This is a genomic window from Streptomyces sp. NPDC107528, assembly GCF_055639295.1.
On sequence record NZ_JBVKAV010000004.1, the window covers coordinates 564261 to 617992 of the forward strand.

Below are 53732 nucleotides of genomic sequence, written 5' to 3' on the forward strand. Positions count from 1 at the left end.
GGGTCGGGCCAAGAGGACCGCAGTGCTGGGCGGGCCGGGATCTCGACCCGGAGGAACACCGGGAGCGGCGATCTCGGTGCGGGCCGCTGTGGACAACCCTGTCGCTCAGTCCGTGGGGAAGTAGTCCAAGGGGCAGGAGACAGCGGACGGTTCGGCGGGTTCGACCGGTTCGACGGTGGCGATGTGGCTGCGGTCGTCCGACGCCGCGGGTCTGCGCAGATCCAGGCGTCATCTGAAGTCTCGTGCGCCGGCTCTCCGTTCGTCCGTGTCGGAGTCGGGTCGGGCCTGGCTGGGCGCGTGGTGAGGGGGGTGGTCCGGGGCGAGTTGGGTCAGGGCCTCCGTGAGGTCGTCGCAGGCGTCCTGGAGGGCCTGGAGGGTTTGGTTCCGTTCGGTGATCACTGCTGAGAGCAGGAGGGCCGTCAGGGCCACGGTGCCGTTGAAGGCCTGGAGGATGACCATCTTGGCGAGGAGGTCCTGGCCGGCGAAGGGGCCCGAGCCCACGGCGCCCGCGGTGATCGCGACGATGGATGCGGTCAGGGCGCAGGGGGCGGCGCCGAGGAGCTGGAAGCGGAAGGCCGCCCAGATGAGGAAGGGGACGACCAGGAAGAGGAGGTTGACCGAGCTGTGGGTGGCGACCAGGGTGATCGTCGCCGTGCCGCCCAGCAGGAGCAGGGCCTCCGCGCCGCGCAGCACCGGCGAGCCGCGGGGCAGGCGGGCGGTGCGGGCGGCCAGCAGGAGCGGGGCGATGAACAGGACGCCCATCGCATCGCCCGTCCACCACACCGACCAGGTCGCCCAGAAGTCACCGGCCGGCAGCGCGTCGGCGGCCACCAGGACGCCCGTGCCGATCGTCGAGCTGATCACCATGCCGCCCAGGGCGCCGAGGAAGACCAGTGCGAGGGCGTCCTGCAGTCGGTCCAGAGCGGGGCGGAATCCCGCGCGGCGCAGGAGGAGACAGGCGCAGATCGGGGCGATGGTGTTGCCGGCCGCGATGGCGAGCACGGGGAGGATCGACGGTCCGAGCGTCACGTTCACCACGAACGCCCCGACCGCGACGGCCGGCCACATGCGAAGCCCCCAGAGCATCAGGGCGACGAGTGCGATGCCGGTCGGCGGCCAGAAGGGCGTGACCTGGCCTCGTACCAGTTCCTGTTCGAGACCGAGCTCGGCGCTGCCGTAGTAGGCGGCCGTCACGGCAGCCATGCGCAGGCCCTCGGCGCCGTATCGCCGGAGCGGCGTGCCGGGCGGCAGCGCCGTCATCGCTGCCCACCGCAGCGGTCGTCGTCCCGCTCGTGCATGGCCGTTCACCCTCCGCCGGTCCGCGTGCGCTCCCCGAGGCTGTCGTAGCGAAGCACCAGGACGGCCGCGTCGTCGTTGTGGCCGGTGAGGTCCGCCACCTTGATCACCTGTGCGGCCAGTGCGTCCGGGTCGGTGCAGCAGGCGTCGCCGACCAGGTCGGCCACCTTCTTCATGCCGTCGTCGATCGGGTAGTCGGGGCCTTCCACCACACCGTCGGTGAGCAGCACGAACGCGCCCGCGCCGGTCAGCAGCCGACAGGACGACGGGTAGCGCTCGCCGGCGTGGATGCCCAGGGGCAGGCCGCCGTCGTGCAGGACGATCTCGCAGCGGCCGTCGGCCGAGGCCCAGACGGCCGGGACGTGCCCGGCGCGGGCGTCGCACAGCTCACCGGTGGTCGGGTCGAAGCGCAGGAACGAGCAGGTCACGAACAGCTCGGAGGCCATGGCGACGAGCAGGTCGTTGGTGCGTCCGAGTATCTCCGCGGGGTCCGTGGTGGCGGTCGCGACGGCGCGCAGACAGGTCCGCACCTGCCCCATGTGTGCGGCTGCCTCGACGTCATGGCCCTGTACGTCCCCGATGGCGAAGCCCACCGAGCCGTCCGGCATCAGGAAGCCGTCGTACCAGTCGCCGCCGATGTCCAGCCCGCCCCGCGCCGGCGTGTACCGTCCCGCCGCCTGCAGGCCGGGCAGAGCGGGGAGCTTCGCGGCGAGGACCTGGCGCTGGAGTGCGGCGGCGAGCTCGACGCGCGCCTGCTGGAGCTTGATCTGGTCCATGATCCGGCCCGTGAGGTCCCCGAGCTGCTGCAACAGCTCTCTGGCGGTACCGGCCGATTCGGTGCGGCGGTGGGCCATGGCGTCACACCCCGGTTCTTGCGGAGCGCTTTATGTGGCATACGGCGCATATGAGGCATTGCCTCATATTTGTGGCGCTCTTACGGTACCCCGGCAGCTGGAGGGTTTTCCTGGCCCGGTACCGACCCTGGCAGCCCCAGCAGCTCGGCAGACCCGCCACGTCCAGGAACATCCGCTCCAGCGGGTCCGCCGCCGGCTGCAACGCCTGCTCCGTCCAGATGCACTTCCCCATCGCCGTGTACCGCGTCCCCCACCGCTGCGACAGTGCGGTGACCAGTTGCAGCCCCCGGCCCCCCTCGTCCGTCTCCGTCGCCCGCCGTATGCGCGGCATGGTCAGGCTGCCGTCGAACACCTCGCAGATCAGCTCGAAACGGCCATGGCGGCGTACCTCACCGCGAACCGCGTCGACACGCTCCTCATCGGCGGGCTGACGACGAGCGGCTGCGTGCGCGCCTCCGCGCTGGACGCCATGCAGCACGGGTTCGTCCCGGTCGTCGTCGAGGAGGCGGTCGGCGACCGGGACCCGGACGTCCACGCGGCGAACCTCTTCGACATCCGGCACAAGATCGGCGAGGTGTGGCCCCTGGAACGTGTCACCGGGTACCTGGAGGGCGCGCGGTGGGACTGAGCCAGGGCTCGCGGCGAGGCCGGTGTCAGGTCTTGTCCTGGTCGCGGAGTTCGTCGATGTAGCCCTGCGCGAGGCCCGTTGTCCGGGTGAACCAGTCCGTGAGTACGGCGATCTCGTCGGCGGAGTAGTCGGCGAAGAGGTCGGTCAGGCGGGCGTAGTAGGGGCCGTAGAGGGCCTCGACGCGGGTGACCGCGGACGGGACGGCGGCCACGCGGACGCGGCGGCGGTCGGCCGGGTCGGGGCGGCGGGTGACGAATCCGGCGCGTTCCAGCCGGTTGAGGATGCCGGTCATCGCGCCGGTCGTGACGTGGGCGTGCTCCGCGAGGTCGCCCGCCGTGAGGAGGTTCTCGCCGGCCTTCAGGACGCAGCCGAAACAGAGCAGGTCGGTGATGTTCAGGCCCAGCCGCTGGGCCATCTCCTGCTGGCCGAGCAGGTGGGCCGCGATGAGGGAGTCCATCGCCTCCAGTGCCTGGGCCGGAGTGGCGGCGGGACGCGGCTTGGCTTGCATCTTTTCTGATTGCCTTAGCTCGTGAGAGATTGAGTCGCTAAACTTCTTACATCGTGAGAGATTCGCTGCCTACGAGGAGGGAGCAGGCACATGAGCCAGTATGACGAGGGGCATACGGTCGCAGGGTGGACCGGAACCGCGATCGCGACGATCGGTGCCGCCGTGGTGGGGGCGGGGATATGTACGGTCTCGGCCGTGCTGATCACAGGCGGACTCGGCATCACGGTGGCGAGCGTCCTCGTCACGTGGGCCCTGCACCTCACCGGCTGGGGCAAGCCTCCGGGCGTACGGCCGCGCGATCAGTGGCGGATGGGGGCGCGCGACCTGAGCGCCCGGGCCGGGCACGCGGACTGCTGGGGATGCCGACTGGCGGGACGGGGGCGCGGACGGGCACTGGAACGGGGACGGGCACTGGAGCGGGGTACGGCCGCGGCGACGTCCGAGGCCGTCACTGTCACGGGCGAGCAGGAGCCCGCTGTCGCTGAAGCACGCTGAAGCGCACTGAGGCCGATGGGCCGCTGAACGGGCGTTGTCAGTGCCTGCCTCTACTCTCGAAGAGCGATGGCACAGGCATGGAGATGCAAGGGGCTGCGTTGGTCGGCGGACGGCCCTGAGCTGGTGTGGGACGGTGGCCGGCGCTCAGGGCTGACCTGGGGGAAACGGGTGGCCTTCGGGGTCGCGAAAGGGGGAGTGCGGACATGCGTGGGAGCGCGGGGGCATGCGTGTCCGGTGCGGGCGGTCGTGCCGGGGCGGAGCACGGGGGCGCGGTGCGAGGAGTGCGCGCGGCTGGACCGGGCGCACTCGGTGGCCGCCGACACGATCGCGGACGACCCACGCCCGTACCACGTATATCTGGCCTGGTTCGGCCCCGGGATGACCAAGGTCGGCATCACCGCCCTTGAGCGAGGCCCGGCCCGGCTCCTGGAACAGGGAGCGGTCTGCTTCAGCTGGCTGGGCGCGGGGCCGCTGATGGCGGCACGACGCACGGAGGAACTGCTGCGGGCGGCCCTGCGGGTGCCGGACCGGATTCCGTACGCCGACAAGCGGGCGCTGCGGTCCGCGCTGCCGGCGTCGGCGGCGGAGCGGGCCGCCGAGGTGGCGGACCTGCACGCCCGGGCCGTTGCCCTTCCCGCCTGGCCGGAGTCACTCACCCGCGAGCCCTGCCAACCGGTCGACCACGCCGGGGTGTTCGGGCTCACGGATCTACCGCCCGCCGTCGGGCAGGTGACCGAGCTGGTCGCGGGCGGGGCGGTGAGCGGGCGGCTGGTGGCGGCTGCGGGGCCGGATCTGCATGTGGAGACGGGCGGCGGGGTGGTCGTGGTCGACACGCGGTTGATGACGGGGTGGGAGCTGGTGCCGACGGCCGGAGATGGGGTGGGCGGCGAACTGACCATGCCGGTACGGGAGTTCAGGGAGCGGGAGGCGAGCGTGCAGGACGGGTTGTTCTGACGGCGTCCCCGCGCTGGAAGGGTCGGCTTTGGCAAAGAGTTGGATCCCGTCCGGATCCCTTTCGGTAAGGAGCCTGGACGACGTGCGGCGCCGGGACCGATGGTGACTGACATGAGCGATCACCACATTGCACCTGTCGCGGCCCATGAAATCCCTTACTACGCAGTCGTGTTCACGTCCGTGCGCACCGAGACGGATGCCGGGTACCACGCGACCGCCGAACGCATGGAGAGCTGGTGAAGGAGGTCCCCGGGTTCCTCGGCGAGGACTCGGCACACACGCCGGGCGGCCTGTCCGTGACTGTCGCCTACTTCCGGGACCTCGCCGGCATCGAGCAGTGGCGGACCGACGCGGAGCACCGTGCGGCCACGGCGTACGGTCGTGAGCACTGGTACGAGCGGTACGTCGTGCACATCGCCCGGGTCGAGCGGAGCACCGCGTTCGAGCGCGTCGGCGGGGGCCCGAACTCGCCGTCGGCCAAGGAGTTCCCAGGGGCTCCCTGAGAGCCTCCTGTGCGTTTCTCAGGAAAATCACAGGTTTCAGAAAGCGTGTTCTCAGAGGACCCCGACATGGTGTCCGCTATGACCACGACCTCGCCCCAGGGGCGCACCGAACTGCTGAGGCCGGACGGGAGCCCCGTCCGAGTGCTTGTGGTGGACGACGAGATGTCGATCACCGAACTCCTGTCCATGGCCCTGCGTTACGAGGGCTGGCAGATCCGGAGTGCGGGGGATGGCACCGGTGCCATCCAGACCGCGCGTGACTTCCGGCCCGACGCCGTCGTCCTGGACATGATGCTGCCGGACATGGACGGGCTGGCCGTTCTCGCCCGGCTGCGGCGTGAGTTGCCGGACGTGCCGGTGCTGTTCCTGACGGCCAAGGACGCCGTGGAGGACCGTATCGCCGGGCTCACCGCCGGTGGGGACGACTACGTCACCAAGCCGTTCAGCCTGGAGGAGGTCGTGGCCCGGCTGCGCGGGCTCATCCGGCGTTCCGGCGCCGCCGACCGGCGCTCCGACTCCGTGCTGGTGGTCGGGGACCTCACCCTCGACGAGGACAGCCACGAGGTGTCGCGGGGCGGGGAGAACATCCACCTCACCGCCACCGAGTTCGAGTTGCTGCGCTTCCTCATGCGCAACCCGCGGCGCGTGCTCAGCAAGGCCCAGATACTCGACCGGGTCTGGTCCTACGACTTCGGCGGGCAGGCCAATGTCGTCGAGCTGTACATCTCCTACCTGCGCCGGAAGATCGACGCCGGCCGGGAGCCGATGATCCACACCCGGCGCGGTGCCGGTTACCTGATCAAGCCCGCGGTGTCATGAGCGGGCGACGACGACCGCGTACGCAGAAGAGACGGGCGGGTCAACCGCGCACCCTGCGGACGCGGCTCGTCGTCGCTTCCGTGGTGCTGATCGCCGTGGTTGCCGCGGTGATCGGCACTGTGACCACGCTGGCCCTGCGGTCTCATCTGTACGAGCAGTTGAACGACCGGCTGCGTGAGGTCAGTGGGCGGGCCGCAGGCGCGCCTCCCGGTGGCGACCCCGGCAAGAAAGACGGAGCCGATAAACCCGCACAGACCTTCACCCTCGGCGCGTTCGTCACGCGCGGACCCGAGTCGAAGAACATGGTCGCCGCGAAAGTCCAGAACGGCGTCATCACCGAAGCCAAGGTCAGCAAGGAGTCGTCCGACAGCACCGACTTCAGCGGCATGGATCCCGTTGACCTCACCGAGGCCCAGATCACCGCGCTCAACGCCGTTTCCCAGGACGGCGACGAGCACACCGTCGAGATCCCGGGCCTCGGCGACTACCGCGTCATGTACCGAAGCGGCGACAACGGCAGCTACTACGTGGCAATCCCGACCACGGATGCCGACAAAACCCTCAACACCCTCATCCTCATCGAAGCCAGCGTCACCGCCGCCGCCCTGGTCGCGGCCGGTATCGCCGGCACGGTGATCGTCGGCGTGGCCACCCGCCCCCTGCGCAGGGTCGCCGTCACGGCCACCCGCGTCTCCGAACTCCCCCTCCACACCGGCGAGGTCAACCTCAGCGAACGCGTCCCCGAGACGGAGACCGACCCGCACACCGAGGTCGGCCAGGTCGGGGCCGCGCTCAACCGGATGCTGGACCACGTCCACGGCGCCCTGCACTCCCGCCAGCAGAGCGAGATGCGGGTGCGGCAGTTCGTGGCCGACGCCAGCCATGAGCTGAGGACGCCGCTCGCCTCCATCCGCGGGTACGCCGAGCTGACCAGACGCGGCAGAGAGGAGGTCGGCCCCGACACCCGGCACGCGCTCGGCCGTATCGAGTCCGAGGCCGGGCGCATGACGCTCCTCGTCGAGGATCTCCTCCTGCTCGCCCGGCTGGACGCCGGACGGCCCCTGCAGTTCGAGCAGACCGACCTCATCCCGCTCGTCGTGGACACCATCAGCGACGCCCGCGCGGCCGGCATGGACCACAACTGGCGCCTCGACCTGCCCGACGAGCCCGCGCTCGTGTCGGCGGACGCGGCGCGCCTGCAACAGGTCCTCGTCAACCTGCTCGGCAACGCCCGCAACCACACCCCACCGGGTACGACCGTCACCGCCCGTGTGCAGCGGCGCGGCCCGTGGCTGTGCGTGGACGTCGAGGACAACGGCCAGGGCATCCCGTCCGATCTGCTCCCGCACGTCTTCGAGAGGTTCGCGCGCGGTGACTCCGCGCGCTCCCGTGCCACCGGCTCCACGGGCCTGGGCCTCGCGATCGTGCAGGCCGTGGCGACCGCGCACGGCGGTGCCGTGACCGTCGACAGCGTGCCCGGGCGGACCGTCTTCACGGTGCATCTGCCCGCGCTCCGCACGCCGCCGAGCCCCGAAATGAGCTGGCAACAGCACTCACAGGCACAGCACAGTGCCACCACATGGGCCCAACAGGGCGCCTGACAAAAGTCGGTGTCATGCGAACCGACTCTTCTCCCGGCACCCTGCCGGCGCGGGAGCACCTCCCGGCCGGCGACGCCGGTACGCCTGTTCTGGACGTAGTGATCCCCGTCTACAACGAGGAGAAGGACCTCCAGCCGTGTGTGCTGAGAGTGCATGATCACCTCAAGCGCACCTTCCCGTACGCGTTCCGCATCACGATCGCGGACAACGCGTCGACGGACACCACCCCCCAGGTGTCCCGACGGCTGGAGGCGGAGATCCCGGAGGTCAAGGCCTTCCGGCTGGAGCAGAAGGGCCGCGGCCGGGCGCTGCGGACCGTCTGGTCGTCCTCGGAGGCCCCGATCCTCGCCTACATGGACGTGGACCTGTCCACCGACCTCAACGCCCTGCTGCCGCTGGTGGCACCGCTGATCTCCGGTCACTCGGATCTGGCGATCGGCTCCCGGCTCAGCCGGAGTGCGCGGGTGGTGCGCGGAGCCAAGCGGGAGTTCATCAGCCGCACGTACAACCTCATCCTGCGCGGCTCGCTCCAGGCCCGTTTCTCGGACGCGCAGTGCGGCTTCAAGGCGATACGCCGCGATGTCGCCCAGCTGCTGCTGCCGCTGATCGAGGACACCGGCTGGTTCTTCGACACCGAGATGCTGGTGCTCGCCGAGCGCGCGGGCCTGCGGATCCACGAGGTGCCGGTCGACTGGGTCGACGACCCCAACTCGACGGTGCGCATCGTGAAGACGGCGACCGACGACCTCAAGGGCGTGTGGCGGGTGGGCAGAGCCCTGGCGACCGGCTCGCTGTCGCTGGACCGGCTCACCCGTCCCTTCGGCGACGACCCGCGCGACCGCGAGATCAAGGACGTACCCAAGGGCCTGGCCCGTCAGCTCGTCGGCTTCTGTGTCGTCGGCGGCCTGTCCACCCTCTTCTACCTCCTCCTCTACAGCGGCTTCCGCGTCTTCACCGGCTCGCAGATCGCCAACGCGCTCGCCCTGCTGGTCTCCGCGATCGCCAACACGGCGGCCAACCGGCGCCTCACCTTCGGGGTGCGCGGCCGGGGCGGTGCCGTCCGGCACCAGGCGCAGGGCCTGGTCGTCTTCGGGATCGGACTCGCCCTGACCAGCGGTTCGCTGGCCGCCCTGAACGCGGCCAGCAGCGACCCCGGCCACTCGACCGAACTCGCCGTCCTGATCGCCGCCAACCTCGCGGCGACCGTGCTGCGCTTCCTGCTCTTCAGGGCGTGGGTGTTCCCGGACCGACGCGACGCCGACGCGACGCTGGGCGCCCCGTACACCCCGGCCCACACCCCGGCCCACACCCCGGCCCACACCCCGGCCCACACCCCGTCCTCCCCGACCTACTCCACGGTGGGCGCCGACTCCACGGCGCAGCCCGGCCACCACGGCCCGCTCCCACAGCGCCCGGTCACCCGGAGCGCTCCCCACCACCCGTTCGACACCACTCAGTTCCGCGCCGGTGAAGTCGCGGACGGCAGCTGGCGGGACGCCACCATGCAGGTGCAGCCGGTGCGCCCGCACGACACCGATTCCAGGGACCTGCGATGACCGTTCACTACGACCAGCAGACCTACGACCAGGGCAGAGACGCGGACCCCGCCACCTGGGGCCCTCCGCCGCCGCCCCCGTCCGCGGCACCGGCGCCCGAGGCCGGTGAACCCGAGCAGCCCTTTGTACGACGGCTGTGGCGCGGACGTCCCGAGGACCCGCGCTGGGCCCGCCCGGCCTTCCTGGGCCTCCTCCTCGCCACCCTCGTCCTCTACCTCTACAACCTGAGTGCCTCCGGCTACGCCAACTCCTTCTACTCGGCGGCCGTCCAGGCGGGCAGCCAGTCCTGGAAGGCGTTCTTCTTCGGCTCGCTGGACGCGGCCAACGCCATCACCGTCGACAAGCCCCCGGCCTCCCTGTGGCCGATGGCCCTGTCGGTCCGCCTCCTCGGCCTCCACTCCTGGGCGATCCTGCTCCCCGAGGTCCTGATGGGCGTCGGCACGGTGGCCGTGGTGTACGCGGCCGTGCGCCGCCGGTTCAGCCCCGCGGCCGGCCTGATCTCGGGCGCGGTGCTGGCGCTCACACCCGTCGCGGCGCTGATGTTCCGGTTCAACAACCCGGACGCGATGCTGGCCCTGCTGATGGCCGTGGCCTGCTACTTCGTCATCCGGGGCCTGGAGGACGGCCGTACGAAGTGGCTTGTGTGGGCCGGCGTCGCGATCGGTTTCGCGTTCCTCGCCAAGACCCTGCAGGCCTTCCTGGTCCTGCCGCCGCTCGCGCTCGTGTACGCGGTCTGCGCGCCGGTGTCGGTGAAGAAGCGGATCGGTCAGCTCGCCGCGGGCCTCGCGGCGATCGTGGTCTCCGGCGGCTGGTGGGTCGCGATCGTCGAACTGTGGCCCGCGTCCTCCCGCCCCTACATCGGCGGCTCGCAGAACAACTCCTTCCTTGAACTGACCTTCGGCTACAACGGCCTCGGCCGGCTCAACGGCGACGAGACCGGCAGCGTCGGCGGGGGCGGTGGCGGCGGCAACGGCGGCGGCAACTGGGGCGAGACCGGCTGGGACCGTCTCTTCAGTTCCAGCATCGGCGGCCAGATCTCCTGGCTGATCCCGGCCGCGCTGATCCTGCTGATCGCGGGCCTGGTGGCCACGGGCAAGACACGTCGTACGTCGGTGACGCGCGGGTCGTTCCTGGTCTGGGGCGGCGCCCTGATCACGACCATGCTGGTCTTCAGCTACATGCAGGGCATCTTCCACGAGTACTACACGGTGGCCCTCGCCCCCTACATCGCCCCGCTGATCGGCATGGGAGCGGCGCTGCTCTGGGAGAAGCGCGACAAGGCGTGGGCGTCGCTGACCCTGGCCGCCGCGATGACGGCCACCGCGGTCTGGGGCTACGTCCTGCTCAACCGCTCCTCCGACTATCTGCCCTGGCTGAAGTGGGTCGTGCTGGTCGGCGGTCTGGCCGCGGCGCTGGGCCTGGTCTTCGCCTCGAAGCTCGGACGTCAACTCACCATGGCGGTCGTCGGTTTGGGCCTCGTCGCGGCGCTGGCCAGTCCGACGGCGTACACCCTCACCACGGTGAACGAGGGCCACACCGGCTCGATCGTCACGGCGGGCCCAGCGGTCGCGGGCGGCCGTGGCGGTGGCCCCGGCGGTGGCGGCATGGGCGGCGGCCCCGGCGGTGGCGGCATGCCCGGCCAGAACCAGCAGGGACAGCAGGGCCAGGGCCAAGGTCAGGGCCAGCAGGGTGGCCAGAACCAGCAGAACGGCAACGGCTTCCCGGGCGGCGGTATGCCGGGCCAGGGCCGGCAGAACGGCAATGGCAACACCCAGGGCCAGAACCAGCAGCAGGGCGGCCCCGGCGGCCGGACCGGTGACGGCGGCGGCATGGGCGGCGGCATGGGCGGCCTGCTCAACGGCGCCGGCGTCAGCGACGAGGCCAAGGACCTGCTGGAGAAGAACGCGAGCGACTACACCTGGGTGGCCGCGGCCATCGGCGCCCAGAACGCCGCGAGCTATCAGCTCTCCACCGGCGACCCGGTCATGGCGATCGGCGGCTTCAACGGCACCGACCCGTCCCCGACGCTGGCGGAGTTCAAGAAGTACGTGACCGAAGGAAAGATCCACTACTTCATCTCCAGCGGCTCCGGCGGCGGCATGGGCGGCAGCAGCAGCGGCACGTCCTCGCAGATCACCGAGTGGGTCGAGGCCAACTTCAAGCAGGTGACGGCCGGCTCGTCGACGTTCTACGACCTGACGCAGCAGACCGGCAGCTGACGGTTCTCGAAGAGGAAGGGCGTACGGCCGCCGAGGCCGTACGCCCTTCCGGCGTTCCAGGGCGGCGGAAATTCGCGTTGTACGGTGTATGGGATCTGTTCTACGGTGTACAGCATGACGACGTCCCCCCAGGAACAGGCCCCGGCCGAGCCACAGCCCGCGGCGCAGGGCGGCCACCCGCAGCGGTGGCTGATCCTCGGTGTCCTGTGCGTCGCGGTGCTCACCGTGGTGCTCGACAACACCGTCCTGAACGTGGCCATCCCCTCGCTCACCCGCGAACTGGGTGCGGCCACCTCCGACATCCAGTGGATGATCAACGCCTACTCGCTCGTGCAGTCGGGTCTGCTCCTGACGGCGGGCAGCGCCGCCGACCGCTACGGCCGCAAGAAGATGCTGGCCGCGGGCCTGGCCCTGTTCGGCGTGGGCTCGCTCGTGGCCGGCCTCGCCGACTCCACGGGCCAGCTGATCGCGGCCCGCGCCGGCATGGGCGTCGGCGGCGCCCTGCTGATGACCACCGTCCTGGCCGTGGCCATACAGATCTTCACGCCGGAGGAACAGCCGAAGGCGATCGGCATCTGGGCCGCGGTGAACTCGCTGGGCTTCGCGGCGGGTCCGCTGCTCGGCGGCTTCATGCTGAACCACTTCTGGTGGGGCGCGATCTTCCTGATCAACATCCCGGTGGCGGTGCTCGCCCTGGTGGCCGTCGTGATGCTGGTCCCGGAGTCGAAGAACCCGCAGGGAGACCGCCCCGACCTGCTCGGCGCCGTGCTCTCCACGATCGGCATGGCCTCCCTGGTGTACGCGATCATCTCCGGGCCCGAACACGGCTGGGTGTCGGGCCGCGTCCTGATGACGGCGGCCGTGGCCGTCGTTGTGCTGGTCGCCTTCGCGTACTGGGAGAGCCGGATCCCGTACCCCATGATCGACATGCACTTCTTCCGGAACCGGCAGTTCACAGGGGCGGTCTCGGGCGGAATCCTCATCACCTTCGGCATGGGCGGGTCGCTCTTCCTGCTCACCCAGCACATGCAGTTCGTGCTCGGCTACGAGCCCCTGGAGGCCGGGCTGCGCACAGCCCCGCTCGCCCTGATGATCGTGGCGCTGAACTTCACCGGCGTGGCGGCGAAGTGGTCGGCCCGACTGGGTAACCCGCTCGCCATCGGGCTCGGCATGGCGGTCATGGCGGCCGGCCTGGCCTCCATCGCCACGATGGCCTCCGGCGGTTACGCCGGCACGCTGCTGGGGCTGGTCCTCATCGGCACCGGTGCCGCGGTCGCCAGTCCGGCGATGTCACACGCCATCATGAGCGCGATTCCGCCGGAGAAGGCCGGGGTCGGCGGCGGGATCAACGGGACGGTGGCGGAGTTCGGCACGGGGCTCGGGGTCGCCGTGCTGGGGGCGCTGCTCAATTCGCGGTTCGCGGCGTTGATTCCGGTGGCGGCGACGTCCCTGCCGGCGGCGCTGTCCATGGCGGACGGCGAGGCCGAGAAGGGGCGGATCCTGGACGCGTTCTCGTCCGGGCTGGAGAGCAGTCTGTTGGTGGGGGCGGCGGCTGTGCTGCTCGGGGGGTTGGTCGCGTGGGCGTTGCTTCGGCGTGCTGAGCGGGCAGAGTTCGCCTGAGAGCTCGGGACGCAGGGGCTGTGGGGCGCGACTGCCGGTTCGTTGTGGCTGATCGCGCCCACGCGGCGGAGCCGCGAATAGACACAGCCCCGCGCCCCTATGGGGGCGTTGCCGCCTAGCATCTTGATCAGTGTCGGAGTCGAGGAAGGTGCGCCATGGTGAGGGCAGCCGGGCAGTCCGCGCGGACCAGCGTCTGGCTTGAGGGCAAGGAACGTCGTGGCGGACGGGGCGGCGGGCAGCCCTCCGGCCTCGACCGGGACCGGATCACCGAGGTGACCATACGGCTGCTGGACGCGGACGGGCTGGCCAAGTTCTCCATGCGACGCCTGGCCGCCGAGCTGAACGTGACCGCGATGTCCGTGTACTGGTACGTCGACACCAAGGACGACCTCCTCGAACTCGCCCTGGACGCCGCGTTCGGTGAGCTGACCCTGCCCGACCCGGAGACCGACGAGGACTGGCGGGACCAACTGCGCGCGCTGGCCCGCGAGTACCGCGGCCTGCTGGTCCGGCACCCGTGGCTGTCGCCGCTGATCGGCACGTATGTCAACATCGGCCCGAACAGCCTCGCCTTCTCCCGCCTGGTCCAGCGGATCATCCGCAGGACCGGCCTCCCGGCACACGGCCTGGTCGCGGCCATCTCCGCCGTCTTCCAGTTCGTGTACGGCTTCGGGACGATCGAGGGCCATTTCATCGCCCGCAGCGCGGCGTTCGGCATGACCCCCGACGACTACTTCCAGCACGCCATGAGCACGGTCACCCAGGCCCCGGAGGCCGCCGACATCGTCCAGGAGTCCGCGGAGCTCATGGAGGCGCGGGGCGGCGACACGGTGCAGGAGATGTGGGAGCGGGACTTCGGCTTCGCCCTGGACCTTCTGGTGGCGGGCATCGAGGCCATGGTGGCGCGAAGCGCCCCACAGCCTCCTGCCTCCCAGCCCCCTGCCCCTTAGGCGCCGCCCTCGACGAGCCGCGCAGGAAACCCACCCGTCGCCACCGGCCCCCACTTCTCCGGCGTGACCCGAATGATCGACTTCCCCTGCTTCAGCATCGCCGACCGGTACTCGTCCCAGTCCGGATGCTCCCCGGCGATGTTGCGGTAGTACTCGACGAGCGGCTCCACCGACTCCGGCGAGTCGATGACCTCGGCGGAACCGTCGATCTGCACCCACGGCCCGTTCCAGTCGTCGCTCAGCACGAGCAGGCTGACCCGCTGGTCCCGCTTGGCGTTGCGCGTCTTGGCCCGCTCGGGGTAAGTGGACACCACGATCCGCCCCGAGTCGTCCACCCCGCAGGTCAGCGGCGAGGCCTGCGCGCTGCCGTCGGCCCGCCGGGTCAGCAGGATGGCGCGGTGACGGGGCCGTACGAAGTCGAGCAGTTCTTCGAGCGAAACGCGCGTGTTGGTCGCGATGTTCGGTGCCATGGGGTCAGCGTAGGGGCCGGCCGGCCCTCTCAGCCTGACCCTGGCGTGCCTACCCTTGCGGCAGGGATTCCCCCTGGACCGCCTGGATGTCCAGCTCGACCTTGAGCGTCGTACCGATGGCCGCGATCCCCGCCTGCACGACCTGGTTGTAGTTCATGGCGAAGTCGTCCCGGTGCAGTTCGGTCGTCGCCCGGAACGCCGCCCGTGTGCCGCCCCAGGGGTCGGCGCCCGTGCCGAGGTAGGCGAGGTCCAGGTCCACCGGCCGTACGACACCGTGCATGGTGAGCTCGCCGTGCACCGTCCAGCGGTCGGTGCCCGCGGCAGCCGTGACCCCCGTGGAGCGGTACGTGATCTCGGGGAACTTCTCCACATCCAGGAAGTCCGGCGACTTCAGGTGCCCGTCCCGCATGCCGTTCCCCGTGTCGATCGAGTCGGCCCGGATCACCGCCTCGACCCGCGACTTGGTCACATCGTCCGGCGCGATCTCGATCGAGCCCCCGAACTCCGTGAACCGCCCGTGCACGCTGGAGATGCCGAGGTGCTGGGCGACGGCGGCCACGCTGGAGTGGACCGGGTCGACCGTCCACGGCCCGGGCGGCGGCAGTTCCGTGCCGCCCTGCCGGGCCAGCGTCACCGTGCCGACCTCGGCCCGGCCGCTCGCGGTGACGATCGCGCTCGCGGCGGCGGGGGCGTAGCCGACGGCGGTGACGATGACGGTGTACGCCCCCGGGGCCAGCGGGTTCGCGTCCCGTACGGCCCCTTCCGCGTCCGCCTCCAGCCGCAGCACCTGCGTTCCGGTCATGTCCGTCACCGTGACGACCGCGTGCGACACGGCCCAACCGTCCCGGGTACGGATCCTCGCGGTCAGTCCCATCTCACGTACTCCTCAGAAGGTCTCAAAAAGAACCGGCCCGCGGCGGCGGCGCACCTCCGCTCAGAGCGCGCCGCCACCACGGGCCGGGGTTCGGCTACTCGCCGGGGTGGGCGAGCGCGATGTCGTGGTCGTCGGCTCCGCGGCCGGTGACCGTCAGGGCCGTCGCCACCGGCGGGTAGCCCGTCGCGATGACCGTGTACTCGCCGCCGTCGAGGTCGGTGAAGGCGTACGCCCCGTCCGGCCCGGTGGTGGCACTGCCCACGACGTTGCCCGCGGCGTCCACCAGCGTGACGCGCGCGTCGGCCAGCGGACCGTGCGGCGCCCGTACGACGCCCTGGACCTGGGCACCTGCCTCCAGGTCGACCTCGACCCGGGTGACCCCGGTGCCGCCGATCTCGACGGGTAGGGCGCGCGGCCGGTATCCGGCGGCGTTCACCGCGACGGTCACGGCACCCGGGACCAGCTCGGCGAAGCTGAACTCGCCCTGCTCGCCGGTGGCTGCGGTGGCCAGCAGATCGCCGCGCACGTCGGTGACGATCACCATCGCGTCCTTGACGGCCAGCGCGCTCCCCGCGGCCCGGACCACACCGGTCAGCCCGCTGGTGCCGCTGAGCAGAATGTCGTACGCCATCGCCTCGTCACCGTTGACGACGATCGTGGAGGCCTGCGGCTGGAAGCCGTCGGCGGAGGCGATCAGGACGTACGAGCCCGCGCCGGGCGCGTCGACCGCGTACGAGCCGTCGCCCTGTGCCACCGAGCGGCCCAGCTGGCGTCCGGCCAGGGAGATCAGCGTGACGGCGGCCTGAGGCACCGGCGCACTCTCCGCGCCCCGCACGAAGCCGTGGACCGGGACGCCGCCGGACGACGCACCGCCGGTCTCCTCGGCACGCGCCACCGTGGCGACGGCGGCGAGCTTCCGGGTGCCGTCGGGATCGGCTTCCGTGTCCGACGAGGCGGAGGCGGCGGCCCAGCTCGGGACCCGCTCCTGCGCGGCGGCCGGCGCGGCGGCCTCGGCGGGCTCCGGCGTCGCGGGCTCGGCGGCCTGGGCCAGTGCGCCCTTGGTCTTCAACGGGACCTCCTTGATGAACAGGGCGAACAGGAGGGCGAGGAAGGCGATCGGCGCGGCGTACAGGAACACGTCCGCGACGCCGTGGCCGTACGCGCTCTCGATGACCGTGCGCACCGGCCCCGGCAGCGCGTCGAGGTCGGGGATCTCGCCGTGGCCGGACGAGCCGCCCTGGACGCCGAGCTTGGTCATGCCCTCCTCGGCGTAGTGGGTGATGCGGTGACTGAGGACCGCGCCGAGGGCCGAGACGCCCATGGCGCCGCCGAGGGAGCGGAAGAAGTTCACGACCGAGCTGGCGACGCCCAGGTCGCTCGGGGCCACCTGGTTCTGGGTCGCCAGGACCAGGTTCTGCATCATCATGCCGACGCCGAGACCCAGCAGGGCCATGAAGATCGCGACATGCCAGTACTCGGTGTCGTAGCGGATCGTGCCCAGCAGCCCGAGGCCCGCCGTCACCAGCACACCGCCGGCGAGCAGCCACGCCTTCCAGCGGCCGGTGCGGGTGATGACCTGGCCGGAGACGGTCGACGAGACGAACAGGCCGACGATCATCGGGATCGTCAGGACACCGGACATGGTCGGCGACTCGTTGCGGGCCAGCTGGAAGTACTGGCTGAAGAAGATCGTGCCCGCGAACATCGCGATGCCGACGAAGAGGGACGCCAGCGAGGCGAGCGTGATGGTGCGGTTGCGGAACAGGCGCAGCGGGACGATCGGCTCGCTCGCCTTGGACTCGACGAGGACGAAGATCAGCAGCAGCGCGAGCGCGCCGCCGGTCATCGCGTAGGTCTGCCAGGACAGCCAGTCGTACTTGTCACCGGCGAAGGTCACCCAGACCAGCAGCAGGCAGACCGCGGCGGTGATGAAGAAGGCGCCGGCCCAGTCGACCTTGACCTTCCGGCGGACGACCGGGAGGTGCAGGGTGCGCTGCAGCACGATCAGGGCGACGACGGCGAAGGGCACGCCGACGTAGAAGCACCAGCGCCAGCCGAGCCAGTCGGTGTCGGTGATGACGCCGCCGATCAGCGGGCCGCCGACCATCGCGGTCGCGAAGGTGGCGCCGAGGTAGCCGTTGTACCGGCCGCGCTCACGCGGGGAGATCATCGCGGCCAGGATGATCTGGGCCAGCGAGGACAGACCGCCCATGCCGATGCCCTGCACCGCGCGGAACGTGATGAGCATGGCCGGGTTCTGCGACAGACCGGCCAGGGCGGAGCCGGCCACAAAGATCACGAGGGCCAGCTGTATGAGGAGCTTCTTGGAGAAGAGGTCGGCGAGCTTGCCCCACAGCGGGGTGGACGCGGTCATCGCCAGCAGCGACGCGGTGACCACCCAGGTGTAGGCGCTCTGGCCGCCGCCGAGGTCCTTGATGATGTCGGGCAGGGCGTTGGAGACGATCGTCGACGACAGGATCGCGACGAACATGCCGAGCAGCAGCCCGGTCAGTGCCTCCATGATCTGCCGGTGCGACATCGGGGCGCCGTCGGCGGAGGCACCTGCTGAGTGCTTGGCGTGCGCCCGCACACCGGCTGGTGTGGTCGTTGCCATGAAATTCCTTTTCCTACTGGGTGATCGCGGGTGTACGGGGGGACTCGTCGAAGGACGACCTCAGCCGCGCCATGAGCCGGGTGAGCTGGGCGACCTCGTCATCGGTCCAGTCGCTCAGGCGCTCGGCGAGCATCTGCGTGGTGCACCGCGAAAGGCGGTCCACCTGTGCCAGGCCCTCGGGCGTCAGGCGCAGGATGCGTGAACGCTTGTCCGCCGGGTCGGCGGACCGTTCGATCCAGCCGCGCTCCACGATGTGGGCGACATGGCGACTGGTGACCGACATGTCCACGGCCAGCAACTCCGCGAGCTTGCTCATGCGCATGTCGCCGTGGCGGTTCAGCAAGGTCAGGACGGCGGCGGAACCGGCGGGACAGTCGGACGGCAGGACCCGCCCCATCTCCCGCTTCACGGCGCCGAAGGCGCTGAACTGACGGACCAGCTCCTCGTACTGCGCCTGCTCGGCCATCACACCTCCGTCGTTTGTTGCTTAGGGCAACCATAGAAGCCATTGGTTGCTACAGGCAAACAAAGTGAGGCGGCTGGCCGCAAAAACTTGGCAAAGGCAAGTATTGCGACCGTAAATGTGCAGGTCGGGTGGGTCCTGTGACCCCCTGTGCAGGGCGGCAGCCCCCACTTGGGCCGAACGCGCGAATTCGCTAGGGTCTCAGGCCATGGCTAACACCCAGGGCCCCCAGGGCAACCAGGACCCCGCAGGCAACACCCAGATGTTCCGCGCGTTCGTCGACGAGGGCCCGCAGGGCGGTCGGCAGCAGGCGGCTTCGAGCGGTCCCCGCATCGGCCTGATCGTCGGCGTGATCGCCGCCGTGGTGATCGTCGCGGCGGTCGCCTGGCTGGCACTCAAGTAGATCTACGGCCCCTGCGACAGGCCTAGTCCCACTGGACGGAGACGTCCTGCGTCTCGACGTGCATGCCGAGCGGCACCCGCCAGGACTCGACGCACACCGTCCAGCTCTTCTCCTTGTGCGCGCCGGCCTTGATCGGCGTCGGGATTTCCTCCGACGACTCGATCGTCGCCCAGTCGATGCCGAGCGCGCCGATGATGTGGGTGCCGAAGGTGACGGTGCCCGAACGCACGGCCGTGCCGCCCGAGTTGCGGAAGTCGAGCGTCACCTTCTCGCACCAGCGCTTGTCCGCGGGCTCCCGTACGGGGTCGCTCACGGTCAGCTTCGCGGGCGAGGGAGTGGTCGCGGGCGTCGAGGGTGCGGGTGAACTGCCGGGCGGGGCGGCCGGGTCGGCCGGCGTGACCGCACGGCCGGGGGATTCGCTCGGGGGACTGCCGGGACTCGCCGTCCCTTCGCGCTCTGCTTCCTGGGCAGCTGTCAGCTCCTGACTCCCGCCCTGGCCAGGGGAGTTACGGCCCCTCTCACCGCTGTCACCGCTGTTGTCGCCACCCTCGCCACCCTCGCCGCCCTTCGGCCCGTCGAGCGGCACCAGCGTCACCTCGCCCGTCGGTGCGGCAGCAGTACCGGAGATGCGGGGCGGGCCGCCCGCCGCGCCCGTCGCGACATACCCGTCACCGCCTCCGCCGCCCCCGCACGCGGCCAGCGCCCCGCCCAGGCAGACGACGGCCGCCGAAGCACCGATCACGGTGCGCCGACGGCCAGGTGTCGAGGTCGTCCATATCCGGCGAGGCATCGGGCCATGGTGGCTGACGCTCCGTCAAATATGAAGAGGGGAGCAGGAGTCAGTCGGAGATGAGGCCTTCGCGCAGCTGCGCCAGGGTCCGGGTCAGCAGCCGGGAGACGTGCATCTGGGAGATGCCGACCTCCTCGCCGATCTGCGACTGGGTCATGTTCGCGAAGAAGCGGAGCATGATGATCCGGCGCTCGCGGGGCGGGAGTTTGGCCAGCAGCGGCTTGAGGGACTCGCGGTACTCGACGCCCTCAAGGGCGGTGTCCTCGTACCCGAGCCGGTCGGCCAGGGAGCCCTCGCCGCCGTCGTCCTCCGGGGCCGGGGAGTCCAGCGAGGAGGCGGTGTACGCGTTGCCGACCGCGAGGCCGTCGACGACGTCCTCCTCGGACACGCCCAGCACGGCGGCGAGTTCGGTCACCGTCGGGGAGCGGTCCAGCTTCTGGGAGAGCTCGTCGCTGGCCTTGGTGAGGGCGAGGCGCAGCTCCTGGAGCCGGCGCGGCACGCGCACCGACCACGAGGTGTCGCGGAAGAACCGCTTGATCTCGCCGACCACCGTCGGCATCGCGAACGTCGGGAACTCCACGCCGCGTTCGCAGTCGAAGCGGTCGATCGCCTTGATCAGGCCGATGGTGCCGACCTGGACGATGTCCTCCATCGGCTCGTTGCGCGAGCGGAAGCGGGCGGCCGCGTAGCGCACCAGCGGGAGGTTGAGTTCGATCAGCGTGTCCCGGACGTACGCGCGTTCGGGGCTGTGCTCGTCCAGTGCGGCGAGCCGCAGGAACAGGGAGCGGGACAGGGTGCGGGTGTCGATGTCACCCGAGGCCGGGACGGCCGGGACATCGGTTGCCGGGAGGGCCTGGGCCGGGACGGCCTCCAGAGCCGTGACGTCGTCGAGAACGGCGTCGGGCGCGGACTCGCTCTTTGTGAGCGTGAGCACCTTCGAGCTGCCCTGGTCTGCGGACATGCCACCCCCTTTGGGTCGCGGGACGGTCGTGGCGAACGCTCCGAACGAGGAACGCCAGCCTTCACCTGAATACCGGAGCCGAAGCCACGGCAAACGCGCTTCCCGAAGAATGTCACATGTCGGCAACACGCTGTAGAGACATGTCGACATGTGAGACTTGAATCCGCCCTGGATAAACGGGGTCTGACGGTTTTTCAACGGACAACTGTCGGGATCCGCCCTGGTGAGCGATTCGCTCGCAACGGTGACTACTCGATCCTGCTTGCGGTTACGCGTCGATCCGGTTCGCCGAACGCAGTCGCTGGAAGCTACGCGCGAGTAGCCTCGAAACGTGCATCTGGGAGACCCCGAGTTCCGCACTGATTTGCGACTGGGTGAGGTTGCTGTAGTACCGCAGAAGAAGGATTCGCTGTTCGCGTTCGGGGAGTTGGACCAGCAGGTGCCGCACCAGGTCCCGGTGCTCCACGCCGTCCAGGGCCGGGTCCTCGTAGCCGAGGCGGTCCAGCAGCCCGGGCAGCCCGTCGCCCTCCTGCGCGGCCTCCAGCGAGGTGGCGTGGTACGAGCGTCCGGCCTCGATGCAGGACAGCACCTCGTCCTCGGTGATGCGCAGCCGCTCGGCGATCTCGGCGGTGGTGGGGGTGCGCCCGAAGCTGGTGGTGAGGTCCTCGGTCGCGCTGTTGACCTGGACCCACAGCTCGTGCAGCCGGCGCGGTACGTGGACCGTGCGGACGTTGTCCCGGAAGTACCGCTTGATCTCGCCGACGACGGTCGGCATGGCGAACGTCGGGAACTGCACGCCCCGCTCCGGGTCGAAGCGGTCGATGGCGTTGATGAGCCCGATCGTGCCGACCTGGATCACGTCCTCCATCGGCTCGTTGCGGGAGCGGAAGCGGGCGGCCGCGTAGCGCACGAGCGGGAGGTTGGCCTCGATGAGCGCCCCGCGCACGCGGTTGTGCTCCGGCGTGCCCGGCTTCAGGTCCTTGAGCTCCCCGAAGAGCACCTGTGTCAGCGCCCTGGTGTCGGCACCGCGGCTGCGGGGCGGCGGGGACGCGGGGGTGTCCTCCTGGGTCGGGGCTTGAGGCGCAGTACTGGCCGGCACGGTCAACTCCACCTCGTGATCCATCAACTCATCCGTCAAAAGCGGTCATAGCATCACAAGACAGTTCATTGTGTTCAAGTACCGCATAATCCCGTGTTGGAGATGGAACGCTGCGCAAGACACGCGAAAGCCCCCCGCCGTTCCGGCGGAGGGCTGCGGGGGTTCCGGAAGGATCCGGGGGGCCGTGGCTCAGAATTCGTAGTCGGCGATCACCCAGGTGGCGAACTCCCGCCACAGTGTGACGCCCGCCTGGTGCTCGGGGTGCTCCGCGTACGTGCGCAGGGCTGCGGCGTCCTCGAAGGCGGAGTTGATGGCGAAGTCGTAGGCGATGGGGCGGTCGCTGAAGTTCCAGCCGAGCTCCCAGTGCCGCAGCTCGGGGATCTTGCCCTCCAGCGAGCGGAAGGCCTCGACGCCCTCCACGACCCGCGGGTCGTCGCGCTCGACGCCCTCGTTGAGCTTGAAGAGGACCAGGTGGCGGATCATGAGTACTCCCTGCGGCAGGACCTAGCTGTCGCCACCGTTGGCGATCCACGTCATGAAGTCGCCGATGGCCTGGGCGGCGTCCGATATGCCCTCGAACCCTATCTGCACGTAGTCGGCGGCCTTGGCCGGGTCCGTGATGATCACGTAGAGCGCGAAGACCACGACCACATAGACGGCGACCTTCTTCGAATTCACCGCCATCGCGGCCTCCCCTGTGGCTGCTGTTTCTGACTGTGTCTGCTGCGCCGAACGTGTCGAAAGAGCCGAAAGGGCCCCGTGTTGCCGGCGGTGAGTGTAACCTTCGCGCCTCTCGGGAGATCAACAGCACGAAGGGCCCCGTCTGACGACGGGGCCCTTCTTCAGCGGTAGCGGAGGGATTTGAACCCTCGGTGACTTGCGCCACACTCGCTTTCGAGGTCTGCTCCTACCTGCGGAAACAGTGTTCTGGGGCGTTCAGGCCCGTTCATTCCCGTGCTGCACCCCGAAGCCTGAACCGTGTCGAACGGCTCCGGACGGGAGTGAATGAGACGGAAACTGAGACGGTCAGCCGTCCTGACGCGGCTGGTCAGATGATGTGCAGCTTCTCGGGTGCACCGCCTGGCGGTCGAAGAAGCAGGTCTGCCCCGCCTTGTGTTTGAGCATCAAGGTACGCGTAGATCTGCACGGCGCGATTGATGACATCGGCCTTTGACAACCCGGTGCTGGCGGTCAGGTCGGCGATGGCATCCACTGAGGGCGGCACAAACGTCACCGAGTAGCGCTCGTTCGCCGTACTGCGAGAGTGATTGGCGGACTCAGACATGCGCTTCCTCCTGGTGTACTGGCCTGTGCATCGTATCTGCACCAATCTGGTGCGTCTACGCATCACCCCTGCTAGAGTGCCGAAAACCAAGGCTCTCTTGACCGGTCTTGGGGCCGTGGTCGCATCAGCTACGGTCTACTGTTCGAGTACGGCTGCCTCGGGTTCCACGCGCTGTTGGGGCAGTCGGAGTTCCACCCCTTCATGGGAGCGGTCGTTGCTCCCACACCCGGGATGTCGAGTAGCAGCAACCAAGCAGCCAGAGCAGCAAACCCGCCGAGAGGGTTCAAATGCCAGGCAGCACCAACTCGTCGTCCGATGAACAGCCGACCTCGGCTGCCCATGTCACCTTCAGGACTACTCCCGAAGGGCCCTCGATTGCTGTCGGGGTGCCGGCGGAGCAGTCCCACTTGTTGGTGAAGGCGCTTGGGGTCGCCACGGGGATCGGAGGCTCGGCCCTTGGGCCTTACCTCATGGCGCGCGCACTGAACTTGGTGCACGCGGGTATGCCGTGGCAGCTACAGGCCAGCCTGGTTCTCCTGGCCGCACTGCTACCACTGGTGTACTTCCTGCTCGGTCGACGGAGCGCCTCAGAGGCATAGCTTTGCGTAATGATCCCCCCGACCCCGGTCGGGGGGATCATTACGTTAAGAGCGAGCGGCTTTTGAGATCAGCCCGTTTCGCGCGGCAAGGTGACCTCTGACCTGTGACTTCGGTGCACCGAGTCGCGTCGCCCTCCCATGTTGGCCAGAGAATGGCCACACGCTTAGCCGCGCGGCTGTAGGCCGGGAAAGTTCGGGATGCCTCCAGCGACGCAGCACATCTGATCCGTAGGCGGGTGCACCCCTATGGCGGATCACGCAGCGACCTAGCTCAGCACGAGGTGAGCGGCGCGGGAGCTTGCCATCGTTGCCCTGGCCGTTCGCTGTTGTACGCCAGTGTTGATGTCAGCCGTTGATGTCAGCCATCCACGAGGGCCGCCCTGCCGCCGAGAACCGTGCAACTCGCTCTACTCGCTTCCTGCCGCGACTGTCAGTGGGCGTCTGTAAGCTGACTTATTGATTCGAGCCCTCATCCGAGGGCCGGATTCCCTAAGCCTGGAGGCAGGATGATCGAATCGTTAGTGGCAGAAGCGCACGAGGAGTACGAGGTTCGGGTCAACAACCTCGGCCTCCGGGGGGACGTGCTGCGTCAAGCCCTTGGAGCCAGCAACACAGAGCGCGGACTGTGCTCGAAGGACCACTCAGCCAAGATCGCCCCTGGGATCTACGCGTACAACGGGCTCGTTACGAGCCTGAGCCGCCAACTGGACGGGGAGGACGACTGGCGTCGCGTCAACCTGGCTGGCGTCCTGCCCGTCATGCTCAACTCTCGCACCCGGGTGGCTCTAGGAGTGGCAAGCGGCAGCCCGCTGACCGGCCAGAGGGACGGGAGGCTGCAACCCAGCTCGCGCTACCCCAAGGGCGAGCTCACCAAGAAGCTCGTAGAGCGCAATGTGCCACTTGGGCAGATCGCCCTTCTTGGTCGCTCAGCCTTCCAAGCGGAGGAAGAGATAGACGAGCTGGCCGGCTACAACCTCTGGCTCATGTTGGTCTATTTTGATCAAAAGAAGAAGGAGATCCGGCATGAAGTCTCGCTGCCCGAGCGCCTGAACGCCAAGGGGTACGTGAAGGACTGGTATGACCGCATCCTCCCGCCAACTCCGTACTCAGTCGATGATCCCGAGTTCGACTCCATCGACGTCGACCCCAACGACGGGTTCGGTCCGCCCAGCGAAGTCCCGGTCGAGAGGCGGAAGCCCTGACGATCTAGTAGGAAAGGCAGCCAAATGTTCACGCCATCCCGGTTGACACTAGCTCGCAAGCGTCGCGGCATGACACTTGTCGAGCTTGGAAACCGAGTTGGCGTGAGCAGCCAAAGCATTTCGAACTACGAACACAATCGCCAGCAACCGTCGCCGCACACCCTAGAAAAAATTGCGGAAATCCTAGGCTTCCCGCTCTCATTCTTCGCAGCCCCCGAGATCGATGAAATTGATCCGGCATCTGTAAGCTTCCGCGCCCGAAGCAAGCTATCCGCCTATATTCGCGATGCAGCACTGTCGGAATCACGTCTAGCTGTGGAATTTAGCCACTGGATGGACGAACTTTTCACCCTCCCAGCTCCGCAAATTCCAACGCCAGGAAGGAAAATGACGCCGGAGCTGAACGTTGAGTACCTGCGGTCCGCTTGGAGTATGGGGGAAAGCGAATCCATCAGAAACATGATCCACCTAGTCGAGGCTCATGGAGTTCGCGTCTTTTCGCTTGCGCCGGAATATAAAGAAGTGGACGCCTTCTCGTTCTGGCGTGACGGGCGTCCGTATATCTTCCTCAACACTTTGAAGTCCGCCGCTCGCAGCCGATTCGATGTTGCCCACGAGCTAGGCCATCTCATGATGCACTGCGACGATGAGGCCGGAGTGAGGACGCGAGCAGCCGAAAAAGAGGCTGATGAATTTGCATCCAACTTGCTGATGCCGCGACGCAGCATCGCGTCCCGAATCCCAGCAAGTCCGACCACAGATCAAATCATTCGGTCGAGAAAACATTGGAATGTATCAGCCCTGGCACTGACCTATCGCCTACACGCGCTGGGCAGGATCTCGGAATGGCAGTACCGTCAATCCGTGATTGAACTGGGCCGACTGGGGTTCAGAACTGGGGAACCCGGAGACGCCTCCCGTGAATCATCAATGCTTCTAAAAAAGGTGTTCAGCGCCCTCTGGGCCGATGGCATCAGACCGCTTGAGATTGCCGATCAGCTCAACACGTCCATTACAGAGTTGAACAGTTGGGTATTCGGCCTCATGGCGACACCAACACCCGAACAGGACATCCACCCTGCAAACCGACCAGCCCAACTAAGGCTAGTTCAGTAATGTGCAGGTCGCCGATCACGTCACGGATGAGAGGCTTCGAGAGCTGCGATCACGGCTGCCGGGTCACCGTCGTATGACAGGTGCGGTTCGTCCGCCTGAGGTGGGATGAACCGAGTGCGGTATCGCTCTAGGTCGCTCTCGGAGAAGTAGATGGAGTTGGGATCGTCCGCGTGGAACTCGTTGCGCTTGCTGATCCTCGCCCACAACTCGTCATGGCTGGCTGCGAGGTAGACGAGTACGGACGTGGCGCCGGCGTCGGTGGCGATCGCTCGCCACTTAGCTCGGTCCTCCGGGGTCCAAAAGCCGTGGTCAACGACCACATCATGCCCGGCCTTGAGCTGCTCCTGGAGTTCGACTGCCACGTCTTCAAGAACAGGCCGCTCAAGAGTGGGGAAGACGCCCCGGGGGAAATCCACGCCATAGACGCCGTGCCGACGGAACATCTCTTCATCAGGGCACAGTCGTATGAACCCACGGGCAGTCAGAGCGCGGGAGAGGGTGGTTTTGCCGGAGCCGGGGAGCCCGGCCATCAGGACACAGAACGGCGGATGAGGGGGCATCGGTCTCGTCAGAGTTCGGGAGATGGCAGCCACCTCCGCTTCGGCTTCGGCTTCGGCTTCGGCTTGATTGTGCCAGCCCTGCGTGACGCAAGGAGTGCATCTAGCCGGGCCTCGAGCACGCTCACGAGCGTGTCGTCCGCGACCGTCACTGCGAGACCTCCGATTCTGTGCGCCATGTACGGCCAGGTCCCCCAAGGTCTACCCCGTACTCAACGATGTTGCCTTCGCTGTCCACGAACTTGGCTGTCATCACGACCACAGGGTCCGTCGGCAGGTCGTCGGGGTCCAACTCCAGAAGCCGGGCGTACTCCGGTGTTAGCCGGCGGGCTGACGCGGTGTCGATGCGATGACTGATCGGGTGGCCAGTCACCTGGGCAATGAGTTGGAGCGAGGTTCCCCCGGTCAGTCGCTCGCTGGCTGCTAGCTGAGGGATCAGCTTCCCGTACCGGGCGGGGATCCAGGACGTGCTGTGGGCGACGATGCCATGCCGGTCCCTGTACACACGGCTTCGGCGGACCACGTCGGAGCCGGGCTGAATGTCCAGCGCTTGCGCCACGTCATCAGGTGCAGGCACCACAGCCGCCTTGTGTGAGTCCGAGCGTTCGCCTGCTCCCCAGCTAGACCCGGTGCGGCGTCCACGGTCCTGCCGTTGCGCCCCGGACGACATCGGAGTCGGCTGGTCCAACACCTCCGTACCGATGCCGTGGATGCCACGGACAAGCCCCTCGTTGCGAAGCTTACGCAGGGCCTTTTCGGCTGTCGCCGTACTCACCTTCCACTCTTCCGAGAGGTTCTTGATGCTCGGCAAGAGGGTCCCGGGCTGTAGCTGACCAGACGTAATCAGCTCCGTGTAGTGGGCGGCAATCTTCGCGTACGGCGCCCGATTGTCGGCCTGGCCTGCCATGTTGTCCGCTCCTTGTCGTCACTTCCCTGAGGTTCCCTAGCTTACCGCTTGACACCGCAGGGAACCCTAGGGAACCTTAGGGATGTGCCCGCCGGTCGGTCCTTCGGTCAGCGGGTGCCGGACCTCAATGCGCCTTGATGCAGGGCTCATTCGAGGTCAAGGGGCCCGGGACAGATCGGGCCGAGGGCGCACCCGACCCTGGTCATTCGGGAGGGCTTAGACCGAAAGGTCATGTCTCCGTACGCCTACAACGTGGTCATGCCGCGCTACCTGATACGGGCGCGGCACCCCCGAAGGAGACACACTTCGCCCCGGCATTGAGCCGCGAGGGTGCGAGATCGAATCTCGCCCGGGGCACTCCGGCCGCTCTACGTGGCCGTGCTGCGCGTTCTGCGTGGCTGATCACCCCATCAAACGGCGCGCACCCCCGGAGTTGCCGCTCCGGGGGTGCTGTTCGGGCCGTTCCCTGTGGAAGGACACACGACCCTATGAGCCCCATCGTCACTGTTCAGGACGCTGTTACCGCGTTCGCCGACTTCATGGAGCCGACGGACGCGGAGCTGGACGAGATCGAGCAGGAGATGCCCGTCATCCTGGCGGACGTCGAGCTGCTCGACGCGCAGATCACCACCCTCGACCGCACCCCGACCGAGCTGGACCACCAGCGCATCCGCCGCGCCCGCCGCCGCGCGCTCGCTGCCCGGGTCGCACTGATCAACCGTAAGAACGCGAGCATGCCGGGTGGTGCGGCATGAGGGCGAACACCTCCCCGACCGGCCTGGCCCTGCTGCTGATCCTGGCAGGCCTGCTGCTCTCCTTCACCAGCATCACGGCCGCGTTCGTCACCGATGAGCGCGTCTGGCGCTACCTGATCGCGGGCGGCTGCTTCCTGCAGTTCACCGGCTGGGTCGTCCACGGCCGCCGCAACGGGGGTGCGGCATGAACCTTCACCGCAAGGGACGCGCCGCCCTGGTCCTCGCGCTGGTCGCCGTGGTCGGCATGGCGTTCCGAGTGTCGTGGAACGCACTGCGCGACATCGCCGGCGCGGTCGGCGCGGACGAGACCGCCGCGATGCTGTACCCGTTCGTGGTCGACGGCCTCATGGCCCTGGCCCTGATCGCGACGCTCGTGCTCACCGCCGATGCGCGGAAGTTCGCGTTGCGGGTGCTGGGCACCTACACGCTCGCCTCACTGGTCCTCAACTACGTCCACGGCCTCGTACCCGAGCTCCACAGCGACCGGGGCGCGCGGGTCGACTGGACGCGGCTGGCCGACTGGGACCCGGCGAACTGGGCCTTGGTCCTGCTGGCTACGTCGCTTCCGGTCGGGTCGATCTACTTCGGTTCCGATCTGGTCGCCAAGGTTCTGCACCACCGCCCCACCCCGATCGCCACCCTGATCGAGAATGCGGAGGAATCTACTGAGACCGCAATGAAACGGTCTACGGCTGACCTCCCCGAATCGACTCCCGGGCCGATCACCGCGACGCTCGTGCGGCTGCCCGATCAGGGCCCCGTCGACCACGTGAAATCGGCTCCGGCCTTCAAGCCGATCCCGCAGGGTGCCACTCCCCGGCTCGCCCCGATCGAGCGGCGCACGGTGCCTGCCGAGTCGACCCGATCCCGTCGGGCGACCGGTCGACTCCCCGACGCGGCGAAGTCGACCCGACCCAAGCGCACCCCCGATGAGTTGCTCACCGAGGCGCGCAAGGCGACGGCCGATTGGCCGGACGCGAAGGTCACTGCCGAGGGCATCCGCCGCGTGGTGCGCACCTCGCCGGCGAACGCTCGGATGCTGCGCGACACCCTGCTTGCCGAGCGGGCCGGCTGATGTCGGCCGCGTGGGGCAAGTGCTTCGACCCGTCCGGCGCCCGCTACGGCATTCCCACCTACCCGTGGCGCCTGGCGCCGGACGGCCTGGCCACGCGCCGGCAGTTACGGGCTGAGGGTCTGCGTCCGGGTGGTCAGCCGATAGCGGCGCAGGCCATGCGCATGAACCGCCGCACCGGCACCCCGAGGGTGGCCTACCTGTACCGCATCGACCGAGCGAAGCCGGTACGGCCGATGACGTCGCGCAAGTGGGGCGCGCTGGCGCTGGCGATGCTCGCCCGCCGTACCTGCCCGGCCTGCCGTCTGGACGTCGGCTACTGCATCCCCCGCTCACACGGCATCTGCGGCATGTGCCTGGCCGCACAAGACGCTGCCTGACCTCCACCTACCACCGAGGAGTACGTGATGGGTAACGCCGACATCCGCCGCCTGGACAAGGAGATCCAGCGGACCCAGAAGAAGTTGGAAGCCGTGCAGAACGGCGAGTGGTGGCCGCTGACCAGCCGCGAACGGCTCTCGATGAGCCGCGCGATGGCCAGCGGGGCCCGCAGCGTCTACCGCGACCGCAGCACGACCGGCGCGGAGAACCGGATGGACTCCATCGGTTCTTCCGTGGAGCGGCGGCTGAACGCGGAGCTGACCGCCCTGCACGGCGAGCGTCAGCGGCTCATCACCGAGCAGGCCCGCGCCAAGGCGCAGAAGAAGTCTTCCGGCTGGTTCTGACCAGCCGAAACCGTCGGGGTTGCCGACACCTGCCAGGACACGGCCACCCCGGCTCTCACCTCAACTCCCGCCCCGCATCGGGGCAGTCAGGAGCACTCCCAGCATGAGTGAGACCGTCGTTCACCTCCACAAGACACCCGAACCCGTCGCCCCGGACGCGCAGGTCACGACGCTGACCGTGGTGCCGGACGCGCCGCCCGCACGGCCCGTGCCGCTGTGGGTGCGCTCCGGGCGTGCGGTGAAGACCGCTGCCACGCACGAGCGGACCAGGAGCGCCGGCCGCGCGGTTGCCCGGCATGGCCTGTACACGTTCAACGGGGGCCGGATCGTGGCCCGCCGGACCTGGGACGGCCGTACCGGCGCCCGCTATGAGCGCATGATCCGGGCCGCCGAAGCCGCGGGGAACAACGAGCTGGCGAAGGAGTGGGAAGAGCGCTTGCAGCGCTTCCGCGACGCCCGCCACCGCCGCCGGATGGACCTGCTGCACTCCCCGATAGAGGTCGCCAAGGGCGCCGCTGTCGGCACTGGCATGGGGATAGGGGCACTGGTCGCGCTCGGGGTGGTCATGGCCATCAGCAACGGCGACGTCAAGGACGTCACCACCCCGCTCGCCGCAACGATCGACTTCATCGCGCTGCTCATCCGGATCGTGCAGATCGTGTGGGGTCCGGCGCTCATCCTCGGTCCGCTGTTCGCCCTGCTCGCCCTGTGGGCCGTCGGCAGCAAGCAGCAGGCCGCACCCCAGTGGGCACTCCCGGCCAATGCCCGATCGAGCGAGGGTGAGCCGATCACCCCGTCGATCGTGGTCAAGGCCCTGCGGGACCTGGGAATCCCAGCCCTGCGCAAGGCGATCCAGGAGATGGGCGACGCCGGCGCGTCGATGCTCGGGCCGATCACGATCGCCGGATGCGGCGTAGAGGTCGACGTCACGCTGCCGTCCGGCGTCGCCACGAACGAGGTGCAGAGCAAGCGGCGCAAGCTGGCGGAGAACCTGACCCGGCACGAGCACGAGGTGTTCATCGTGATCCCCGAGGCCGCCCGCACGGTCCGCCTGTGGGTCGCCGACTCCGGCGCCCTCGATGAGCCAATCGGCCCGTCGCCGCTGGTCACGGACGAGACGATGACCGCGAACTACAAGACTGGCCGCGCGCCGTGGGGTCAGGACCTGCGCGGCGACGCCGCTGCGCTGAGCCTGTATCAGCGCCACCTGCTCATCACCGGCCTGTCGAATCAGGGCAAAACCGCGTCGCTGCGTGCGCTCGCCCTGTGGGCCGCGCTCGACAAGACGGTTGAGTTCCGTCTCGCCGACCTCAAGGGCGGTGACTGGATCATGTTCAACGGCATCGCCACCGTCCTGATCCAGGGCCCAACCGATGACCACGTCATCCAGACGACGGAGATGGTCGAGGGCGTGGTCGAGGAGATGAACCGGCGCATCGCTGCCCGCCAGGACAACCCTGACATGGTGTTCGATCCGCTGCTCTGCATCGTGGATGAGGCGCAGGTGGCGTTCATGTGCCCGGTCAAGGACGAAGAGGGCCGCTACTACGGCGGTTCCAAGGCCACCAGCCGCTACTTCATGGCCGTCCGCAAGATCCACAACCAGGGCCGTGTGGTCAACGTGCTGATGTGGCAGGGCACCCAGGACCCCACCAACGAGAACCTGCCCAAGCTGGTCCGCGAGGGCGCCCACACCCGCGCCTCCCTCGCCCTCGGTACCGAGGCGCAGGCCGTCATGGCGCTGGGTGAGAAGGCCGTCAACGGCGGCGCCGCCCCGCACCTGCTGCGCCCCGGCCTCGATCAGGGAACGCTGGTCGTCGCGTCCAGCGGCATCGACATCCCCAAGGGCCAGTCGTCCATCACGGTGCGCACGCACTACATCGGCGACGACGACGCGAAGGCCATCGCCGCACGCGCCAAGGCCCTGCGCAGCGGGGTGACCACCCTGCATGCCGTCGAGCGTGGTGAGAAGCGTGACCCGCTCGCCGACATCGCGGCCGTGCTCGGCAGCGATAAGCGGGTGCGCACCCAGGAGGTCATCACCAGGCTCGCCGCGCTCAACTCGGAGGCGTACAGCGGCTGGTCGTTCACCGACCTCAAGCGCGTCCTCGACGACGCAGGGGACGACGCCGGGCCGGACATCGCCTACAAGTCCGACGGGGTCATGGTCGTCAGCCGCGACCGCCTCACCCGCGCCCTCGCCAACCGCGACGACGAGGGTTCCGCTTCCGCCTGATGACGGCAGGGAGCCGACCCCGCCCGGGTCAGGGAGACAGGGAGAACTCCCTGGACCCCTCCCTGACCCGCCTCCCTGGCCCTGACCTGCATAAATGATCATTCAGGGAGGCAGGGAGGCACCCCAGGTCACACCCCTGAAACCCCTCCACAGCGCACCCCGAAGGGGGTGCCTCAACCTCCCTGAACCTGCACCGGAAGGGATTCCGCATGTACCCCGAGCCTGCCCGCCACGCGCCATACGAGAGGGCCGTGGAAATCCACCAGCCCACCCCCATCACCCCCGCCGCCGTGACGCCCGCGCCCCTCGTTCCCGTGCAGCCGGGCCACGTCCAGGCGGTGGCGAGCGTGGTCCTGCCGGACGGGCGCGTCGTCACCGGCTACGCCGTGAACCCCCTGCAGCCCGAACCGCTCGCGGCCAAGCCGGTCGTCTCCCGCGCGGCGGTGAACGTTGCCCTCGGGGGAGTCGGGTTCCTCGCCGTGTGCGGCGGCCTGCTCCTGCTCACCACGTTCATTACGGCCCTGACCGCACTGATCACTCAGCTCATCGTGCTCGCCGCCGTGATCTTCGGCGGATGGATCGCCGTGCAGGTCTTCAGCGCGAGCGGCCACAAGGGCGGTACCACCGTCAACATCCGCAAGGCCGTGATCAAGCGCAACCGCTTCTACCAGTAGCTACGCCAAGGGCGGCCCCCTCATCTCGCCAAAGATCCGGGGCCGCCCTTGCTCACCAGAATCCGTCAAGGGAACTGGAGACCTCCAGCATGACCCATCCCGTCGTGCCGCCGGAGGGCGGCAACGTCAGCTTCTGCACCGGATCCGCCGCGCTGGACCTGGCCGTGGAAGCCGTCACCGGCCTGCCCACCGTCATGGTCGGAGAGAAGGACCCCGCCGCCTCCCGGCTTCTCGCGGCCCGCCTCCCCGGCGCCCGCAACCTCGGTGACATCACCGCCGTCGACTGGACGGCGGTGGCCGCCACGACGGCACGCCCGGCGGCACTGACCGCCGGCTTCCCCTGCCAGGACATCTCCAACGCCGGACCTCGGGGAGGGATCGCCGGTGACCGCTCCGGACTCTGGAAAACCATCGCCCACGCCATTCGCGTACTTCGACCCCGACTCGTGTTCCTGGAAAACGTCGCCGCCCTGCGAAGCCGGGGACTCGATGTCGTCGCCGCCGACCTGGCCGCGATCGGGTACGACGCGCGGTGGATGTGCTTACGAGCTGGAGATCCCGAAGTCGGCGCCTGCCACCGCCGGGACCGCTGGTTCGCCGTCGCGTATCCCGCTGCTGAAGACCCCGACCTCACAGTTGGGCCGGAACGGCGGGCCGCAGCACCCGGACAAGCGCAAGGCGGGCGGGCACGGGCCGACGCTGGAGGACGAAGTGGTCTTCTTGCTGCCCCCGGCCGAAGCCTGAGGCTGCTGCCCACCCCGGCCGCCGCCGACGGAACCGGCGGCCCCGGACTCTCCCCGAAGCGGCAGGGCGGGATGAACCTGCGCACCGCCGTCACGCTGCTGCCCACCCCCGCCGCACGGGACTGGAAGTCCGGCGCCTCCAACCTGATCGGCACCAACTCCCGCCCGCTGAACGAGGTGGTGGTCAACCTGCTGCCCACCCCGACCGCCTCCCGGTACGGCCGCAACCGGTCCGCCTCGGAGGGTGCGAGCTCGCGCCCGTCGATTGAGTACCTGGCCCGCGACCTGGCCGACGGCTCGCGATGGGTGGCCACCAACGGCACCGACTACGGCCCCGCCATCCAGCGTTGGGAGCAGGTACTGGGACGGCCCGCGCCGGAGCCGACCGAGCCAGGGACCAAGGGCAACCGCCGCCTGTCCCCGGCGTTCGTGGAATGGATGATGGGCGCCGATCCCGGCTGGGTCACCAGCCCCGACCTGGGCCTGTCCCGCTCCGACCAGCTCAAGATCCTCGGCAACGGCGTCGTCATCCACCAAGCCGCCCTCGCCTACCGCACCCTGCTGGCCGCCGACGCCCCCGAAGTCGCAGCCCCTGCCCCGGCACAACTCGCCCTGGACATCGCCTAGCTACGCCAAGAGCGGCCCCCTCATCTCGCCAAAGATCCGGGGCCGCCCTTGCTCACCAGCATCCATCCAACGAACTGGAGACATCCAGCATGACCCACGATCCTCGATCCGCACTGCTCCGCGCCGCCCTAGATGCGGCCGAACGCGGCTGGTACGTCTTCCCTCTGCGCCCCGGCGACAAGCGGCCCGCCCTGCACGGCGATAGCACCTGCACCCACACCGGCGACTGCGCCGGCGGGCACCTGAAGTGGGAGCAGCGCGCCACCCGGGACCCCGACCGCATCCGCGCCACCTGGTGGCACACCCCCTACAACGTCGGGATCGCCACGGGCCCGTCCGGGCTGGTCGTGGTCGACCTCGACATGCCGAAGCACAGGGGCAGTTCGGACGCGCCTAGCGGCGCGGCAAACTTTGAGGCGCTCTGCGAGCGCGCCGGGTACACCGTCCCCACCACCTACCGGGTGCGGACCCCGAGCGGCGGAGAGCACCTGTACTTCACCGCCCCCCGCCGTCTCCGGCTGACCAACACGGCCCGCACCATTGGGGAGTTGGTCGACACCCGCGCATGGGGCGGCTACGTCGTCGCGGCGGGCAGCGTCACCCCCGCCGGAGACTACGAAGCCCTGAGCCGCTCTGTGGCGACCCCTCTGCCCTCGTGGCTGCATAGCATCCTGCAACCAGCCCCCAGGGCGCCTCAGAGTCCCTCAGTGGCCGTAGCGGGGCAATCCCGCCGCTATGCGGATGTAGCGCTCACCAATGAGGCACGGAACGTGGCCACGGCCCAACCCGGCGATCGGGAAGGGAAGTTGTTCCGCGCCGCACGCGCCCTGGGACGGTTCGTCGCGTGGGGCGACCTCCCCCGGCACGTGGTCGAGCACGCTCTTCAGGAGGGGGGCGAGGCGGCCGGACTGTCCGCGTCCGAGTGCCGCTCGACCCTCCGCAGCGCACTGAACTGGTCCATCGCCCACAACCAGGCCGGCAGGCGGGACACGGCATGAGCACCCGCCCACATCCCCCTCTGAAGAGCATCGCCTCCACCCCGGACGGCCCGCGCGCCGCCGAACCGGCCGCAGGCCAGACGGCTGTGGGCGAGCCGAAAGGCGCCGCCCGCAAGGGCGTCGTAACTGCCCTTCGCTCTAAGGGCTTCCGAACCAGCGACATCCGCCCCGGCGTCGACCCGACACCGGAGCGGCCCGGCATCCGCATCTACGCCCCACCGGTCTACCGGCACCACTACGACGGAGCCCGCTGGTCCAAGCGCCCGGGAGGTACCCCCAACGCCGCCTACGCCTGCCCCTGCGGGCAGACCGGCCGCGCCCGGGGTCAGGACTCCGTGGCCGCCCTGGTCCACGAGTACGCCGCCCACACATCCGGCTGCACCGGCACACCCAACGCGTCCATGGAAGGGAGGGCCGCCGCATGACCGACGTCATCGACGGGGCCACGCTGCTCAACGAGGTGGAAGCCTTCCACCGCCGCTTCAACGTCTTCCCCCACGAAGCCGCCTACGTCGCCGTCACGCTGTGGGACGCGCACGCCCACCTGCTCGACGCCTTCGACTCCACACCCCGGCTCGCGTTCCTCTCTCCCGAGCCCGGGTCGGGCAAGTCACGGGCGCTGGAAGTCGTCGAAACGCTCGTGCCGAACTCAATGGCGGCTGTGGACGCATCCGCCGCCGCCCTCTTTCGGTCCGTGTCCGGCATCGACGGCGGCCGGCCGACGATCCTCTTCGACGAGATCGACACCGTCTTCGGGCCCAAAGCCGGAGAGAACGAACAACTCCGGGGGTTCATCAACGCAGGCCACACACGCGGTCGGGAGATGTACCGGTGCGTCGGAGACGGAGCCAACCAGCAAGTACAGGGCTTCCCCTCATACTGCGCACTCGCCGTCGCCGGACTCGGCAACCTGCCCGACACGATCATGACCCGCGCGGTCATCATCCGCATGCGCCGCCGGGCCCGCAACGAACGCATCGAACAGTTCCGCATCCGCATTCACGTACGGGAGGGCAACCAGCTCCGCGACCGGCTCGCCAAGTGGGCCGAGACCGTACAAGAGCAGGTCACGGACGTTTTCCCCGAGCTGCCCGACGGCGTCACCGACCGCCCGGCGGACGTGTGGGAACCCCTGATCACAATCGCCGACGCGGCCGGCGGCGACTGGCCCGTACGGGCGCGGGAAGCGTGCGTGACGCTCGTGACCGCCTCCAAGGCCAACGACAAGGGCAGCATCGGCATCCGCCTGCTGACCGACCTGCGTGATCACGTCATGGTCGGCATCGACCGCTTGCCCACGGTCGCGATCCTGGACCGGCTCAACGCCTTGGACGACGCCCCGTGGGCGGACCTGCACGGCAAGCCGCTCGACAACCGGCGCCTGGGACGGATGCTCGCGGAGTACATGACGGTCGACAACGAGCCCATCGCCTCCCGCAACATCAAGGCCGCCGGGAGCGTGCTCAAGGGGTACTACGCCGCCGATCTGCACGACGCGTGGCAGCGCTACTGCCCCCCACCCCCGGAAAGTCCGCTACCTCCGCTACCGGGCACCGAAAACCTGGCCTGACCAGCAACAACGCGGTAGCGGCAACCGGCCTCGGTTGCCGCTACCGCGCCGCTACCCATCCGCTACCGCTACCCCTTCCGCTACCCCGAACAGGCCCCTGACCTGCGAGGTAGCGGAGGTAGCGGAAGTAGCGGCCCTCAGAGGTACCCCCCGAAGGACTGCCCCGAGGAGACCCCGCATGAGCATCGCCAGCGTGGAGACCGCCAGGCGCCTTGAGGTCGACGGCCCTGCCCCCGTTCTCCTGACTGTTGAAGAGGCCGCCTATTGCCTTCGCGTCGGTCGGACCACGTGCTTCGCCCTGATCCGATCGGGGGAACTGGAATCCCTGATGGTCGGCGGGCTCCGACGCGTTCCCGCTGATGCACCGGCTGCCTATCTCGCACGCCGCCGCGCCGAACAGCGCGCGGCCTAGCCCGTCCCTCACCGGAGCGTCACCCCGCCTTGGGGTGGCGCTCCGGCCGTTTCGCTTTCACCCGAAGGAGTCCGCCCGTGGCGGAAGAGAAGAAGCGCACCCGGCAGCCCAACGGCCGATCATCCATCTACCAGGGCCGTGACGGAAAGTGGCACGGCCGTGTGACCGTCGGCATCCGCGACGACGGTCGGCCCGATCGTCGTCATGTCGAACGCAAGACCCGCGCCGAAGTGACGGCGGCCGTACGTGAACTGGAGAAACAGCGCGACGCCAAGACCCTTGCCAAACCGGGCAAGCCGTGGACGGTCAAGACGTGGTTGACCCACTGGGTCGAGACCATCGCGCCTCTCGCGGTGAACGAGAACACCATGGTCGGCTACGGCGTGGCCGTACGAAAGCACCTGATTCCCGCCCTCGGTGCCCACCGGCTCGACAAGCTCCGACCCGAACACATCGAGCGCTTCTACGGGAGCATGCAGGCTGATGGCCGCAAGGCGGGGACGATCCACCAGATTCACCGAACCTTCCGCACCGCGCTGAACGAGGCGGTACGTCGCGGCCACCTGGGACGTAACCCCGTCCAACTTGCCAAGGCCCCCCGCGTCCGGGAAGAGGAGGTGGAGCCGTACACCGTGGAGGAGGTGCAGCGGCTCTTGCAGACTGCGGACAACCGCCGGAACTCCGCACGATGGGCCGTGGCGCTCGCGCTCGGCCTCCGGCAGGGGGAGGCGCTCGGCCTCAAGTGGGCCGACGTCGATTTGGAGCGGGGCGTTCTGATGGTCCGCAGGAGTCGCCGTCGCCCGCGCTACGCCCACGGGTGCGGGGACTCTTGCGGCCGAAAGGCTGGCTACTGCCCACAGCGTCAGCGGACGAATCCCGAGACGGCTGACACCAAGTCCCGCGCGGGCCGGCGCGCGGTTGGCCTCCCCGCACAGCTTGTGGATCTGCTCAGGATCCACGGGACCAAGCAGGACGCCGAACGCGCGGAGGCCGGGGACGACTGGGCTGACGAAGGGTGGCTGTTCGCGACGCAAACCGGTAGGGGCACGTCACCGCGTACGGACTACGACGACTGGAAGGGACTGCTCGAAGACGCGAAGGTGCGGGACGGCCGGCTGCACGATGCTCGGCACACCGCCGCCACGGTCCTGCTGATTCTCGGGGTCTCCGAGCGGGCCGTTATGGGTCTCATGGGGTGGTCGACCACGGCCATGGCCGCGCGGTACCAGCACATGGTGGACTCCGTCCGCAGTGACGTCGCTCGACAGGTTGACGGGCTCATTTGGGATATCGGAAACGCTACCTGAAATAGCAGCGATAACGGTGGTGCAACTGGCTAGGAAAAGGTAAAGGGCGACCTGTGGAGGGTCGCCCTTTACCTTTCAGGGATCGAGAAGGAATATCATCGATACTGCAAAACGTCCGGGTTGGTCCGAGCGAGAGAGCGCTGCAACTTCTTTCGCGATCGGAGGATGTATGTGCGAACCGTTGCCGCAGTGGTGCCCAAACGCTTTGCGATTTCGTTCGTCCTGTAGCCCGAGGAATACAATAGGATTACTTCTCGCTCGCGGTCGCTTAGGGCTGAGTACATCGATTTGTATAGCGTGTCTGCCTGAATGTTGCTAACCGCTACTTTCTCCGCCGACTCGACCGTTCCTCGTTCGGTTTCGTCCGGTGGATCTGCCCCTTCGTGATACTTCGATATATAGGCTTGAGCTCGTTGATCACGACGGTACGCGTCGATGCATCTATTTTTGGCGACACCGTACCCGTACATCAGCCTTTCGGTATCGCCCCCCCCAATTGTGTCCCACTTCGACCACAGAGTGATGAAGACTTCGGAGACGATATCTTCGACGTACTCTGTGTCGCGCAACTGTCGCGCTGCGAAGCGCACGAAATTTTCGTAGTTCTTTTCGTAGAAAAGGCGAAACGCTTCGGTCTGAGGATCCGGCTCTGTCTGGGGATCGGAGACAGGGGACATCCCCCCCGCGCCTGTGGGCGCGGAGGGGTCTGACCTAACGTAAGGAGGAGGCATTATTCCTCGGAACCCGAGTCCTTGCCGGGGTAGCGGAAGGGGACAGCCTTTTCCATCCAGCGTGACATCTTCTCGCTCACCCTTCCACCAATCTCGGTGATGATGTCGACAACGAGGATCACGCCGGCGAAGATCAGCGTTTCGGTGTGCACGGCCTGCAAGCCCTCGTACCACTGGCTGGCGATCAGGGTGGCACTCGCCAGTCGACCCGAAAGCCTGAGCTTGCGCCGCTTCGGCAAGGTCGTGATGACCGCGTTCACCGAGACGCTGACCTTGTCTCGCTGGATCCGCGTGGCTGACGCACGGTTGAGCCGAACGCATCGGAAGATGTCTGCAATGCGCTTCCCGATGCTTGCGGTGACCTCGAAGGTCACGTCAAGCACAAGGAGGACCAGTACGGCTGCTCGCAGGCCCGGCTCTAGAGACTCGGCGGCCGGGATCAGCTGGCCACCAGTCATGATCGCGCTGGCAGCCCGGAGGACCAGTCGGGACCTGCCCAACGGGACGAGGGGCGCCGCATCCCCGTCTGCGGACAGGTCCTGGACGTCGAGAGGAACCGGCAAGAGAGGCCCCGCGGCCTCGACAGGCACGCGAGGCCCAGGGATGGGCAGGTTCTGCGTGTCCACCGACTTCTGCCGCGAGCCGTTGGTCGGGGTCTGAGCCGGCTTGCCGCCTTCGGCGGTTTTCTTGGTGGGGCGCTTGGTCTTACCGACAGGCTTCTTCGCCTTGTCGCTTCCGCTCATCGTCATGATCTTTCTGCGCGACGTGTTGCAGTTCAGCTGCTTCGAAGTGGGGCCCCGGCCTTCGGGTGTTGGCAGGTCTCCTGGCCTTGCATCGCCCGGTGTTCGCACGCGTGTGGCGGTGGTACTCGGGAAGGACCGCACGCATCGAACGCCCACTATCTTGCTCACAGGTCAGAGCGGTGTCCAACCTCGAAATGTGACGCCAGTCACAACTTGTCCGCACAAGGGCGAGGCTGCGCGATAAACGAGTGCGACGTATTTCAGCTGCGTCGAAGTGGGGCCCGCCGTGGAAGCTCCGGGAAGGGTGGAAGCGGCGGGCTTCACGCAGGTCAGGGGCTTACTGAGCGTGTCAAACATTCCGCTCTGCGTAATGTTCAAATCCGAACATCACACCCCGGAGGTCTATCCTGTGATCCGCGCCACTCTGAACGTGTCCATGACGGGCGTTTCGTCCGATTGCGGGTATTTTTCCTGGAGTCGGCGTGTACTCCTTGGTTCCTGACGCGGCCAGGAGGGGTGTAGAGCCGCAAGTGAGACGGAAACTGAGACGGAATCACGAGAAGAGGGGCCCCGTCTGAACGGGGCCCCTCTTCTATCTGCGGTAGCGGAGGGATTTGAACCCTCGGTGACTTGCGCCACACTCGCTTTCGAGGCGAGCTCCTTCGGCCGCTCGGACACGCTACCGAGGGAGACCTTACAGCACCTCCCGGCCTGCTCTGAAATCGGTATTCGCCGAGCTCGGATCACCGATCCCGGAAGAAGTCCGTGAGCAGCCGGGCGCACTCCTCGGCGAGCACGCCCTCGATCACCTCGGGCCGGTGATTGAGCCGCCGGTCGCGCACGACGTCCCACAGGGAGCCCGCCGCGCCGGCCTTCTCGTCCCGGGCGCCGTAGACGACCCGGTCGACCCGGGACTGCACGATGGCGCCCGCGCACATCGTGCAGGGCTCCAGCGTGACGACGAGCGTGCAGTCGGACAGCCGCCATCGGCCGACCTGTGCGGCGGCCCTGCGGATCGCCAGGACCTCCGCGTGGGCGGTCGGATCGCCGGTCGCCTCGCGCTCGTTGTGGCCGACTCCCAGCACGGTCGTGCCGTCGGCGGACAGCACGACGGCGCCGACGGGGACGTCCCCGCCCCGGACGGCCCGTTCGGCCTGGTCCAGGGCGAGCCGCATCGCGGCCCGCCAGCGGTCGCGTAGGGGGTCGGGCACTTCGGATTCCTCAGGCACCTCAGGCACCTCAGCCACCTCGGGCCCCTCTGGTGCCGACCCCGGGTCGAACGAGGTCAGCGGACGGTCTCCAGCACCTCCGAGGCGCCCAGCGCCTCGGCGATGGCGCCCAGCGCGTCCTCGGCGTCCAGGGCCTTGAGTTCCTTCATGCCGACGCCGAGGTCGTCGAGGATCTCGCTGTCGCCGACGGGGCTGTGCGGGACGGCGTCCGCGCCGCCGCCCTCCTCGTCGTCGTCGGAGTCGCCGTCGGGCTCCTCCGTGCCGTCGAGGTCGAGGGAGTCCAGGTCGGCGCTGTCGTCGCCGGGCTCCCTGCCGAGCAGTTCGTCGGTGAGCAGGATCTCGCCGTAGCTGCTGCGGGCAGCGGCGGCGGCGTCCGAGACGTAGATACGCGGGTCGTCCTCGCCGTCGATGCGGACGACGCCGAACCAGGCGTCCTCCTGCTCGATGAGCACCAGCACCGTGTCGTCCTCGGGCGAGGCTTCACGGGCCAGTTCGGCCAGATCCGACAGGGTCTCCACATCGTCGAGCTCTGTGTCGCTCGCTTCCCACCCGTCTTCGGTGCGCGCGAGCAGTGCGGCGAAGTACACCGTGACTCTCCCACTGGTCATAGGCGTGCCGGTTGGGGGTCCCCCCGGCGGAGGTTGGGGGCGGGGAGAGCTGTGCTCCGAGCCCACCCACTCGGAATCGTGGCAGAAACAATGCGTTCAGGGGACGTCTTCGGCTCCCTGTGTCCGGCAGTTTTGATCGCGTCGTCCCGAGGGGGTCCGCGAGCGCGTCCGTGAAGGACTCACCAGCACACTCGTTGCCGCCACGTGCGGATCGTACGCGGCTTTTCCAGGTGTCCACGCACGCCCACCGCCTCAACGCCCCCGAAGGGTACGGATCTTCCCGGGTGCCTCGCCCTACCAGCGGAACGTTCGCATGCGCATGGCGTGGCGCAGCCGGGCCGCCTTGGCGCGGCGTGGCTGGACACGGTCCCGCAGCGCGCGGGCCTCGGCGAGCTCCCGCAGGAACTGTGCCCGGCGGCGACGGCGCGCGGAGTCGGCTTCCTCCTGCGCGGTGTCCGCCGGGGACTCACGGTCAGGCATAGGCACACCACCCCCGGTACGTCCCTCCCACTTTCCCTCCGACGGGCGGTTTGATGCCAGCACAAGGGTTAAGTGATGGCCCTGGGGTTGCTGCGTGTGAGGACGCTCGGCATACCGGGCCCGGTTACTGTTGTGGACATGCGTCTCCACGTCGTCGACCACCCCCTGGTCGCCCACAAGCTCACCGCGCTGCGCGACCAGCGCACCGACTCCGCGACCTTCCGCCGGCTCGCCGACGAGCTGGTCACCCTGCTCGCCTACGAGGCCACGCGGGACGTGCGCACCGAAGCGGTCGACATCACGACCCCGGTCACCGACACCACCGGCGTCAAGCTCTCCTACCCGCGCCCCCTCGTGGTGCCGATCCTGCGCGCCGGCCTCGGCATGCTGGACGGCATGGTCCGGCTGCTGCCGACCGCCGAGGTGGGCTTCCTGGGCATGATCCGCAACGAGGAGACGCTCCAGGCCTCCACGTACGCCACGCGCATGCCGGAGGACCTCTCGGGCCGTCAGGTCTACGTCCTGGACCCGATGCTCGCCACCGGCGGCACGCTGGTCGCGGCGATCCAGGAGCTCATCAAGCGCGGCGCCGACGACGTCACGGCCGTGGTGCTGCTGGCCGCCCCCGAGGGCGTCGAGCTCATGGAACGCGAGCTGGCGGGCACTCCGGTGACGGTCGTGACGGCCGCCGTCGACGACCACCTCAACGAGCACGGGTACATCGTGCCGGGGCTCGGGGACGCAGGGGACCGCCTGTACGGCGCCGCCGAGTAGCCCTACGGGCTGCCGAACGGGCTCCGCGAGGCTGAGTGGCCCTGCTTTCCCTCAGCAGCTCTTCTTGCCGGTGGGCGTCGGATCGGGGTTGGCCAGCGCGGCCAGCGCCTTGTCGGCGTCCGCCTTCTTCGCGAGCTCCTTGAAGCCGTTGCCGATGATCAGGTCGACGGCCGGGCCCTTGCGCGCGGCGTCGGTGCGGCGCTCTGCGGTGCCGAGCTGGGTGCCGAGGACGGGCAGCGCGGTGTCCAGGGACGACGACGGGCCGAGTAGTACCCCGGTGCCCTTGACCTTCTTGTCGAACTCCTTGGCCGCGTTGCCCACGTCGCCGATCTTGAAGCCGCGCTTCTTCAGCTCGTCCGCGGTCTGCTTGGCGAGGCCGCTGCGGGTCGTGGCGTTGAAGACGTTGACGGTGATCCCGCCCGGCTTGGGCAGGGCCGCCGGGGCGGTGGCCGAGGGTGTGGCCCGGGACCCGCAGTCGGCCTTCGGACCGGCCGCCGAGGCCTTTCCGCCGTCGGTGAAGACATCGATGAGCTGCAGAGTGCCCCAGCCGATCATGCCTAGTACGGCGGCCGAGGCGACGGTGAGGACGACGAGCCTGCCGCGCCGCCGAGGACGGCGCATTCGCGGGTACTTGTCCCCCTTGATCCGGTACTGGCCGCCCATGCCCGGGGGAGTCAGCATGCTCATGGGCGCAGCGTAGTGCGCCCGAGCGGCAATGCCTACTAGATGATCATTCGATACCGCCCGGTCCAACCCGAAAGGGCCAACAAGTGGCGCCCGGGAGTGGGCCGGCCCGGGTTCAGTCCAGTTCGAGGACGCGCGCGTGCAGCACCTGGCGCTGCTGGAGCGCCGCGCGCACCGCGCGGTGCAGGCCGTCCTCCAGATACAGGTCGCCCTGCCACTTCACGACGTGCGCGAAGAGGTCGCCGTAGAACGTCGAGTCCTCGGCGAGCAGGGTTTCCAGATCGAGCTGGCCCTTGGTCGTCACGAGCTGATCGAGGCGGACCGGGCGCGGCGCGACGTCCGCCCACTGCCGGGTGCTTTCCCGGCCGTGGTCGGGGTACGGCCGGCCGTTTCCGATGCGCTTGAAGATCACACGGAAAGCCTACCGGTCAAGACCTTCCGGGCGCAGCCATGGCGGCGCAGTGCGACGCTGGAAAAGCCGGGGCAAACGGAATGAATCGGCAAAGATCGAGACGGCGACGGCCAGATCGACGGGCAGGCGGGGTGGTGCGACGGGTTGCTCCGAACGGGGGTACGTCGGAAATTTCAGTGGGCGGAGGTCTGGCATGAGCGAGCGAGAGAGCAGGGCCAAAGGCGGGCCGGGGACCGTGTCGTCGGCCGGGGCCGCCGAGACGCGGGGCACGGCCGCCGCGCTGCCGCAGGAGGCCCTGGAGATCGCCGCCGGGTATGCCTTCGGCGGCCCCGCCCTCGATCTGGGCGCCCTGCTCTGGGACGGCCGGTGCCTGCCCGACGCACAGGTCCGGGTGCCGTTGCCCATGCTGAACCGGCACGGCCTGGTCGCGGGCGCCACCGGCACCGGCAAGACCAAGACGCTCCAGCTGATCGCCGAGCAGCTGTCCGCGCAGGGTGTGCCGGTGTTCCTGGCGGACATCAAGGGCGACCTGTCCGGGGTCGCGGCGCCGGGCCAGGCGAACGACAAGGTGCGCTCGCGTGCCGCCGAGGTCCACCAGGAGTGGGCGGCGACCGGCTTCCCCGCCGAGTTCTACGCCCTCGGGGGCATCGGCCACGGCATTCCCGTACGGGCCACGGTCACCAGCTTCGGTCCGGTCCTGCTCTCCAAGGTGCTCCGGCTCAACCAGACCCAGGAGCAGTCCCTCGGCCTGATCTTCCACTACGCCGACACCAAGGGCCTGGAGCTGGTCGACCTCAAGGACCTCAGGGCGGTCGTCGCCTTCCTCACCTCGGACGAGGGCAAGGGGGAGCTCAGGAACATCGGCGGGCTCTCGACCGCCACCGCCGGGGTGATCCTGCGCTCCCTGACCGCCTTCGAGGCGCAGGGCATGGCGGACTTCTTCGGGGAGCCGGAGTTCGACACGAGCGAGTTCCTGCGGACGGCACCCGACGGGCGGGGCGTCGTGTCGGTCCTCGAACTGGCCGCCGTCCAGGACAGACCGCAGCTGTTCTCGACGTTCCTGATGTGGCTGCTCGCGGACCTCTTCCACGACCTGCCCGAGGTCGGGGACGCCGACAAGCCGAAGCTGGTGTTCTTCTTCGACGAGGCGCATCTGCTGTTCGACGACGCGTCCGAGGCCTTCCTGGACTCGATCGCGCAGACCGTGCGGCTGATTCGCTCGAAAGGGGTCGGCGTCTTCTTCGTGACGCAGACGCCGAAGGACGTCCCCGCCGATGTGCTCGGCCAGCTCGGCAACCGCATCCAGCACGCACTGCGCGCCTTCACGCCGGACGATCAGAAGGCGCTCAAGGCCACGGTGAAGACCTTCCCCAACTCGGCGTACGACCTGGAGGAACTCCTCACCGGCCTCGGCACCGGCGAGGCCGTGGTGACGGTGCTCAGCGAGAAGGGCGCCCCGACGCCGGTCGCCGCGACGCGGCTGCGGGCCCCCGAGTCGCTGATGGGGCCGGTCGAGGCCGGCGCGCTGGAGCGGGCGGTGACGGCGTCCGCGCTGTACGGGCGGTATGCACAGGCTGTGGACAGGGAGTCGGCGTACGAGCGGCTCCAGTCGTCCCGCGGCGCGAAGGGTCCGGACGAGATGCGCGAGGCCACGGCGGCCGGGGAGCGCAGGGGCCGGCAGCAGGAGCGGGAGGAGCGGGGTGAGCAGAAGGAGCAGCCCTCCGTCGTCGAGCAGGTCGTCGGGAGCGGCATGTTCAAGTCCCTCGCCCGGTCGCTCGGTTCGCAGATCGGGCGGGAGATCACCCGGTCGGTCTTCGGCACGGCGCGGCGGAGGCGGTAGCCCCGCAGACCGGTGGACCCGGTGGGGGCCCGCCTCCGCCGCGCCCGTGTCAGCCGCGCCCCCGTTCCTTCGGGGCGTGCTGCGGCTTCTCCTTCTGCGGCTGCGGCTTCGGCGTGTTGCGTACGGATTCCGCGCGCAGCAGGGCGCGCAGGACGGCGTAGTGGTCGGTGGGCATGGCTGTGCTCCTTGTGGCTCCTTGTTGCCGTACTGACTGACCTCGTCGCGGGGGTCTGTCAGCAGCGCAGGACCACAGTGCGCAGGACGTGCGTGAGATACGGCGGCCGTGGCGGCGCGGCAGGCGTCAGGCCCGCCCGGACGCATCGCGCGGGCTTCGGCTGCGGGTCGGTACCCGACGGTGCCGGGCGTACGGCGCTGCGCCGGTCGCCGCGGGCCGCCGGCCGCAGAGCCGTGTCGAGGACGTCGTGCTCGGCGACCTCGCCCAAGGCGCCCGCCACGACGGGCAGGGCGTGTGCCTGAGCGTGCGCGCCCGGCACCAGCAGCGCGAGCAGCAGCACGAGGACCCGCAGCCAGGCGCGGCTGCGCGAGTGGCGGCGTGCGGTACTCGCGGTACTCACGGAAGGTCATCTCCCCGGGTGCCGTACGGCGTTCATCCCGTTCGGGGTGAGATACGCCCGCACGGCGTACTGATCCGGGGCGCCTCTCACAGCTCGTGCGGGACCTGGCGCGCCCGCTTGCGCATCCGGATTCCGATGACGATCTCGACGACACCGACCGCCACCAGCCAGCACCCGCCGAGCAGCATCAGCACGGTGACCGACTCGATCGGGGAGTCGATCAGCACGATTCCGCCGACGACGGTGACGACGCCGAGGAAGATCTGCCAGCCGCGGGCAGGCATGGACTTGTCGGAGGCCGCGGCCAGGGTCTGGGTGACGCCGCGGAAGAGCCAGCCGATGCCGATCCACAGGGCGAGCAGCAGGATCGACTGCATCGGGCGGCGGAAGCAGAACAGACCGAGGAGGACCGACACGGTGCCGCTGACGAAGGCCAGCACCCGCAGCGAGGTCGTCCGGTGCGTGCCGAACGCGGAGACCAGCTGGAAGACGCCGCTGATCAGGAGGTAGAGGCCGAAGAGGACCCCGGAGGCGAAGAGCGGGGCACCCGGCCAGACCAGGACCAGGATGCCCAGCACCAGCGAGCAGACCCCGGTGCCCAGCACGACCTGCCAGGCGGCCCGGGACAGGACGTGCAGGGGCCCCTCGAAGGCGGGCTCGGCCTCCCGCGCCGCCCCCGCCCCGGGCGGATGCCCCGCATGAACCCGCCGGTCGTCATAGTCCCGGCCCCCGAGGGGGCCACCCGGTGACTCGGTCATGCTCCATGCTGGGAACGTCCCCGTTCCGCCCGCCATTCGGGGCGGTCCAGTCGGCTGACGGCCGGCCGCTCGCCGTGGCCGGAGGCTGCTGTCGCGCCGCCTACTTCCGCGCCGCCTTCGCCGCCTTGGCCGCCGCCTTCATCTCCTGCTTGTGCGCGCGCACCTTGGTCAGGGACTCGGGGCCCGTGATGTCGGCGACGGAGCGGAAGGCCTGCGGCTCGCCGTAGGAGCCCGCGGCCTCCTGCCAGCCCGCGGGGCGTACGCCCAGCTGCTTGCCGAGGAGGGCGAGGAAGATCTGGGCCTTCTGCTTGCCGAAGCCGGGCAGGTCCTCCAGGCGGCGCAGCAGTTCACGTCCGTCGGCGACTCCCTTCCAGACGAGCTCGGCCTCCCCGTCGTAGTGCTCGACGAGGTACTGGCACAGCTGCTGGATCCGCTTGGCCATGGAGCCCGGGTAGCGGTGCACGGCCGGTTTCTCGGACAGCAGGGCCACGAAGGCGTCGGGGTCCTGGGCCGCGATGTCGTGCGCGTCGAGGTCGTCCGCGCCGAGCCGGTCCGCGATCGTGCGGGGCCCCTTGAACGCCCACTCCATCGGAACCTGCTGGTCCAGCAGCATGCCGACCAGCGCGGCGAGCGGGCTGCGGCCGAGGAGTGCGTCGGCCTCGGGGTCCTGGGCGAGATGCAGGGTGACGTCCATGACCCCGATCATCCCGCGCACGCCGACCGGACGCGCGCGGGGGCAGGGACGCGCAAGGGGTCCGCGTCCCTGCCCGGTCAGGGGCGCCAGTACCCCAGCGCGTTCACCCGCTGCTTCGGCAGGCCCAGTTCCTTGCGGACGTAGGAGGTCAGTGCGCGGGTCGTCGCCGTGTCGCAGGCGATCCAGACGTACGGCTCCGCGGTGCCCTTGAGGAGGTCGGGCAGGGCCTCCTTCACCTGGGTGACCAGGTGGGCCCCGGCGTCGCGCCTGGGCAGGGTCCGTACGTCGTGCCGGGCCTCGGCCGTCCGGAAGGGCAGGCCGTCCCGCTCGCCCTCGAACCACACCGTCGCCGGCGCGGAGTCCAGGGCCGAGAGGAGGGAGTTGAGGGCGGGGAGGGAGGCGGTGTCCGCGATGGCGAAGACGTGGGAGGGGGCCGGGTCGGGTTGGGCGAAGTCCGTGCCGTGGACGGTCGCCTCGATCGTGTCGCCGGGCTGCGCCGCCCGCGCCCAGTCGCTCGCGCACCCCTCGTGGAGGGCGAACTCCAGGCTGAAGGTGCCGGCCTCCGGGTCGGCGTCGACCAGGGTGTACGCGCGCTGGTGCGGCTTGCCCGCGTTGTCGAACCACAGACGGACCCACATCGTGGGATGGACGCCGGTCACCGCGAGCATGCCGCCGTCCTCGAGGTGGACGCGGCGGTACTGCGGCGTCACGTCCTCGGCCCCCGTCACCGTGAACACGAAGTCCTTGGCGCGCAGCAGCTTCAGGACCGCGCCCTCCCAGCCGTGCCCCTGCCCCATGGCTTCTTCACCCTTCAAGTACCATTCCCGCACCAATAACTTAGGGAAGCCTAACCTAAAGCAAAGGAGGGGCACAGGTGACCGGCGAGATCTTCCGTGATGCCTGGGGCATACCGCATCTCCGCGCCGACGGAGCGAGAGAACTCGCCCGGGTACAGGGCCGCGTCACCGCCCTGGACCGGGCCTGGCAGCTGGAGGTGGAGCGGCACCGGTCCCAGGGCACGTCCGCGTCCTTCCTCGGCGCCGAGGCCCTGCCCTGGGACCGGTTCGTCAGACGGGCCCGACTCGACGACACGGCGAGACGTTGTTTCGACGCGTTGGAGAGACGGGACCCGGAGACGTCGGAGTGGGTGCGGGCGTACGTCGACGGGGTCAACGAGTCCCTGGCCGAAGGCGCCCGCCGCAGCCCGGAGTTCGCGCAGGCAGGGCTCGCCCCCGGCCGCTGGGAACCCTGGACCCCGCTCGGCATCTGGCTCGGCATCCACATCCTCTTCGCCGGCTTCCCGGCCAAGCTCTGGCGTGAGCAGGTCGTACGGCATCTCGGCGCCGACGCGGTCGGGCTGTTCGCCGCCGACGGACCCGCGAGCTCCGGCAGCAACGGCTGGCTGGTGAGCGGGGAGCGGACCGTCACCGGACACGCGATCATCGCCGGCGACCCGCACCGCTTCATCGAGGAGCCCGGGGTCTACCAGCAGATCCACCTCTCCTGCCCCGAGTTCGACGTCATCGGCCTCGCCGTCCCCGGCGTCCCCGGCATCGCCCACTTCGGCCACACCGGCACGGTCGCCTGGGCCATCACCAACGCCATGGCCGACTACCAGGACCTGTACCGGGAGCGGCTGCGGCGCACCGGAGCGGGCGTGGAGGCCCTGGACCCGGACGGGGTCTGGCGGCGGGCGGTGCGGCACACCGAGGTCGTGGCGGTCGCGGGGGAGGAGCCGGTCGAGGTCGAGGTGATCGAGACGGAGCGGGGGCCGGTGATCATCGGGGGGCCGGAAGGGTTGCCCGAGGGGGTGCCGGAGGGGCTGTCCGAGGGGGTGCCGCAGGGGCTGTCCGAGGGGTTGGCCGGGGGGTCGCGGGAAGGGCTGTCCGAGGGGTTGCAGGAAGGTTTCTCCGCTGGGCACGTCCTGGCCGACGGCCCCCTCGCCGTCACCCTCCGCTACCCGCCTCGCGTCACTGCCGACCTCGGCTTCAGCGCCCTCCTTCCCCTCCTCCGCGCCCGCAGCGTCACCGACGTCGACCGGGCCGTCGACCTGTGGGCCGAGCCCGTCAACGTCGTCCAGGCCGCCGACACCGAGGGCGGCCTGCTGCACCGCGTCGCCGGGAAGGTGCCGGTGCGTTCCGAGGCCAACCGCACCCGGCTCGTGCCCGCCTGGCAGCCCGGCCACGACTGGCGCGGCTGGCACGAGACGCCCCGCGGCGGCCTCACCGACGGCGTCGCCGCCATGGCCAACCAGCGCGGCCTCGCCGCACCCCTGGGCGTCGAGTTCGCCCCGCCCCATCGCGCCGACCGCATCACGGTCCTGCTGGGCGAGCAGGACCACTGGTCGGCCGCCGACATGCCGGCGATCCACATGGACACCCAACTCGCCTCCGCGGAACCCTTGTTGGGGGTGCTCCGCGCCCTCGAAACCCTCACCCCCGAGGCTGCCCGCATCCGCCGGACCCTCCTCGCCTGGGACCGCCGCATGGACGCGGACAGCGTGGCCGCGGCCGGGTACGCGGCGGTGCGCGGTGCGGTCGTACGGCGACTCGCCGCGCACCCGGCCTTCGCCGCGCTGTCCGCCCCGCCCGCCTACCCGGAGGTCCTCCTCCCCTGGCTGGCCCTGCTCCCGCGCGTCGGCTTCGCCCTCGAACACCTGCTGCGCGCCGAGGAGTTGTACGACATCGACCGCGCCGAGATCGTCCGCGAGGCGGTCGAGGAAGTGGCCGCCGCGACCGCCGGGCAGCTCACCGGCACCTGGGGCGACACCCACCGCCTCGCCCCGTGGCGGGCGCTCCCCACCGGCCCGTACGACGGACCCGGCCTCTCCGGCGACCACGACTGCGTGCTGTGCACCTCCGCCGTGCCCGGCCTCACCGACCTGAGCGCGCGCGGCCCCGCCGCCCGCTACGTCTGGGACCTGGCCGACCGCGAGGCGAGCCGCTGGGTGGTCCCGCTCGGCGCGTCCGGCATCCCCGCCTCGCCCCACCACCGCGACCAGATCCCCCTGTGGGTCGGGGGAGATCTGGTCCCGGTCGTCACCGATTTCACCGAGTTCGAGAAGGAATCCGATGCCTGAGCCGTCCGCAGTAGTCCACCAGCAGGCCGTGGACGGATTCGGCACCGTCCGCATCCGCCCCCTCGCCCCGCACGCCGACGCCGACCTCCTGCACGGCTGGGTCAGCCAGGAACGGGCCTCCTTCTGGGGCATGAACGGCCTGACCAGGGACCAGGTGGCCGGGATCTACGCCCACATGGACACCCTCGACACCCACCACGCCTTCCTCGTGGCACTGGACGGGGACCCGGTGGCGGTGCTCCAGACGTACGAGCCGGAGGCGGACCGGGTCAGCGAGTGCTACGAGGTCCTTCCGGGCGACATCGGCATCCACCTGTTGCTGGCGCCCGCAGGTCCCGGGGGCGCGCGGCCCGGCTGGACCTCGGCGCTGCTGGCCGTCGTCGCGTCGTACGTCTTCGGCACCCTGGACCGCCGACGGGTGGTCGTCGACCCGGATGTAGCCAATGAAAAGGCCGTCGCCCGCTTCCTCAGGCAGGGCTTCGCGGCCGGCCCGGCGGTCGTGCTGCCGGAGGTCGACCTCCCGGACGTGTACATCCCGGAGAAGAAGGCCCAACTCGCGTTTCTGACCCGGGAGGTAGCCTTCCGGGCGTGACCCCCGAAGACCTCGTCGCGCACTACTCACTGGAGCCGATCCCGCGCGAGGGCGGGCTGTTCCGGCAGACCTGGGCGGGGCCCGAGCTGCCCGACGGACGGCCGCAGGGGACCGCGATAGTCGTCCTGCTCACCGCGGACGACTTCTCGGCCCTGCACCGTCTGCCGTCCGACGAGGTCTGGCACTTCTATCTGGGAGACCCGCTGGAACTGCTGCTCCTCGCCCCCGACGGCACATCACGCACCGCCGTGCTCGGCCCCGACGTCCTGCGGGGCGGGCACATCCAGCTCACCGTTCCCGCCGGGACCTGGATGGGGGCGCGGGTGGCGACGGGCGGTTCCTGGTCCTTCTTCGGCTGCACGATGGCGCCCGGTTTCACCTACGAGGGCTACGAGCACGGCGACCTGGCGGAGCTGACGGCGCGCTATCCCTCCGAGGCCGCGCGAATCGCGGCACTGTGCCGTCCATGACTGGACGCGGACTCCTCGAAGGACAGGTCGCCCTCGTCACGGGTGCGGGTGGCGGTATCGGGCGCGGGATCGCCATGCGGTTCGCGCAGGAGGGGGCGGCGGTCGTCCTGCATTGCCGTACGGCGGTGGAGGCGGCGGGGGAAGTGGCGTCCCGTATCCGGGAGTCGGGTGGGCGGGCGCTCGTCGTGCGGGGGGACCTGGCCGAGGAGGACGTCTGCCGACGCGTCGTGCGGGAGGCCGCCGACTGGGGTGACGGGCGACTGACCGCGCTGGTCAACAACGCGGGCGTACAACCGACGCGGGAACTGGCGGGCATGACCCTGGCGGAGTGGCGGGCGGTCGTGGACACCGATCTGTCGAGCGTGTTCGCGTGTACGCAGGCCGCGGCCGAGGTGATGCGCAGGCAGGAGGGCGGCGGCTCGGTGACCCACATCGCCTCCATCGAGGCGACGCATCCGGCGCCCCTGCACGCCCACTACTGCGCCGCCAAGGCGGCAGTTGTGATGCACGCCCGTTCGGCCGCCCTGGAGTACGGCCCCTTCGGCATCCGCGTCAACACGGTCTCGCCCGGGCTGATCCACCGGGAAGGGCTTCAGGAGGCGTGGCCGGAGGGGGTGCGGCGGTGGGAGCGGGCGGCGCCGACGGGGCGACTGGGGCGTCCGGAGGACGTGGGGGACGCGTGTGTGTTCCTGGCGTCGGGGCTGGCGTCCTGGGTCACCGGGCATGACCTGGTGGTGGACGGCGGGGTGTCGGCTCGGCCGACGTGGTGAGGAGCCGCCCGGCGGCCCGTCTGGTGCCAGCCACTCCGCGTCCGGTATCGGCGGAATGTCGCTGCCCGTCACTTGCCCGGCCAATCGCATGGCCGACCCCGGCCTCCGCTTCCCACTCGTGCGGACAAAACCGTTGCCGGCCGCGCTGAGCCCGCAGGCCTTCGTGTACGTACATTCCTCTGAGGCCTCGAGTCCGACGACGGAGATGTGACATACGTGGGGTGCGATGACCGACGACGAGCGCGGCGCCGAATCCAGGGGCGGCGAGGAGTTCAACGGCTGGTGCTGCTCGGCACCCTGCTGGTCCTGTTCCTCCTCGGCGGCACCACCCCCGCGTCGGCCCACGCCGCCCTGCGCGCCACCGACCCCGAGGACGGAAGCGTCCTCAAGTCGGCCCCCCGTCACCTCACTCTGACCTTCACGGAGTCCGTCGGCCTGCTCGACGACTCCTTCCGCGTGCTGGACCCCGAGGGCCGCCGGCTGCGCACGGGTGAGCCGGAGCACGGCTCGGACGGCGGTGACAGTGCCCGGGTGACGCTGCCCGCGAAGCTGGCCGAGGGCACGTACACGGTGGCGTGGCGGGTGGTGTCGGCCGACAGTCACCCGGTGTCCGGGGCGTTCACGTTCTCCGTCGGGAAGCCGTCCCTGACGACGGCCACCGTGGACACCGGGCCCGCCGAGGACCCGGCGACCGAGAGCCTCTACAACATCGCCCGCTATCTGGCCTACCTCGCCGCCGCCCTGCTCATCGGCGCCGCGACCTTCATGGCGGTCTGCCGCCCACCGGACGCCCCGGTGCTCCTCAAGCTCCTGAGGGCGGCCTGGTGGACC

61 protein-coding genes, 1 tRNA gene and 1 pseudogene (1 of these 63 only partly in view) are annotated in these 53732 nt (G+C 69.4%); 34 read left to right on the forward strand and 29 right to left on the reverse strand.

Features of this window, described 5'->3' with window-relative positions; all coding sequences use genetic code 11:
- Positions 1–228: 228 nt before the first annotated feature.
- The 3 genes and pseudogenes from ACZ7L5_RS16255 to ACZ7L5_RS16265 all read right to left on the reverse strand — a co-directional run.
- Positions 229–1260, reverse strand: coding sequence for an MASE1 domain-containing protein (locus ACZ7L5_RS16255; RefSeq protein ID WP_471517165.1), 1032 nt, complete (start codon positions 1258–1260; stop codon positions 229–231).
- Positions 1261–1304: 44 nt separating this feature from the next.
- A complete protein-coding gene (locus ACZ7L5_RS16260; RefSeq protein ID WP_471517167.1) occupies positions 1305–2150 on the reverse strand; it encodes a PP2C family protein-serine/threonine phosphatase in 846 nt (281 codons plus the stop codon).
- Positions 2151–2154: 4 nt separating this feature from the next.
- Positions 2155–2577 (reverse strand): annotated as a pseudogene (locus tag ACZ7L5_RS16265) (ATP-binding protein); the annotation flags it as partial.
- Here ACZ7L5_RS16265 and ACZ7L5_RS16270 point away from each other — a divergent pair.
- Positions 2527–2778, forward strand: a complete 252-nt coding sequence (locus ACZ7L5_RS16270; RefSeq protein ID WP_471517169.1) for an isochorismatase family protein — start codon at positions 2527–2529, stop codon at positions 2776–2778. The pseudogene ACZ7L5_RS16265 and the gene ACZ7L5_RS16270 overlap by 51 nt on opposite strands.
- Positions 2779–2803: 25 nt before the next feature.
- On the opposite strand, the gene ACZ7L5_RS16275 is transcribed toward ACZ7L5_RS16270, so the two are convergent.
- Positions 2804–3286 carry a MarR family winged helix-turn-helix transcriptional regulator gene (locus tag ACZ7L5_RS16275; RefSeq protein WP_471517171.1) on the reverse strand — a complete coding sequence of 161 codons (483 nt, stop codon included), beginning with the start codon at positions 3284–3286 and terminating at the stop codon, positions 2804–2806.
- 90 nt (positions 3287–3376) lie between these two features.
- Between ACZ7L5_RS16275 and ACZ7L5_RS16280 the strand changes: the two genes are divergently transcribed.
- From ACZ7L5_RS16280 to ACZ7L5_RS16325, 10 genes are all read left to right on the forward strand, one after another.
- Complete coding sequence (locus tag ACZ7L5_RS16280; RefSeq protein ID WP_471517173.1) at positions 3377–3781, forward strand: HGxxPAAW family protein; 405 nt, start codon at positions 3377–3379, stop codon at positions 3779–3781.
- Positions 3782–3847: 66 nt separating this feature from the next.
- Positions 3848–4735, forward strand: coding sequence for a DUF2797 domain-containing protein (locus ACZ7L5_RS16285; RefSeq protein ID WP_471517175.1), 888 nt, complete (start codon positions 3848–3850; stop codon positions 4733–4735).
- A gap of 111 nt (positions 4736–4846) precedes the next feature.
- The gene (locus tag ACZ7L5_RS16290; protein ID WP_471517177.1) at positions 4847–4975 is read left to right on the forward strand and encodes a hypothetical protein; all 129 of its coding nucleotides are present in this window, start codon (positions 4847–4849) and stop codon (positions 4973–4975) included.
- The gene (locus ACZ7L5_RS16295) at positions 4972–5238 is read left to right on the forward strand and encodes an antibiotic biosynthesis monooxygenase family protein (protein WP_471517178.1); all 267 of its coding nucleotides are present in this window, start codon (positions 4972–4974) and stop codon (positions 5236–5238) included. The genes ACZ7L5_RS16290 and ACZ7L5_RS16295 overlap by 4 nt, the downstream gene beginning before the upstream one ends.
- A gap of 78 nt (positions 5239–5316) precedes the next feature.
- Positions 5317–6057, forward strand: a complete 741-nt coding sequence (locus ACZ7L5_RS16300; protein ID WP_471517180.1) for a response regulator transcription factor — start codon at positions 5317–5319, stop codon at positions 6055–6057.
- A complete protein-coding gene (locus tag ACZ7L5_RS16305) occupies positions 6054–7658 on the forward strand; it encodes an ATP-binding protein (protein WP_471517182.1) in 1605 nt (534 codons plus the stop codon). Before ACZ7L5_RS16300 ends, ACZ7L5_RS16305 begins: the two co-directional genes overlap by 4 nt.
- A gap of 14 nt (positions 7659–7672) precedes the next feature.
- Positions 7673–9214: a bifunctional glycosyltransferase family 2/GtrA family protein gene (locus ACZ7L5_RS16310; RefSeq protein WP_471517184.1), complete on the forward strand. Its 1542-nt coding sequence runs from the start codon at positions 7673–7675 to the stop codon at positions 9212–9214.
- Positions 9211–11433, forward strand: coding sequence for an ArnT family glycosyltransferase (locus tag ACZ7L5_RS16315; protein ID WP_471517186.1), 2223 nt, complete (start codon positions 9211–9213; stop codon positions 11431–11433). Before ACZ7L5_RS16310 ends, ACZ7L5_RS16315 begins: the two co-directional genes overlap by 4 nt.
- A gap of 114 nt (positions 11434–11547) precedes the next feature.
- The gene (locus ACZ7L5_RS16320; protein WP_471517188.1) at positions 11548–13053 is read left to right on the forward strand and encodes an MFS transporter; all 1506 of its coding nucleotides are present in this window, start codon (positions 11548–11550) and stop codon (positions 13051–13053) included.
- A 155-nt stretch (positions 13054–13208) separates the two neighbouring features.
- A complete protein-coding gene (locus tag ACZ7L5_RS16325) occupies positions 13209–14003 on the forward strand; it encodes a TetR/AcrR family transcriptional regulator (protein WP_471517190.1) in 795 nt (264 codons plus the stop codon).
- Here the strand turns inward: ACZ7L5_RS16325 and ACZ7L5_RS16330 are convergent.
- The 4 genes from ACZ7L5_RS16330 to ACZ7L5_RS16345 form a co-directional block, all read right to left on the reverse strand.
- Entirely contained in the window at positions 14000–14473 is a 474-nt protein-coding gene (locus ACZ7L5_RS16330; RefSeq protein ID WP_467476846.1) for a PPOX class F420-dependent oxidoreductase, read from the reverse strand. The genes ACZ7L5_RS16325 and ACZ7L5_RS16330 overlap by 4 nt on opposite strands.
- A 49-nt stretch (positions 14474–14522) precedes the next feature.
- Entirely contained in the window at positions 14523–15347 is an 825-nt protein-coding gene (locus ACZ7L5_RS16335) for a YceI family protein (RefSeq protein WP_471517192.1), read from the reverse strand.
- Between the two features lie 94 nt (positions 15348–15441).
- Entirely contained in the window at positions 15442–17886 is a 2445-nt protein-coding gene (locus ACZ7L5_RS16340; RefSeq protein WP_471517368.1) for an MFS transporter, read from the reverse strand.
- A gap of 88 nt (positions 17887–17974) precedes the next feature.
- Complete coding sequence (locus tag ACZ7L5_RS16345) at positions 17975–18427, reverse strand: MarR family winged helix-turn-helix transcriptional regulator (protein ID WP_362387024.1); 453 nt, start codon at positions 18425–18427, stop codon at positions 17975–17977.
- Between the two features lie 205 nt (positions 18428–18632).
- Between ACZ7L5_RS16345 and ACZ7L5_RS16350 the strand changes: the two genes are divergently transcribed.
- On the forward strand, positions 18633–18827 hold the full coding sequence (locus tag ACZ7L5_RS16350) for a hypothetical protein (protein ID WP_471517194.1): 195 nt from the start codon (positions 18633–18635) through the stop codon (positions 18825–18827).
- A gap of 22 nt (positions 18828–18849) precedes the next feature.
- Here ACZ7L5_RS16350 and ACZ7L5_RS16355 read toward each other — a convergent pair whose 3' ends face one another.
- The 6 genes from ACZ7L5_RS16355 to ACZ7L5_RS16380 form a co-directional block, all read right to left on the reverse strand.
- On the reverse strand, positions 18850–19617 hold the full coding sequence (locus ACZ7L5_RS16355; RefSeq protein ID WP_471517196.1) for a hypothetical protein: 768 nt from the start codon (positions 19615–19617) through the stop codon (positions 18850–18852).
- Between the two features lie 49 nt (positions 19618–19666).
- The gene (locus ACZ7L5_RS16360) at positions 19667–20578 is read right to left on the reverse strand and encodes an RNA polymerase sigma factor SigF (RefSeq protein ID WP_328426320.1); all 912 of its coding nucleotides are present in this window, start codon (positions 20576–20578) and stop codon (positions 19667–19669) included.
- A gap of 268 nt (positions 20579–20846) precedes the next feature.
- Positions 20847–21701: an RNA polymerase sigma factor SigF gene (locus ACZ7L5_RS16365; RefSeq protein ID WP_365061423.1), complete on the reverse strand. Its 855-nt coding sequence runs from the start codon at positions 21699–21701 to the stop codon at positions 20847–20849.
- Positions 21702–21866: 165 nt separating this feature from the next.
- On the reverse strand, positions 21867–22160 hold the full coding sequence (locus tag ACZ7L5_RS16370) for a Dabb family protein (protein WP_328880637.1): 294 nt from the start codon (positions 22158–22160) through the stop codon (positions 21867–21869).
- A 21-nt stretch (positions 22161–22181) separates the two neighbouring features.
- The gene (locus ACZ7L5_RS16375; protein ID WP_328880638.1) at positions 22182–22361 is read right to left on the reverse strand and encodes a hypothetical protein; all 180 of its coding nucleotides are present in this window, start codon (positions 22359–22361) and stop codon (positions 22182–22184) included.
- A 364-nt stretch (positions 22362–22725) separates the two neighbouring features.
- Entirely contained in the window at positions 22726–22962 is a 237-nt protein-coding gene (locus tag ACZ7L5_RS16380; RefSeq protein ID WP_471517199.1) for a hypothetical protein, read from the reverse strand.
- Positions 22963–24067: 1105 nt separating this feature from the next.
- Here ACZ7L5_RS16380 and ACZ7L5_RS16385 point away from each other — a divergent pair.
- Together ACZ7L5_RS16385 and ACZ7L5_RS16390 are read left to right on the forward strand one after the other, a co-directional pair.
- Positions 24068–24763 (forward strand): hypothetical protein, encoded by a 696-nt coding sequence (locus ACZ7L5_RS16385; RefSeq protein ID WP_471517201.1) that lies wholly within the window; start codon positions 24068–24070, stop codon positions 24761–24763.
- Positions 24764–24787: 24 nt separating this feature from the next.
- Positions 24788–25879 (forward strand): helix-turn-helix domain-containing protein, encoded by a 1092-nt coding sequence (locus tag ACZ7L5_RS16390; protein WP_471517203.1) that lies wholly within the window; start codon positions 24788–24790, stop codon positions 25877–25879.
- A gap of 20 nt (positions 25880–25899) precedes the next feature.
- Here the strand turns inward: ACZ7L5_RS16390 and ACZ7L5_RS16395 are convergent, their stop codons facing one another.
- Positions 25900–26409 (reverse strand): P-loop nucleotide/nucleoside kinase family protein, encoded by a 510-nt coding sequence (locus ACZ7L5_RS16395; protein WP_471517205.1) that lies wholly within the window; start codon positions 26407–26409, stop codon positions 25900–25902.
- A 175-nt stretch (positions 26410–26584) separates the two neighbouring features.
- A complete protein-coding gene (locus ACZ7L5_RS16400; RefSeq protein ID WP_471517207.1) occupies positions 26585–27343 on the reverse strand; it encodes a GntR family transcriptional regulator in 759 nt (252 codons plus the stop codon).
- A gap of 488 nt (positions 27344–27831) precedes the next feature.
- Here ACZ7L5_RS16400 and ACZ7L5_RS16405 point away from each other — a divergent pair, with 488 nt between their 5' ends.
- The 13 genes from ACZ7L5_RS16405 (at position 27832) to ACZ7L5_RS16465 (ending at position 38462) form a co-directional block, all read left to right on the forward strand.
- A complete protein-coding gene (locus ACZ7L5_RS16405; RefSeq protein ID WP_471517209.1) occupies positions 27832–28098 on the forward strand; it encodes a DUF6284 family protein in 267 nt (88 codons plus the stop codon).
- Positions 28095–28286 carry a hypothetical protein gene (locus ACZ7L5_RS16410; protein WP_471517211.1) on the forward strand — a complete coding sequence of 64 codons (192 nt, stop codon included), beginning with the start codon at positions 28095–28097 and terminating at the stop codon, positions 28284–28286. The genes ACZ7L5_RS16405 and ACZ7L5_RS16410 overlap by 4 nt, the downstream gene beginning before the upstream one ends.
- A complete protein-coding gene (locus ACZ7L5_RS16415) occupies positions 28283–29173 on the forward strand; it encodes a DUF2637 domain-containing protein (protein WP_471517213.1) in 891 nt (296 codons plus the stop codon). Before ACZ7L5_RS16410 ends, ACZ7L5_RS16415 begins: the two co-directional genes overlap by 4 nt.
- Entirely contained in the window at positions 29173–29550 is a 378-nt protein-coding gene (locus ACZ7L5_RS16420; protein ID WP_471517215.1) for an RRQRL motif-containing zinc-binding protein, read from the forward strand. Before ACZ7L5_RS16415 ends, ACZ7L5_RS16420 begins: the two co-directional genes overlap by 1 nt.
- 27 nt (positions 29551–29577) lie before the next feature.
- Positions 29578–29895 (forward strand): hypothetical protein, encoded by a 318-nt coding sequence (locus ACZ7L5_RS16425; protein ID WP_471517217.1) that lies wholly within the window; start codon positions 29578–29580, stop codon positions 29893–29895.
- 103 nt (positions 29896–29998) lie between these two features.
- On the forward strand, positions 29999–32131 hold the full coding sequence (locus tag ACZ7L5_RS16430) for an ATP-binding protein (protein WP_471517219.1): 2133 nt from the start codon (positions 29999–30001) through the stop codon (positions 32129–32131).
- 209 nt (positions 32132–32340) lie between these two features.
- Positions 32341–32805: a hypothetical protein gene (locus ACZ7L5_RS16435; RefSeq protein ID WP_471517221.1), complete on the forward strand. Its 465-nt coding sequence runs from the start codon at positions 32341–32343 to the stop codon at positions 32803–32805.
- 89 nt (positions 32806–32894) lie between these two features.
- Positions 32895–34175, forward strand: coding sequence for a DNA cytosine methyltransferase (locus tag ACZ7L5_RS16440; RefSeq protein WP_471517223.1), 1281 nt, complete (start codon positions 32895–32897; stop codon positions 34173–34175).
- Positions 34176–34264: 89 nt separating this feature from the next.
- Positions 34265–35173, forward strand: coding sequence for a bifunctional DNA primase/polymerase (locus tag ACZ7L5_RS16445; RefSeq protein WP_471517225.1), 909 nt, complete (start codon positions 34265–34267; stop codon positions 35171–35173).
- Positions 35170–35598: a hypothetical protein gene (locus ACZ7L5_RS16450; RefSeq protein ID WP_471517227.1), complete on the forward strand. Its 429-nt coding sequence runs from the start codon at positions 35170–35172 to the stop codon at positions 35596–35598. Before ACZ7L5_RS16445 ends, ACZ7L5_RS16450 begins: the two co-directional genes overlap by 4 nt.
- Positions 35595–36743, forward strand: coding sequence for a DUF3631 domain-containing protein (locus ACZ7L5_RS16455; protein ID WP_471517229.1), 1149 nt, complete (start codon positions 35595–35597; stop codon positions 36741–36743). Before ACZ7L5_RS16450 ends, ACZ7L5_RS16455 begins: the two co-directional genes overlap by 4 nt.
- A 178-nt stretch (positions 36744–36921) precedes the next feature.
- Positions 36922–37155 (forward strand): excisionase family DNA-binding protein, encoded by a 234-nt coding sequence (locus ACZ7L5_RS16460; RefSeq protein ID WP_471517231.1) that lies wholly within the window; start codon positions 36922–36924, stop codon positions 37153–37155.
- Positions 37156–37232: 77 nt separating this feature from the next.
- Positions 37233–38462, forward strand: a complete 1230-nt coding sequence (locus ACZ7L5_RS16465; RefSeq protein ID WP_471517233.1) for a tyrosine-type recombinase/integrase — start codon at positions 37233–37235, stop codon at positions 38460–38462.
- Positions 38463–38557: 95 nt separating this feature from the next.
- Here ACZ7L5_RS16465 and ACZ7L5_RS16470 read toward each other — a convergent pair whose 3' ends face one another.
- The 6 genes from ACZ7L5_RS16470 to ACZ7L5_RS16495 form a co-directional block, all read right to left on the reverse strand.
- Complete coding sequence (locus ACZ7L5_RS16470; protein WP_471517235.1) at positions 38558–39139, reverse strand: RNA polymerase sigma factor; 582 nt, start codon at positions 39137–39139, stop codon at positions 38558–38560.
- A gap of 53 nt (positions 39140–39192) precedes the next feature.
- Entirely contained in the window at positions 39193–39936 is a 744-nt protein-coding gene (locus ACZ7L5_RS16475; RefSeq protein WP_471517237.1) for a hypothetical protein, read from the reverse strand.
- A 599-nt stretch (positions 39937–40535) separates the two neighbouring features.
- Positions 40536–40620: transfer RNA gene (locus ACZ7L5_RS16480), tRNA-Ser, on the reverse strand.
- Between the two features lie 59 nt (positions 40621–40679).
- Entirely contained in the window at positions 40680–41111 is a 432-nt protein-coding gene (gene tadA, locus ACZ7L5_RS16485; protein ID WP_328884397.1) for a tRNA adenosine(34) deaminase TadA, read from the reverse strand.
- Positions 41112–41221: 110 nt separating this feature from the next.
- Entirely contained in the window at positions 41222–41752 is a 531-nt protein-coding gene (locus ACZ7L5_RS16490; RefSeq protein ID WP_328884398.1) for a tRNA adenosine deaminase-associated protein, read from the reverse strand.
- 315 nt (positions 41753–42067) lie between these two features.
- Complete coding sequence (locus tag ACZ7L5_RS16495) at positions 42068–42253, reverse strand: hypothetical protein (RefSeq protein WP_328880639.1); 186 nt, start codon at positions 42251–42253, stop codon at positions 42068–42070.
- 138 nt (positions 42254–42391) lie between these two features.
- Here ACZ7L5_RS16495 and upp point away from each other — a divergent pair, with 138 nt between their 5' ends.
- Entirely contained in the window at positions 42392–43027 is a 636-nt protein-coding gene (upp, locus tag ACZ7L5_RS16500; RefSeq protein WP_328880640.1) for a uracil phosphoribosyltransferase, read from the forward strand.
- 51 nt (positions 43028–43078) lie between these two features.
- On the opposite strand, the gene ACZ7L5_RS16505 is transcribed toward upp, so the two are convergent.
- Positions 43079–43690, reverse strand: a complete 612-nt coding sequence (locus ACZ7L5_RS16505; protein ID WP_471517370.1) for a LytR C-terminal domain-containing protein — start codon at positions 43688–43690, stop codon at positions 43079–43081.
- Positions 43691–43826: 136 nt separating this feature from the next.
- Positions 43827–44123: a type II toxin-antitoxin system VapB family antitoxin gene (locus ACZ7L5_RS16510; RefSeq protein WP_003999914.1), complete on the reverse strand. Its 297-nt coding sequence runs from the start codon at positions 44121–44123 to the stop codon at positions 43827–43829.
- Between the two features lie 193 nt (positions 44124–44316).
- Here ACZ7L5_RS16510 and ACZ7L5_RS16515 point away from each other — a divergent pair, with 193 nt between their 5' ends.
- A complete protein-coding gene (locus ACZ7L5_RS16515) occupies positions 44317–45963 on the forward strand; it encodes a helicase HerA-like domain-containing protein (RefSeq protein ID WP_471517240.1) in 1647 nt (548 codons plus the stop codon).
- A 49-nt stretch (positions 45964–46012) separates the two neighbouring features.
- Here the strand turns inward: ACZ7L5_RS16515 and ACZ7L5_RS16520 are convergent, their stop codons facing one another.
- The 5 genes from ACZ7L5_RS16520 to ACZ7L5_RS16540 form a co-directional block, all read right to left on the reverse strand.
- On the reverse strand, positions 46013–46138 hold the full coding sequence (locus ACZ7L5_RS16520) for a hypothetical protein (protein WP_328880642.1): 126 nt from the start codon (positions 46136–46138) through the stop codon (positions 46013–46015).
- A 58-nt stretch (positions 46139–46196) separates the two neighbouring features.
- A complete protein-coding gene (locus tag ACZ7L5_RS16525; protein ID WP_471517242.1) occupies positions 46197–46538 on the reverse strand; it encodes a hypothetical protein in 342 nt (113 codons plus the stop codon).
- 86 nt (positions 46539–46624) lie between these two features.
- Positions 46625–47296 carry an HdeD family acid-resistance protein gene (locus ACZ7L5_RS16530; protein WP_471517244.1) on the reverse strand — a complete coding sequence of 224 codons (672 nt, stop codon included), beginning with the start codon at positions 47294–47296 and terminating at the stop codon, positions 46625–46627.
- 100 nt (positions 47297–47396) lie between these two features.
- Positions 47397–47990, reverse strand: a complete 594-nt coding sequence (locus ACZ7L5_RS16535) for an HhH-GPD-type base excision DNA repair protein (protein WP_471517246.1) — start codon at positions 47988–47990, stop codon at positions 47397–47399.
- A gap of 77 nt (positions 47991–48067) precedes the next feature.
- Positions 48068–48787: a siderophore-interacting protein gene (locus ACZ7L5_RS16540; RefSeq protein ID WP_471517248.1), complete on the reverse strand. Its 720-nt coding sequence runs from the start codon at positions 48785–48787 to the stop codon at positions 48068–48070.
- Between the two features lie 77 nt (positions 48788–48864).
- Between ACZ7L5_RS16540 and ACZ7L5_RS16545 the strand changes: the two genes are divergently transcribed.
- The 5 genes from ACZ7L5_RS16545 to ACZ7L5_RS16565 form a co-directional block, all read left to right on the forward strand.
- Positions 48865–51069, forward strand: a complete 2205-nt coding sequence (locus ACZ7L5_RS16545) for a penicillin acylase family protein (RefSeq protein ID WP_471517250.1) — start codon at positions 48865–48867, stop codon at positions 51067–51069.
- Positions 51062–51661 (forward strand): GNAT family N-acetyltransferase, encoded by a 600-nt coding sequence (locus ACZ7L5_RS16550; protein WP_471517252.1) that lies wholly within the window; start codon positions 51062–51064, stop codon positions 51659–51661. Before ACZ7L5_RS16545 ends, ACZ7L5_RS16550 begins: the two co-directional genes overlap by 8 nt.
- On the forward strand, positions 51658–52131 hold the full coding sequence (locus ACZ7L5_RS16555; protein WP_363041856.1) for a cupin domain-containing protein: 474 nt from the start codon (positions 51658–51660) through the stop codon (positions 52129–52131). Before ACZ7L5_RS16550 ends, ACZ7L5_RS16555 begins: the two co-directional genes overlap by 4 nt.
- A complete protein-coding gene (locus ACZ7L5_RS16560) occupies positions 52128–52901 on the forward strand; it encodes an SDR family NAD(P)-dependent oxidoreductase (RefSeq protein WP_471517255.1) in 774 nt (257 codons plus the stop codon). The genes ACZ7L5_RS16555 and ACZ7L5_RS16560 overlap by 4 nt, the downstream gene beginning before the upstream one ends.
- 282 nt (positions 52902–53183) lie before the next feature.
- On the forward strand, positions 53184–53732 hold the 5' portion of the coding sequence (locus tag ACZ7L5_RS16565) for a copper resistance CopC/CopD family protein (protein WP_471517257.1). 1188 nt of this gene lie beyond the right edge of the window; 549 of the gene's 1737 nt are visible here — the first part of the coding sequence; its start codon is at positions 53184–53186; the stop codon falls past the right edge of the window.

Coding starts and splice junctions, on each gene's coding strand:
- ACZ7L5_RS16255 (WP_471517165.1), bottom strand. CDS start 1,260: ATGACGGCGCTGCCGCCCGGCACGCCGCTCCGGCGATACGGCGCCGAG.
- ACZ7L5_RS16260 (WP_471517167.1), bottom strand. CDS start 2,150: ATGGCCCACCGCCGCACCGAATCGGCCGGTACCGCCAGAGAGCTGTTG.
- ACZ7L5_RS16270 (WP_471517169.1), top strand. CDS start 2,527: ATGGCGGCGTACCTCACCGCGAACCGCGTCGACACGCTCCTCATCGGC.
- ACZ7L5_RS16275 (WP_471517171.1), bottom strand. CDS start 3,286: ATGCAAGCCAAGCCGCGTCCCGCCGCCACTCCGGCCCAGGCACTGGAG.
- ACZ7L5_RS16280 (WP_471517173.1), top strand. CDS start 3,377: ATGAGCCAGTATGACGAGGGGCATACGGTCGCAGGGTGGACCGGAACC.
- ACZ7L5_RS16285 (WP_471517175.1), top strand. CDS start 3,848: ATGGCACAGGCATGGAGATGCAAGGGGCTGCGTTGGTCGGCGGACGGC.
- ACZ7L5_RS16290 (WP_471517177.1), top strand. CDS start 4,847: ATGAGCGATCACCACATTGCACCTGTCGCGGCCCATGAAATCCCTTAC.
- ACZ7L5_RS16300 (WP_471517180.1), top strand. CDS start 5,317: ATGACCACGACCTCGCCCCAGGGGCGCACCGAACTGCTGAGGCCGGAC.
- ACZ7L5_RS16305 (WP_471517182.1), top strand. CDS start 6,054: ATGAGCGGGCGACGACGACCGCGTACGCAGAAGAGACGGGCGGGTCAA.
- ACZ7L5_RS16310 (WP_471517184.1), top strand. CDS start 7,673: ATGCGAACCGACTCTTCTCCCGGCACCCTGCCGGCGCGGGAGCACCTC.
- ACZ7L5_RS16315 (WP_471517186.1), top strand. CDS start 9,211: ATGACCGTTCACTACGACCAGCAGACCTACGACCAGGGCAGAGACGCG.
- ACZ7L5_RS16320 (WP_471517188.1), top strand. CDS start 11,548: ATGACGACGTCCCCCCAGGAACAGGCCCCGGCCGAGCCACAGCCCGCG.
- ACZ7L5_RS16325 (WP_471517190.1), top strand. CDS start 13,209: ATGGTGAGGGCAGCCGGGCAGTCCGCGCGGACCAGCGTCTGGCTTGAG.
- ACZ7L5_RS16330 (WP_467476846.1), bottom strand. CDS start 14,473: ATGGCACCGAACATCGCGACCAACACGCGCGTTTCGCTCGAAGAACTG.
- ACZ7L5_RS16335 (WP_471517192.1), bottom strand. CDS start 15,347: ATGGGACTGACCGCGAGGATCCGTACCCGGGACGGTTGGGCCGTGTCG.
- ACZ7L5_RS16340 (WP_471517368.1), bottom strand. CDS start 17,886: ATGTCGCACCGGCAGATCATGGAGGCACTGACCGGGCTGCTGCTCGGC.
- ACZ7L5_RS16345 (WP_362387024.1), bottom strand. CDS start 18,427: ATGGCCGAGCAGGCGCAGTACGAGGAGCTGGTCCGTCAGTTCAGCGCC.
- ACZ7L5_RS16350 (WP_471517194.1), top strand. CDS start 18,633: ATGGCTAACACCCAGGGCCCCCAGGGCAACCAGGACCCCGCAGGCAAC.
- ACZ7L5_RS16355 (WP_471517196.1), bottom strand. CDS start 19,617: ATGCCTCGCCGGATATGGACGACCTCGACACCTGGCCGTCGGCGCACC.
- ACZ7L5_RS16360 (WP_328426320.1), bottom strand. CDS start 20,578: ATGTCCGCAGACCAGGGCAGCTCGAAGGTGCTCACGCTCACAAAGAGC.
- ACZ7L5_RS16365 (WP_365061423.1), bottom strand. CDS start 21,701: ATGGATCACGAGGTGGAGTTGACCGTGCCGGCCAGTACTGCGCCTCAA.
- ACZ7L5_RS16370 (WP_328880637.1), bottom strand. CDS start 22,160: ATGATCCGCCACCTGGTCCTCTTCAAGCTCAACGAGGGCGTCGAGCGC.
- ACZ7L5_RS16375 (WP_328880638.1), bottom strand. CDS start 22,361: ATGGCGGTGAATTCGAAGAAGGTCGCCGTCTATGTGGTCGTGGTCTTC.
- ACZ7L5_RS16380 (WP_471517199.1), bottom strand. CDS start 22,962: ATGTCTGAGTCCGCCAATCACTCTCGCAGTACGGCGAACGAGCGCTAC.
- ACZ7L5_RS16385 (WP_471517201.1), top strand. CDS start 24,068: ATGATCGAATCGTTAGTGGCAGAAGCGCACGAGGAGTACGAGGTTCGG.
- ACZ7L5_RS16390 (WP_471517203.1), top strand. CDS start 24,788: ATGTTCACGCCATCCCGGTTGACACTAGCTCGCAAGCGTCGCGGCATG.
- ACZ7L5_RS16395 (WP_471517205.1), bottom strand. CDS start 26,409: ATGGCCGGGCTCCCCGGCTCCGGCAAAACCACCCTCTCCCGCGCTCTG.
- ACZ7L5_RS16400 (WP_471517207.1), bottom strand. CDS start 27,343: ATGGCAGGCCAGGCCGACAATCGGGCGCCGTACGCGAAGATTGCCGCC.
- ACZ7L5_RS16405 (WP_471517209.1), top strand. CDS start 27,832: ATGAGCCCCATCGTCACTGTTCAGGACGCTGTTACCGCGTTCGCCGAC.
- ACZ7L5_RS16410 (WP_471517211.1), top strand. CDS start 28,095: ATGAGGGCGAACACCTCCCCGACCGGCCTGGCCCTGCTGCTGATCCTG.
- ACZ7L5_RS16415 (WP_471517213.1), top strand. CDS start 28,283: ATGAACCTTCACCGCAAGGGACGCGCCGCCCTGGTCCTCGCGCTGGTC.
- ACZ7L5_RS16420 (WP_471517215.1), top strand. CDS start 29,173: ATGTCGGCCGCGTGGGGCAAGTGCTTCGACCCGTCCGGCGCCCGCTAC.
- ACZ7L5_RS16425 (WP_471517217.1), top strand. CDS start 29,578: ATGGGTAACGCCGACATCCGCCGCCTGGACAAGGAGATCCAGCGGACC.
- ACZ7L5_RS16430 (WP_471517219.1), top strand. CDS start 29,999: ATGAGTGAGACCGTCGTTCACCTCCACAAGACACCCGAACCCGTCGCC.
- ACZ7L5_RS16435 (WP_471517221.1), top strand. CDS start 32,341: ATGTACCCCGAGCCTGCCCGCCACGCGCCATACGAGAGGGCCGTGGAA.
- ACZ7L5_RS16440 (WP_471517223.1), top strand. CDS start 32,895: ATGACCCATCCCGTCGTGCCGCCGGAGGGCGGCAACGTCAGCTTCTGC.
- ACZ7L5_RS16445 (WP_471517225.1), top strand. CDS start 34,265: ATGACCCACGATCCTCGATCCGCACTGCTCCGCGCCGCCCTAGATGCG.
- ACZ7L5_RS16450 (WP_471517227.1), top strand. CDS start 35,170: ATGAGCACCCGCCCACATCCCCCTCTGAAGAGCATCGCCTCCACCCCG.
- ACZ7L5_RS16455 (WP_471517229.1), top strand. CDS start 35,595: ATGACCGACGTCATCGACGGGGCCACGCTGCTCAACGAGGTGGAAGCC.
- ACZ7L5_RS16460 (WP_471517231.1), top strand. CDS start 36,922: ATGAGCATCGCCAGCGTGGAGACCGCCAGGCGCCTTGAGGTCGACGGC.
- ACZ7L5_RS16470 (WP_471517235.1), bottom strand. CDS start 39,139: ATGTCCCCTGTCTCCGATCCCCAGACAGAGCCGGATCCTCAGACCGAA.
- ACZ7L5_RS16475 (WP_471517237.1), bottom strand. CDS start 39,936: ATGAGCGGAAGCGACAAGGCGAAGAAGCCTGTCGGTAAGACCAAGCGC.
- tadA (WP_328884397.1), bottom strand. CDS start 41,111: ATGCGGCTCGCCCTGGACCAGGCCGAACGGGCCGTCCGGGGCGGGGAC.
- ACZ7L5_RS16495 (WP_328880639.1), bottom strand. CDS start 42,253: ATGCCTGACCGTGAGTCCCCGGCGGACACCGCGCAGGAGGAAGCCGAC.
- upp (WP_328880640.1), top strand. CDS start 42,392: ATGCGTCTCCACGTCGTCGACCACCCCCTGGTCGCCCACAAGCTCACC.
- ACZ7L5_RS16505 (WP_471517370.1), bottom strand. CDS start 43,690: ATGGGCGGCCAGTACCGGATCAAGGGGGACAAGTACCCGCGAATGCGC.
- ACZ7L5_RS16515 (WP_471517240.1), top strand. CDS start 44,317: ATGAGCGAGCGAGAGAGCAGGGCCAAAGGCGGGCCGGGGACCGTGTCG.
- ACZ7L5_RS16520 (WP_328880642.1), bottom strand. CDS start 46,138: ATGCCCACCGACCACTACGCCGTCCTGCGCGCCCTGCTGCGCGCGGAA.
- ACZ7L5_RS16530 (WP_471517244.1), bottom strand. CDS start 47,296: ATGACCGAGTCACCGGGTGGCCCCCTCGGGGGCCGGGACTATGACGAC.
- ACZ7L5_RS16535 (WP_471517246.1), bottom strand. CDS start 47,990: ATGGACGTCACCCTGCATCTCGCCCAGGACCCCGAGGCCGACGCACTC.
- ACZ7L5_RS16540 (WP_471517248.1), bottom strand. CDS start 48,787: ATGGGGCAGGGGCACGGCTGGGAGGGCGCGGTCCTGAAGCTGCTGCGC.
- ACZ7L5_RS16550 (WP_471517252.1), top strand. CDS start 51,062: ATGCCTGAGCCGTCCGCAGTAGTCCACCAGCAGGCCGTGGACGGATTC.
- ACZ7L5_RS16560 (WP_471517255.1), top strand. CDS start 52,128: ATGACTGGACGCGGACTCCTCGAAGGACAGGTCGCCCTCGTCACGGGT.